Origin of the sequence: Pseudomonas rustica (assembly GCF_018336155.1) — a bacterium.
In the GTDB taxonomy this organism is placed as follows: Bacteria; Pseudomonadota; Gammaproteobacteria; order Pseudomonadales; family Pseudomonadaceae; genus Aquipseudomonas; species Aquipseudomonas rustica.
The window spans coordinates 1-57,671 of sequence record NZ_JAGYHF010000001.1 but is presented as its reverse complement, the minus strand read 5'-3'; the positions used below and the strand labels follow the sequence as shown (position 1 = coordinate 57,671).

General features: G+C 60.1%; 48 protein-coding genes (1 of these 48 running past the window's edge). 18 read left to right on the top strand and 30 right to left on the bottom strand.

The window, feature by feature from the left end; all coding sequences use genetic code 11:
• The 4 genes in view from atuD to KFS80_RS00225 are tightly spaced (at most 31 nt apart) and all read right to left on the bottom strand, a layout consistent with a single transcriptional unit that may run on beyond the window.
• Positions 1 to 505 carry the 5' end (the start) of an acyl-CoA dehydrogenase family protein gene (atuD, locus tag KFS80_RS00240; RefSeq protein WP_212543687.1) on the bottom strand. The gene continues 653 nt to the left of window position 1, outside the view, so only the first 505 of its 1,158 coding nucleotides appear in the window; the start codon lies at positions 503 to 505; its stop codon lies off the left edge, out of view.
• A 31-nt stretch (positions 506 to 536) separates the two neighbouring features.
• Positions 537 to 2,153 carry a geranyl-CoA carboxylase subunit beta gene (gene atuC, locus KFS80_RS00235; RefSeq protein ID WP_053122241.1) on the bottom strand — a complete coding sequence of 539 codons (1,617 nt, stop codon included), beginning with the start codon at positions 2,151 to 2,153 and terminating at the stop codon, positions 537 to 539.
• A gap of 3 nt (positions 2,154 to 2,156) precedes the next feature.
• A complete protein-coding gene (locus KFS80_RS00230; protein WP_212543686.1) occupies positions 2,157 to 3,026 on the bottom strand; it encodes an SDR family oxidoreductase in 870 nt (289 codons plus the stop codon).
• 12 nt (positions 3,027 to 3,038) lie between these two features.
• The gene (locus KFS80_RS00225) at positions 3,039 to 4,823 is read right to left on the bottom strand and encodes an acyclic terpene utilization AtuA family protein (RefSeq protein ID WP_212543685.1); all 1,785 of its coding nucleotides are present in this window, start codon (positions 4,821 to 4,823) and stop codon (positions 3,039 to 3,041) included.
• Positions 4,824 to 5,007: 184 nt separating this feature from the next.
• Here KFS80_RS00225 and KFS80_RS00220 point away from each other — a divergent pair, with 184 nt between their 5' ends.
• The 3 genes from KFS80_RS00220 (at position 5,008) to KFS80_RS00210 (ending at position 7,621) form a co-directional block, all read left to right on the top strand.
• Positions 5,008 to 5,631 carry a TetR/AcrR family transcriptional regulator gene (locus KFS80_RS00220; protein WP_212543684.1) on the top strand — a complete coding sequence of 208 codons (624 nt, stop codon included), beginning with the start codon at positions 5,008 to 5,010 and terminating at the stop codon, positions 5,629 to 5,631.
• 91 nt (positions 5,632 to 5,722) lie between these two features.
• Positions 5,723 to 6,520 (top strand): substrate-binding periplasmic protein, encoded by a 798-nt coding sequence (locus tag KFS80_RS00215; protein WP_053122232.1) that lies wholly within the window; start codon positions 5,723 to 5,725, stop codon positions 6,518 to 6,520.
• 87 nt (positions 6,521 to 6,607) lie between these two features.
• The gene (locus KFS80_RS00210; protein ID WP_212543683.1) at positions 6,608 to 7,621 is read left to right on the top strand and encodes a GNAT family N-acetyltransferase; all 1,014 of its coding nucleotides are present in this window, start codon (positions 6,608 to 6,610) and stop codon (positions 7,619 to 7,621) included.
• Positions 7,622 to 7,731: 110 nt separating this feature from the next.
• On the opposite strand, the gene KFS80_RS00205 is transcribed toward KFS80_RS00210, so the two are convergent.
• Complete coding sequence (locus KFS80_RS00205) at positions 7,732 to 8,286, bottom strand: RNA polymerase factor sigma-70 (protein ID WP_053122228.1); 555 nt, start codon at positions 8,284 to 8,286, stop codon at positions 7,732 to 7,734.
• A 371-nt stretch (positions 8,287 to 8,657) separates the two neighbouring features.
• Between KFS80_RS00205 and KFS80_RS00200 the strand changes: the two genes are divergently transcribed.
• Complete coding sequence (locus tag KFS80_RS00200) at positions 8,658 to 21,656, top strand: non-ribosomal peptide synthetase (protein ID WP_212543682.1); 12,999 nt, start codon at positions 8,658 to 8,660, stop codon at positions 21,654 to 21,656.
• Positions 21,657 to 21,847: 191 nt separating this feature from the next.
• Positions 21,848 to 22,660 (top strand): alpha/beta fold hydrolase, encoded by an 813-nt coding sequence (locus KFS80_RS00195; RefSeq protein WP_212543681.1) that lies wholly within the window; start codon positions 21,848 to 21,850, stop codon positions 22,658 to 22,660.
• A gap of 82 nt (positions 22,661 to 22,742) precedes the next feature.
• On the opposite strand, the gene dsbG is transcribed toward KFS80_RS00195, so the two are convergent.
• From dsbG to KFS80_RS00170, 5 genes are all read right to left on the bottom strand, one after another.
• A complete protein-coding gene (gene dsbG, locus KFS80_RS00190) occupies positions 22,743 to 23,513 on the bottom strand; it encodes a thiol:disulfide interchange protein DsbG (RefSeq protein ID WP_053122222.1) in 771 nt (256 codons plus the stop codon).
• The gene (locus KFS80_RS00185; RefSeq protein ID WP_159815155.1) at positions 23,489 to 24,370 is read right to left on the bottom strand and encodes a TlpA disulfide reductase family protein; all 882 of its coding nucleotides are present in this window, start codon (positions 24,368 to 24,370) and stop codon (positions 23,489 to 23,491) included. Before KFS80_RS00185 ends, dsbG begins: the two co-directional genes overlap by 25 nt.
• On the bottom strand, positions 24,370 to 26,103 hold the full coding sequence (gene dsbD, locus KFS80_RS00180; RefSeq protein WP_212543680.1) for a protein-disulfide reductase DsbD: 1,734 nt from the start codon (positions 26,101 to 26,103) through the stop codon (positions 24,370 to 24,372). Before dsbD ends, KFS80_RS00185 begins: the two co-directional genes overlap by 1 nt.
• A 128-nt stretch (positions 26,104 to 26,231) precedes the next feature.
• Positions 26,232 to 26,909, bottom strand: a complete 678-nt coding sequence (locus tag KFS80_RS00175; protein WP_212543679.1) for a hypothetical protein — start codon at positions 26,907 to 26,909, stop codon at positions 26,232 to 26,234.
• A 134-nt stretch (positions 26,910 to 27,043) separates the two neighbouring features.
• Positions 27,044 to 27,748: a hypothetical protein gene (locus tag KFS80_RS00170; protein ID WP_212543678.1), complete on the bottom strand. Its 705-nt coding sequence runs from the start codon at positions 27,746 to 27,748 to the stop codon at positions 27,044 to 27,046.
• Between the two features lie 273 nt (positions 27,749 to 28,021).
• Here KFS80_RS00170 and KFS80_RS00165 point away from each other — a divergent pair, with 273 nt between their 5' ends.
• The 5 genes from KFS80_RS00165 to KFS80_RS00145 all read left to right on the top strand — a co-directional run bounded on the left by KFS80_RS00165 (position 28,022) and on the right by KFS80_RS00145 (position 32,559).
• Entirely contained in the window at positions 28,022 to 28,702 is a 681-nt protein-coding gene (locus KFS80_RS00165; protein ID WP_212543677.1) for a response regulator, read from the top strand.
• Complete coding sequence (locus KFS80_RS00160) at positions 28,702 to 30,024, top strand: ATP-binding protein (RefSeq protein WP_212543676.1); 1,323 nt, start codon at positions 28,702 to 28,704, stop codon at positions 30,022 to 30,024. The genes KFS80_RS00165 and KFS80_RS00160 overlap by 1 nt, the downstream gene beginning before the upstream one ends.
• Positions 30,025 to 30,222: 198 nt before the next feature.
• Positions 30,223 to 30,696: a GNAT family N-acetyltransferase gene (locus KFS80_RS00155; protein WP_212543675.1), complete on the top strand. Its 474-nt coding sequence runs from the start codon at positions 30,223 to 30,225 to the stop codon at positions 30,694 to 30,696.
• Positions 30,697 to 30,838: 142 nt separating this feature from the next.
• The gene (locus KFS80_RS00150) at positions 30,839 to 32,251 is read left to right on the top strand and encodes an aspartate aminotransferase family protein (protein WP_212543674.1); all 1,413 of its coding nucleotides are present in this window, start codon (positions 30,839 to 30,841) and stop codon (positions 32,249 to 32,251) included.
• A gap of 83 nt (positions 32,252 to 32,334) precedes the next feature.
• Positions 32,335 to 32,559 carry an MbtH family protein gene (locus KFS80_RS00145; RefSeq protein WP_053122206.1) on the top strand — a complete coding sequence of 75 codons (225 nt, stop codon included), beginning with the start codon at positions 32,335 to 32,337 and terminating at the stop codon, positions 32,557 to 32,559.
• A gap of 175 nt (positions 32,560 to 32,734) precedes the next feature.
• Here KFS80_RS00145 and KFS80_RS00140 read toward each other — a convergent pair whose 3' ends face one another.
• From KFS80_RS00140 to KFS80_RS00105, 8 genes are read right to left on the bottom strand one after another with little or no spacing between them, the layout of a single operon-like run.
• Positions 32,735 to 33,640: a metal ABC transporter substrate-binding protein gene (locus KFS80_RS00140; protein WP_212543673.1), complete on the bottom strand. Its 906-nt coding sequence runs from the start codon at positions 33,638 to 33,640 to the stop codon at positions 32,735 to 32,737.
• Positions 33,641 to 34,540, bottom strand: a complete 900-nt coding sequence (locus KFS80_RS00135; protein ID WP_007917717.1) for a metal ABC transporter permease — start codon at positions 34,538 to 34,540, stop codon at positions 33,641 to 33,643.
• Positions 34,540 to 35,385, bottom strand: coding sequence for a metal ABC transporter ATP-binding protein (locus KFS80_RS00130; RefSeq protein WP_246541530.1), 846 nt, complete (start codon positions 35,383 to 35,385; stop codon positions 34,540 to 34,542). The genes KFS80_RS00135 and KFS80_RS00130 overlap by 1 nt, the downstream gene beginning before the upstream one ends.
• Positions 35,382 to 36,311, bottom strand: coding sequence for a metal ABC transporter substrate-binding protein (locus KFS80_RS00125; RefSeq protein ID WP_159815145.1), 930 nt, complete (start codon positions 36,309 to 36,311; stop codon positions 35,382 to 35,384). The genes KFS80_RS00130 and KFS80_RS00125 overlap by 4 nt, the downstream gene beginning before the upstream one ends.
• Positions 36,312 to 36,346: 35 nt before the next feature.
• Positions 36,347 to 36,922, bottom strand: a complete 576-nt coding sequence (locus KFS80_RS00120) for a DUF6162 family protein (RefSeq protein ID WP_053122198.1) — start codon at positions 36,920 to 36,922, stop codon at positions 36,347 to 36,349.
• Positions 36,919 to 37,260, bottom strand: a complete 342-nt coding sequence (locus tag KFS80_RS00115) for a hypothetical protein (protein WP_053122197.1) — start codon at positions 37,258 to 37,260, stop codon at positions 36,919 to 36,921. Before KFS80_RS00115 ends, KFS80_RS00120 begins: the two co-directional genes overlap by 4 nt.
• The gene (locus tag KFS80_RS00110; RefSeq protein ID WP_212543672.1) at positions 37,257 to 37,799 is read right to left on the bottom strand and encodes a thiamine pyrophosphate-binding protein; all 543 of its coding nucleotides are present in this window, start codon (positions 37,797 to 37,799) and stop codon (positions 37,257 to 37,259) included. The genes KFS80_RS00115 and KFS80_RS00110 overlap by 4 nt, the downstream gene beginning before the upstream one ends.
• Positions 37,796 to 38,995 (bottom strand): PepSY-associated TM helix domain-containing protein, encoded by a 1,200-nt coding sequence (locus KFS80_RS00105; RefSeq protein WP_212543671.1) that lies wholly within the window; start codon positions 38,993 to 38,995, stop codon positions 37,796 to 37,798. Before KFS80_RS00105 ends, KFS80_RS00110 begins: the two co-directional genes overlap by 4 nt.
• Before the next feature lie 403 nt (positions 38,996 to 39,398).
• Here KFS80_RS00105 and leuC point away from each other — a divergent pair, with 403 nt between their 5' ends.
• Both leuC and leuD read left to right on the top strand, forming a co-directional pair.
• Positions 39,399 to 40,817 carry a 3-isopropylmalate dehydratase large subunit gene (gene leuC / locus KFS80_RS00100; RefSeq protein WP_212543670.1) on the top strand — a complete coding sequence of 473 codons (1,419 nt, stop codon included), beginning with the start codon at positions 39,399 to 39,401 and terminating at the stop codon, positions 40,815 to 40,817.
• Complete coding sequence (gene leuD, locus KFS80_RS00095; protein ID WP_212543669.1) at positions 40,814 to 41,428, top strand: 3-isopropylmalate dehydratase small subunit; 615 nt, start codon at positions 40,814 to 40,816, stop codon at positions 41,426 to 41,428. The genes leuC and leuD overlap by 4 nt, the downstream gene beginning before the upstream one ends.
• 122 nt (positions 41,429 to 41,550) lie before the next feature.
• On the opposite strand, the gene ttdR is transcribed toward leuD, so the two are convergent.
• The 4 genes from ttdR to soxR all read right to left on the bottom strand — a co-directional run bounded on the left by ttdR (position 41,551) and on the right by soxR (position 44,799).
• Positions 41,551 to 42,501 carry an L-tartrate utilization transcriptional activator TtdR gene (gene ttdR / locus KFS80_RS00090; protein ID WP_212543668.1) on the bottom strand — a complete coding sequence of 317 codons (951 nt, stop codon included), beginning with the start codon at positions 42,499 to 42,501 and terminating at the stop codon, positions 41,551 to 41,553.
• A gap of 24 nt (positions 42,502 to 42,525) precedes the next feature.
• Positions 42,526 to 43,401 (bottom strand): alpha/beta fold hydrolase, encoded by an 876-nt coding sequence (locus KFS80_RS00085; RefSeq protein ID WP_212543667.1) that lies wholly within the window; start codon positions 43,399 to 43,401, stop codon positions 42,526 to 42,528.
• A gap of 228 nt (positions 43,402 to 43,629) precedes the next feature.
• Positions 43,630 to 44,088 carry a VOC family protein gene (locus KFS80_RS00080; RefSeq protein ID WP_212543666.1) on the bottom strand — a complete coding sequence of 153 codons (459 nt, stop codon included), beginning with the start codon at positions 44,086 to 44,088 and terminating at the stop codon, positions 43,630 to 43,632.
• A 258-nt stretch (positions 44,089 to 44,346) separates the two neighbouring features.
• Positions 44,347 to 44,799 (bottom strand): redox-sensitive transcriptional activator SoxR, encoded by a 453-nt coding sequence (soxR, locus tag KFS80_RS00075; RefSeq protein WP_212543665.1) that lies wholly within the window; start codon positions 44,797 to 44,799, stop codon positions 44,347 to 44,349.
• 92 nt (positions 44,800 to 44,891) lie between these two features.
• On the opposite strand from soxR, the gene KFS80_RS00070 reads away from it, so the two are divergent.
• On the top strand, positions 44,892 to 45,257 hold the full coding sequence (locus tag KFS80_RS00070; RefSeq protein ID WP_212543664.1) for an antibiotic biosynthesis monooxygenase: 366 nt from the start codon (positions 44,892 to 44,894) through the stop codon (positions 45,255 to 45,257).
• On the opposite strand, the gene KFS80_RS00065 is transcribed toward KFS80_RS00070, so the two are convergent.
• The 4 genes from KFS80_RS00065 to msuE all read right to left on the bottom strand — a co-directional run bounded on the left by KFS80_RS00065 (position 45,254) and on the right by msuE (position 49,424).
• Positions 45,254 to 46,357, bottom strand: a complete 1,104-nt coding sequence (locus KFS80_RS00065) for a sigma-54 interaction domain-containing protein (RefSeq protein ID WP_212543663.1) — start codon at positions 46,355 to 46,357, stop codon at positions 45,254 to 45,256. The two genes, KFS80_RS00070 and KFS80_RS00065, sit on opposite strands and share 4 nt — an antisense overlap.
• Positions 46,358 to 46,393: 36 nt before the next feature.
• Positions 46,394 to 47,581 (bottom strand): acyl-CoA dehydrogenase family protein, encoded by a 1,188-nt coding sequence (locus KFS80_RS00060; protein ID WP_212543662.1) that lies wholly within the window; start codon positions 47,579 to 47,581, stop codon positions 46,394 to 46,396.
• 123 nt (positions 47,582 to 47,704) lie between these two features.
• On the bottom strand, positions 47,705 to 48,850 hold the full coding sequence (gene ssuD, locus KFS80_RS00055; RefSeq protein WP_212543661.1) for an FMNH2-dependent alkanesulfonate monooxygenase: 1,146 nt from the start codon (positions 48,848 to 48,850) through the stop codon (positions 47,705 to 47,707).
• 10 nt (positions 48,851 to 48,860) lie between these two features.
• On the bottom strand, positions 48,861 to 49,424 hold the full coding sequence (gene msuE / locus KFS80_RS00050; RefSeq protein ID WP_053122173.1) for an FMN reductase: 564 nt from the start codon (positions 49,422 to 49,424) through the stop codon (positions 48,861 to 48,863).
• Positions 49,425 to 49,815: 391 nt separating this feature from the next.
• On the opposite strand from msuE, the gene KFS80_RS00045 reads away from it, so the two are divergent.
• The 4 genes from KFS80_RS00045 to KFS80_RS00030 all read left to right on the top strand — a co-directional run bounded on the left by KFS80_RS00045 (position 49,816) and on the right by KFS80_RS00030 (position 54,038).
• Positions 49,816 to 50,085: a hypothetical protein gene (locus KFS80_RS00045; RefSeq protein ID WP_212543660.1), complete on the top strand. Its 270-nt coding sequence runs from the start codon at positions 49,816 to 49,818 to the stop codon at positions 50,083 to 50,085.
• Positions 50,086 to 50,186: 101 nt separating this feature from the next.
• Positions 50,187 to 50,801 carry a LysE family translocator gene (locus KFS80_RS00040; protein WP_053122169.1) on the top strand — a complete coding sequence of 205 codons (615 nt, stop codon included), beginning with the start codon at positions 50,187 to 50,189 and terminating at the stop codon, positions 50,799 to 50,801.
• Positions 50,802 to 51,006: 205 nt separating this feature from the next.
• A complete protein-coding gene (locus tag KFS80_RS00035) occupies positions 51,007 to 52,173 on the top strand; it encodes an aminotransferase class V-fold PLP-dependent enzyme (protein WP_212543659.1) in 1,167 nt (388 codons plus the stop codon).
• 56 nt (positions 52,174 to 52,229) lie between these two features.
• Positions 52,230 to 54,038 carry an aminopeptidase P family protein gene (locus KFS80_RS00030; protein ID WP_212543658.1) on the top strand — a complete coding sequence of 603 codons (1,809 nt, stop codon included), beginning with the start codon at positions 52,230 to 52,232 and terminating at the stop codon, positions 54,036 to 54,038.
• Positions 54,039 to 54,087: 49 nt separating this feature from the next.
• Here KFS80_RS00030 and KFS80_RS00025 read toward each other — a convergent pair whose 3' ends face one another.
• Together KFS80_RS00025 and KFS80_RS00020 are read right to left on the bottom strand one after the other, a co-directional pair.
• A complete protein-coding gene (locus KFS80_RS00025; RefSeq protein ID WP_212543657.1) occupies positions 54,088 to 54,684 on the bottom strand; it encodes a 2-hydroxychromene-2-carboxylate isomerase in 597 nt (198 codons plus the stop codon).
• Positions 54,685 to 54,721: 37 nt separating this feature from the next.
• Positions 54,722 to 55,450, bottom strand: coding sequence for an SDR family oxidoreductase (locus KFS80_RS00020; RefSeq protein ID WP_212543656.1), 729 nt, complete (start codon positions 55,448 to 55,450; stop codon positions 54,722 to 54,724).
• A gap of 92 nt (positions 55,451 to 55,542) precedes the next feature.
• Here KFS80_RS00020 and KFS80_RS00015 point away from each other — a divergent pair, with 92 nt between their 5' ends.
• The gene (locus KFS80_RS00015) at positions 55,543 to 56,106 is read left to right on the top strand and encodes a TetR/AcrR family transcriptional regulator (RefSeq protein WP_212543655.1); all 564 of its coding nucleotides are present in this window, start codon (positions 55,543 to 55,545) and stop codon (positions 56,104 to 56,106) included.
• A 1-nt stretch (position 56,107) separates the two neighbouring features.
• Here the strand turns inward: KFS80_RS00015 and KFS80_RS00010 are convergent, their stop codons facing one another.
• Positions 56,108 to 56,389: a hypothetical protein gene (locus KFS80_RS00010; RefSeq protein ID WP_053122157.1), complete on the bottom strand. Its 282-nt coding sequence runs from the start codon at positions 56,387 to 56,389 to the stop codon at positions 56,108 to 56,110.
• Between the two features lie 168 nt (positions 56,390 to 56,557).
• Entirely contained in the window at positions 56,558 to 57,445 is an 888-nt protein-coding gene (rhtA, locus tag KFS80_RS00005; protein WP_159815690.1) for a threonine/homoserine exporter RhtA, read from the bottom strand.
• Positions 57,446 to 57,671 lie beyond the last annotated feature (226 nt).

Here is a 57,671-nt window from a genome sequence, read left to right as displayed (position 1 = left end):
GCAAACAGATGAAATCAGCACTCGGCGAGTTGGTGATCCACATCTTGCTGCCGTTGATCACGTAGTCGTCGCCGTCCTTGCGCGCGGTGGTTTTCAGCCCGGCAACGTCGGAGCCAGCGCCGACCTCGGAAACGCCGATGCAGCCAACCTGCTCGCCGGTGATTGCCGGACGCAGGAACTCTTCGCGCAATTCATCGGAACCGAAACGGGCGAGGGCGGGCGTACACATGTCGGTCTGCACGCCGATCGACATCGGAATGCCGCCGCAATGAATGGTGCCGAACTCTTCAGCAGCGACAATCGAATAGCTGTAATCGAGACCCATGCCGCCGAATTTTTCCGGTTTGGAAATACCGAGCAAACCGAGGTCGCCGGCCTTGCGGAAAATCTCGTGGATGGGAAAGCGCCCGGCCTTTTCCCATTCATCGACGTGCGGATTGATCTCGTGCTCGACGAACTGGCGGACGGTACGGCGCAGGGCTTCGTGTTCCGGGGTGAAGATCATTTTTTATTGTTCTCCGTAAGATCCGTGGCGGTCAGAACCGGCTGACGCCGAAGCTGTTGGGTTGCAACGTGCGAATGTCGGCTTCGTGGCAGATGTCGAGCAAATAGCCGAGCAGCGTGCGCGTGTCGCGTGGATCGATCAGCCCGTCGTCCCACAGGTTGGCGCTGCCGTAGAGCGCGGTGGACTGGCTGTCGAGTTTCTGCGCGGTGACCTGTTCGAGCATGTCGAGCATTTTCGGATCCGGCGTCAAACCGTCCTTGAGCTGTTTGGCTTCGGTAACGATGCGCAGAACTTTACCGGCCTGCGCGCCGCCCATTACAGCGGTGCGGCTGTTCGGCCAGGCAAAGATAAAGCGCGGATCGAGACCGCGTCCGCACATCGCATAGTTCCCGGCACCGTAGGAGCCGCCGACGACGATGGTCAGTTTAGGCACCCGCGCGTTGGCCACCGCTTGAATCAGTTTCGAGCCGTGTTTGATCACGCCTTGCTGTTCCGATTCGGTGCCGACCATGAAACCGGTGGTGTTGTGGAAAAACAGCAACGGCGTCTGGCTCTGATCGCACAGCTGAATGAACTGCGCCGCTTTGCTCGCACCGTTCGGCGTGATCGGACCGTTGTTGCCGATGAAACCGCAGGCGCGACCCTGAATCTTCAATTGCCCGCAAAGGGTCTGCTGATCGAACTCACCCTTGAATTCGAGAAAGCAGGATTCGTCGGCGATGCGCGCGATGATTTCGCGCACGTCGTAAGGTTTTTTCGGATCGTCGGGAATCAACCCCAGCAGTTCCTCGATCGGGTAGAGCGGTTCTTTGTATTGCGGTTCCGGCAGCCATGGCAGTTGTTCATTCCACGGCAGCATTCGCAGAATTTCACGCACCTGACGCACGCCGTCGGCATCGTTTTCCGCCAGGTATTCAGCCGTGCCGGCGACCTGCGCGTGCATCTCGGCGCCGCCGAGTTCTTCATCGGTGGCGACTTCCCCCGTGGCCGCTTTGAGCAAGGGCGGGCCGGCCAAAAACAGCTTGGCCTTGCCGCGCACCACCACCACGTAATCCGACAGTCCCGGCTGATAAGCGCCGCCCGCCGTCGCTGAGCCGTGCACCACGGTGATCTGCGGCAAACCCATCGCCGACATCCGCGCCTGGTTGGCAAAACTGCGCGCGCCTTCGACAAAAATATCCGCCGCGTAATTGAGGTTGGCGCCGCCGCTTTCGGCGAGGGTAATCACCGGCAGTTTGTTTTCCTGAGCGATCTGTTGCAGGCGCAGGGATTTTTTCAAACCGCTCGGTGAGATCGTGCCGCCCTTGATCGCACTATTGTTGGCGACCACCATTGCGCGGATGCCACAAACGTAACCGATGCCGGCGATCAGTCCGCCACCGGCCGAGCTGCCGTCCTTGTCGTCATGCAACTTGTAGCCGGCGAGACTGGCCAGTTCGAGAAACGGCGCGCCGGGATCGAGCAACAGATTCAGGCGTTCGCGCGGCAGTAACTGTCCGCGCTTGTCGAATTTGGCTTTGGCTTCGGCGGCTTTATTCAGCAGGTTTTGTTCGAGTTGCTGCACTTGCTCGATGGCCACGAGCATCGCCGCACGGTTGCGGGCAAAGGCCTCGCTGTGCGGATCGAGTTGGGACTGGATCTGCGGCATGGCTTACTCCTTGTCCTTCAGCACGTCTGGAAGGTAGGCGCGATGGAAGCCATTGAACGACTCGCTGTGAGTCGCTTTGTGCAACGGCCACGCACGGCTGCCGAGGCTGGCCGCGCCATCAATTTTCAATGTGCTGCCGCTAATAAATGCCGCCGCCGGACTGAGCAAAAATACAATCGCCGCGCTGACTTCCGATTCGGTGCCGATGCGCTTGAGCGGCACATGCTCGCGCAGGGTCGGAATCACCGCTTTGAACGCGCCTTCGTAAGTGTCCATGCCGCTGGAGGCGATCCAGCCCGGCGCCACCGAATTGACCCGCACCCCGGCATAACCCCATTCGAACGCGGCGGTTTTGGTGAAGTTGTCCATGCCCGAACGCGCCGCGCCCGAGTGGCCCATGCCGGGCATGCCGCCCCACATGTCGGCGAGCATGTTGACGATGCTGCCGCCGTGTTTGCTCATCGACTGATTGAACACTTCCCGCGCCATCAGAAAACCGCCAACCAGATTGGTACGCAGCACGGTTTCGAAACCTTTCTGATTGATCGAAGCCAGCGGCGACGGGTATTGGCCGCCAGCGTTGTTGACCAGACCATGAATCGGCCCGTGCTCGGCGATCAGTTCCTTGACCAGTTGTTTTACCGCTTCTTCATCACGAATATCGCAGGCCTGCCAATGTGCGCGGCCGCCGTCCTCGGCAATTTCGGCGGCGACCTTTTCCAGTTTTTCCGGTTTGCGCCCGACCAGCAACACGTTGGCGCCGAGCGCTGCCAGTTCGTGCGCGGTGCAACGGCCGATGCCGCTGCCGCCACCGGTGACGATGATGGTCTGGCCGCTGAACAGCTCGGCATTGAAAATCGACGCGTAAGCCATGCACACCATCCTCTAGTCGAACTGTTCGGCGATGCTCTGCGGCACCGGGATCTGGATTTCCAATAATTGCTGGGCGAAGGCTTTGCCTTGCGGGTCGATGCGCAGACTGGCCACGCCACCACCGCCGAGGGCGTTTCCCAAAAGAAAGTTGAGGCTGTGGGTGCCGGGCAGATACCAGCGTTCGACCCGGCCGTGGATCGGGTCGAGCACGTGGCTCATCCAGTCGACGATCACTGCCGGGGTCAACGCTTCGGCGATCCACGGCAAGTATTCGGGTTTGCGCGGCAGCACGCCGATGTTGCTGTGATTGCCCTTGTCACCGGAGCGCGCCACGGCCAGTTTCACCAGTGCCACGCTGGCATCGGCGCGGCCCTGAGGTTTCGGCGGTTGCTGGGCAATCGGCAAATCTTCACTGTCGAGCGCGACCAACGAGGGCAGGGCGCAAGAATGGCGTTCACCGGCCAGATCGATCTGCAAGGTGCAGGTGTTTTTATCGATCAGGAATGAGAACAAACGGATCAGCGGATACACGGTTGGCCGTCCGCCAACGATGCCGGTCAGCCCCGGCGCCATGCCGGTCGCAGCCTGGGCGATTTCCCGGGAGAACAGAATCAGCGCCTGTTTGCTCGGGTGACGCACGGCGAGTTTGATCACCACTTCGCGGCTGTCGTGGCGTTGACCGTGCGGGCCGTAAGTGGCTTCGCTGCCGAGCAGTTCGATGTGGGTTTCGCTGTAGGGCGCCCAGCCGCGCTGGCTGAACATTTCCGCGGTCTTGTCGATGATTGCCTGACTGACGCGCTGCGCTTTTTCAACGGCATCGATGCCGGCGATCAGGCAACTGGCGGTGCAGCGAAAGCCGTCCGGCCAGGTGGCGCTTACCTTGTATTTATCCGTCGGCGGCAGGCCTTTGGCGCCGTGTACGTGCACCGCGTTTTTGCCTTGCTGCTGAAGTTTGACCTCGGTGAAATCGCAGACGACGTCGGGCAATAGATAGGCCTGCGGATCACCGATTTCGTAAAGCATTTGCTCGCCAACGGTCAGCGGCGTGACCAGTCCACCGGAGCCCTCCGGTTTGCTGACGATAAATTGGCTGTCGGCACTGACTTCGACGATTGGAAAACCGATGTGTTCGTAATCCGGCACGTCGCGCCAGTCGGTGAAATTGCCGCCGGTGCATTGCGCGCCACATTCGATGATGTGCCCGGCCAGTGCGGCTTGGGCGAGTTTGTCGTAGTCGTGCCACGACCAGCCGAATTCGTGCACCAGTGCGGCGCTGACCACGGCGCTGTCGACCACGCGGCCGGTGATGACGATATCGGCGCCCAGTCGCAACGCTTCGACAATGCCCGGCGCACCGAGGTAGGCATTGGTCGAGACGCACATTGGCGGCAACGGGGCGCCGCTGAACATTTCAGTGATGCCGCTGAGTTGTTTGAATTGCGGTTGCAGGTCATCGCCGAGCAACACGGCGATTTTCAGTGGGATGCCGGCCTTGTCGCAGGCCGCTTGCAGGGCAGCGGCGCAGGCTTGCGGGTTGACCCCGCCAGCGTTGCTGATGACGCGGATATTTTGCTCGGCCAGTTGTGGCAGCAGCGGCGTGAGGACTTCGATGAAGTCGCTGGCGAACCCGGCCTGCGGGTCTTTCATGCGCGCGCCGGCCATGATCGACATGGTGATTTCGGCCAGATAGTCGAAGACCAGATAATCCAGTTTGCCGCCGTCGACTAACTGCGCGGCGGCGGTCGAGGTGTCTCCCCAGAATGCACTGGCGCATCCGATGCGAACGGTGGTGGGCATTTTATCTCCGACTCAGCAACCTGCGACAGAAGTGTCTGGAGGCTACCAAGCAAGCGCTTGGTTTGTAAACAGCGAAACACTATCTTCTGCCCAAGCGCTTGCTTGGTTGCCGTTGGCGGCTTAAATTGCGCGCAACCCTGCGGTTTCAGGGGGCAACAGACTGATCGACTGTAGGAGAGAACGGGTGGACGAGCAAAAAGCCCTGAGGGTCATGCGCGAATTGGTCGACGACGGCCAGTTGACCGACCCGGACAGCGCGCGCGGCAAACTGCTGCAAGTGGCGGCTCACCTGTTCCGTAATAAAGGCTACGAACGCACCACGGTGCGCGATCTGGCCGGTGCGGTGGGGATTCAGTCGGGAAGCATTTTTCATCACTTTAAAAGCAAGGACGAAATTCTCCGGGCGGTGATGGAAGAAACCATCCGTTACAACACCGCACTGATGCGCGCCGCGCTCGCCGATGCGAACAATGTGCGTGAGCGGGTGCTGGCGCTGATTCGCTGTGAATTGCAGTCGATCATGGGCGGCAGCGGCGAAGCGATGGCGGTGCTGGTGTATGAATGGCGTTCGTTGTCCGAAGAGGGCCAAGCCAAAGTGCTGGCGCTGCGCGATGTCTACGAAGACCTCTGGCTAGAGGTGCTCGGCGAAGCCAAAGAGGCCGGGTTTATTCGCGGCGACGTATTTGTCACTCGACGTTTTCTCACCGGTGCGTTGTCCTGGACGACCACCTGGTTCCGTGCCGGCGGCAGTCTGAGCCTCGATCAACTGGCGGATGAGGCGCTGATTCTGGTGCTGGAAGAGCGCTGAGACGCTTTCTATCAGGCGGTGAAACTGGCTAACTGGGCGAAACCGCCTAGCTTGAATGCATTGATCGGTATTTTTCGGGGAGTGGGGTGTTTTGAAGTCTTCGCCAATTCGGACGGCGTCGGGCGTGATGCTCGCAGCGCTGGCGGCATTCTGGTTGTTGCCTGCGCAAGCAGCGCAACTGGTTCGAGTGGGCGCCGCGCACTTTCCGCCGTACACCATCCGCCCGGAAAACGGTGCCGACACCGGTCTGCTGCCACAATTGGTCGAGTCGCTGAACCGCCTGCAAAAAGACTATCAATTCGTCCTCGTGCCGACTTCGATCCCGCGGCGTTTCGGTGATTTCAAACAAGGCCGGATCGACATGGCGATCTTCGAGAACCCTGATTGGGGCTGGAAGGAAATCCCTCACACTGACGTCGACATGGGCCTTGAAGACGCCGAGATTTTCGTCGCGCAACGTGAAGACGGTCGCCAGCAGAACTATTTCGCTGACCTTAAAGGCAAACGTCTGGCGTTGTTCAGCGGCTATCACTATGAGTTCGCCAACTTCAACGCCGACCCGAAATTCCTCGCGCAGAATTTCAATGCAACGTTGACCTATTCCCATGACAGCAACCTGCTGATGGTGCTGCGCGGGCGCGCCGACATTGCTCTGGTGACGCGCTCCTATCTGAGCGATTACCTGCTGCGCAACGAGAAGGTTCGCGACGAGTTGCTGGTGTCGCAGCGCATTGATCAGGTTTACCACCATTACGCAATTCTGCGTCCCGCCGCGCCGATCACCGGCGAGGCGTTCGGCAAGCTGCTGCAAGGCCTGCGCGACAACGGCGAGATGCTGAAAATCTTTGATCCGTACAAGATTGCCGTGGTGCCAGTGCCGCATCACTGAGGCACCGATTTCTCTGCCAAGCCTAAATTTCCCCTGCCGGATCACGTCCCATCGTTGAACTGTCGACGATTATCGTGAGCCCGACCCATGTCCAATCTGAATGACCTGACTGCCTTGTCTTTGCCTTCGGGCAGCCAACTGGTAGCCGATGCCACCGAAAGCCGTCTGAGCCTGAGCCTGGACGGGCAACCATTGATTCGCCTGCGCCTCGATCGCGAGGCCAAAGGGCCGATCCAGATCGATGAGCGTTTCGCCTTGCCGCCGGGGCAAGCGCTGTGGGCAGCCTGTTATTGGCTGTTCGCCCGCGATCCTGAATGCCAGCAATTGACCTGGCAACTCGATCAACCGCCGACCGAAGCCTTGCTCAGCGGTTTGCTGGTGAGCACCGAGGTGGCCGGTGAATATCGCTGCGAGCGCACGTTGTTCTGGCAACTGCCGCAACCGTGGCTCGGCACGTCGCTGACCGGCAGCTATCCGCAGCAAATGGTCATCAGCGCTGGCAAGCGCCATCCACTGCGACCGGTGAAACCGCGCGGTGAGGTCTACCGGCGTTTCGATGCGCGGCTGGGCGCGTGGATTTCCCTGCGCACCGTGGAAATCGAAGAGGATCTGCCGCGCTTCAACCGCTGGCAGAACAGCCCGCGTGTCGCCAGTTTCTGGCAGGAAGAAGGCAGCATCGAGAAGCATCGCGAATACCTGAGCAGACTCGACGCCGACCCGCACACGCTGACATTGATCGGCTGTTTCGATGATCAGCCGTTCGCCTACTTCGAAGCCTATTGGGCCAAGGAAGATCGTATCGCGCCGTTCTACGATGCCGACGATTACGACCGGGGCATTCACATGCTGGTGGGGGAGGAGGATCACCGTGGCCCGCACAAAGTCGCGAGCTGGTTATCGGCGCTGGTGCATTACCTGTTTCTGGACGATCCGCGCACGCAACGCGTGGTCGCCGAACCGCGTGCCGATAACGCGAAGATGATTGGCCACATGCAGAACCAGTGCTTCCACTGCGAGAAGGAATTCGACTTCCCGCACAAGCGTGCGGCGTTGATGATCCTGGGGCGTGAGCGGTTTTTTGATCGGTGCAAGTTGGCTTGAGGTGATCTGAAAGCAAAAGATCGCAGCCTTCGGCAGCTCCTACATTTGGAATGCGTTCCCCTGTAGGAGCTGCCGAAGGCTGCGATCTTTTTCTATCTGTCGACCCGGTCTCAGCGACGCCCCGCAATCACCACATCCCGACGACTGCTCGACACTTTGCGGCAGTGCACCAGCGCATCGCGAATCATGAAGTTGACCAAGGTCGGCGAAACACCGAGTTCCTTGGCGATGTCCTTTTGCGGCACGCCGTGCAAGCGGTACATCTCGAACGCGTAGCGAGTGCGGCTGGGCAGCTCGGTCAGTGCGTCGGCGATGTGCTCCAGGGTGGAGAAGTTGATGTGCGAGGTTTCCGGCGAAGCACCTTGAATGACCACGTTCAGCCCTTCCTCTTCAGGGCCTGAGTATTTCTGCTCCAGCGCCTGTTTGCGGTAGTGATCGATGGCCAGGTTGCGCACGATCTGGAACAGATAACTCAGTTGCGCCTTGATCGACGACGTGATCGGTGGCGCCGATTGCAGTCGGAAAAACGCATCCTGCACCACGTCTTCGGCACGTGACCGGCAGCCGGTAATGCGGGCTGCAATCTTGACCAGAATCAGTCGATTGTCGACGAATGCCTGAAGTAGCGGTGAATCGCACCTGCTTGTGGATACTGGTTCCGTCATGGAAATCACCTTGCTGCCAAATAGGTTAGTGGGACGCCTTGGGGGGACGGGGCCGTCCTACACATCGAGCGACAAATTATGTTGAATGATAATGATTGTCAATTGAGAAAGAGAACTAATGATACAAATTGGTGCGTTGTGAGAACTGCGACACGCCGCCGCATCCCAGCCCCGTTGGCGATCCAGCCTGCCGACTAATTATTTCAAGACGTCATCCGTTCTCATTGGTGAATGGTTCCGGGTACCGAACCCCGACCAGACAGCATTCCGCAGCCTTGCGCGGTCGGCACAGACCGCGCCCTGCATGCCCTTGAGGGCGTGACGCAGCAACCCGATTCCACTCAGCAAGCCGACTTCAGGCAGGAAACCTCATGACCGACGCGTTCGACATCCCCAGCACTCTGGTCCAAGCCCTCCAGCGCCGCGCGGCCCTGACGCCGGATCAACTGGCCTTGCGTTTTCTTGCCGAAAACGAAGAACAGGCTGTGGTGCTCAGCTATCGCGAACTTGATCAACGCGCGCGCACGATTGCTGCCGCGTTGCAGGCTGAGGCGGGATTTGGTGATCGCGCGGTGTTGTTGTTTCCCAGCGGCCCGGATTACGTCGCGGCGTTTTTTGGTTGCCTGTATGCGGGCGTGATCGCAGTGCCGGCGTATCCGCCGGAATCGGCGCGCCGTCACCATCAGGAACGTTTGCTGTCGATCATCGCCGACGCCGAACCGCGTCTGCTGCTGACCAGCGCCGACCTGCGCGATGCCTTGCAGCAGATCGAAGGCGCGCCTCCGCTGTTGTGCGTCGACACACTCGACAATGCGCTGGCCGAAAACTGGCTTGAACCGAACCTGCCGCCAGAGCACATCGCCTTCCTGCAATACACCTCCGGCTCGACCGCGTTACCCAAAGGCGTGCAGGTCAGCCACGGTAATCTGGTGGCCAACGAACTGTTGATCCGCCACGGTTTCGGCATCGATGTGAACCCGGACGATGTGATCGTCAGTTGGCTGCCGCTGTATCACGACATGGGGTTGATCGGCGGTCTGCTGCAACCGATTTTCAGCGGTGTGCCGTGCATCCTCATGTCGCCGGCGTACTTCCTCGGTCGGCCATTGCGCTGGCTCGAAGCGATCAGCCAATACGGCGGCACCATCAGCGGCGGGCCGGATTTCGCTTACCGTTTGTGCAGCGAACGGGTCAGCGAATCGGCGCTGGAGCGTCTCGACCTGAGCCGCTGGCGCGTGGCTTATTCCGGTTCCGAACCGATCCGTCTCGACACCCTGGAACGCTTCGCCGACAAGTTCGCCGCGAGCGGTTTCAGCGATAACAGTTTCATGGCCTCGTACGGTCTGGCCGAGGCCACGCTGTTCGTCGCCGGCACCCCACGCGGCACCGGCATTCCTGCACTGCGCGTGGACGATCAAGCGCTGGCGCAAAATCGTGCCGAGCCGGGCGACGGCAGTCCGATCATGAGCTGCGGTATCAGCCAGCCTGAGCACGCGGTGCTGATCGTTGAGCCGAGCACGCTCGTAGAATTGGCCGACAATGCCGTCGGCGAAGTCTGGGCGACCGGCCCGAGCATTGCCCTCGGTTACTGGCGCAACCCCGAAGCCAGCGCCAAAACCTTCGTACAGCACGCTGGCCGCACCTGGCTGCGCACTGGCGACCTGGGTTTTATCCGCAACGGCGAACTGTTCATCACCGGTCGCCTGAAAGACATGCTCATCGTGCGCGGCCACAACCTCTATCCGCAGGACATCGAGCAAACCGTTGAACGTGAAGTTGAAGTGGTGCGCAAGGGCCGCGTCGCTGCATTCGCGATCAATCAGAATGGCGAAGAAGGCATCGGTATAGCGGCGGAAATCAGCCGCAGCGTGCAGAAAATCCTGCCGCCGGAAGCGTTGATCAAAGCCATCCGCCAAGCCGTGGCCGAGGCGTATCAAGAAGCGCCGAGCGTGGTCGTGTTGCTCAATCCCGGCGCACTGCCGAAAACCTCCAGCGGCAAATTGCAGCGCTCAGCGTGTCGCAATCGTCTGGCCGATGGCAGCCTCGACAGCTACGCGGTGTTCCCGTCGAGCGCCACTGAAACTCAAGAATCGGGAGCCAGCGCCTCCGAACTTGAAACGCTGATCGGCAAAATCTGGGCTGAGCAACTCAACGTCAAACAGGTCAACGCCGACGATCACTTCTTCCTGCTTGGCGGTAACTCGATCGCCGCCACGCAAGTGATCGCCCGTGTTCGCGAAGCACTCAGTCTGGAGCTGAGCCTTCGCCTGCTGTTCGAAGCGCCAACCCTCTCCGCGTTTGCCGCCGCAGTCGCCCAGCAACAACAGGACGGCGGCAGCGCGCAAGGTGAGATCACCGCGCTGTCACGTTCCGAGCCGATGCCGCAATCGCTGGCGCAAAACCGCTTGTGGATCACCTGGCAACTCGACCCGCACAGCAGCGCCTACAACATTCCCGGCGGCCTGCGCTTGCGTGGCGAACTCGATGAAGACGCACTGCGCGCAAGCTTTCAGCAATTGATCGAGCGCCACGAATCCCTGCGCACGCGTTTCTTCGAACGTGACGGCGTAGCGCTGCAACATGTCGATGCCGCTGCCGATTTCAACCTGCAATTGATCGACATCAGCGACCTGCCAGCCGATGAACGCGAAGCCCGCGCGCAGCAGATCCGCGACGACGAAGCCCGCACTCAGTTCGATCTGGAGAAAGGCCCGCTGCTGTGGGTGACGCTGATCCGTCTCGACGATGAAGATCACCAACTGCTGGTGACGATGCACCACATCATCGCTGACGGTTGGTCGCTGAACGTGTTGATCGACGAATTCTCGCGCCTGTACGCCGCTGCCTCGCAAGGCGCAACGGCCAACCTCGCGCCACTGCCAACCCAATACGCTGACTACGGCAGTTGGCAGCGCCAATGGCTGGCGCAAGGCGAGGGCGAGCGGCAACTGGCTTACTGGAAAGCGCAGTTGGGCGACGAGCATCCAGTGCTGGAACTGGCCACCGATCATCCGCGCTCGGCGCAACACAAACACAGCGCTGCACGTCACACCGTGCGTCTGGACGTCAGCCTCAGCGAGGCGATTCGCAACACAGCGCAAGCGCATCAATCGACACCGTTCATGCTGTTGCTCTCGGCGTTCCAGAGCCTGCTGCATCGCTACAGCGGTCAGCGTGATATCCGCATCGGCGTACCCAACGCCAACCGTCCGCGCCTGGAAACTCAAGGCCTGATCGGCTTCTTCATCAACACCCAAGTGCTGCGTGCAGAACTTGATTCGCGCCTGCCATTCGTTGAGCTGCTGGCGCAAACCCGCCAGGCCACACTCGGCGCACAGGCGAATCAGGATCTGCCGTTCGAACAGCTGCTCGAAGTTTTCCCGCAGGCCCGCGAACAAGGTCTGTTCCAGATCATGTTTAACCACCAGCAACGCGACCTCAGTGCGCTCAAACGCCTGCCGGGTTTGCTCGCCGAAGAGTTGCCGTGGCACAGCCGCGAAGCCAAGTTCGACCTGCAACTGCACAGCGAAGAAGACCGTAATGGTCGCCTGACGTTGTCCTTCGACTACGCCAACGAACTGTTCGACGCCGCGACTATCGCGCGACTGGCCGAGCATTTCAGCAATCTGCTGCGCGACGTCTGTGAACGTCCAGAACAAGCCATCGGCGATCTGCAACTGCTCACCGTCGGCGAGCACGATCAGCAGAAAAACTGGAGCGTCGCATCGTGCGTTCCGGCACAACAATGGCTGCCCGAACTGCTCAACGAACAGGCACGCCAGGCCCCGCAACGCACTGCGCTGGTGTGGGAGGGCGGTAGCCTCGACTTCGCCGAACTGCACACGCAAGCCAATCGCCTCGCGCACTATCTGCGCGACAAAGGTGTCGGCCCGGACGTTTGCGTGGCCATCGCCGCCGAGCGTTCGCCGCAACTGTTGATCGGCCTGTTGGCGATCATCAAGGCCGGCGGCGCTTACGTGCCTCTGGATCCGGAATACCCGGCTGATCGCCTGGCTTACATGCTCAGCGACAGCGGCGTCGAATTGCTCCTGACTCAAACCGAACTGCTCGGCCGTTTACCGGCCAGCGACGGCGTCAGCGTGATCGCCATGGACGCCCTGCACCTGGAAAACTGGCCGAGCCAGGCACCGGGTCTGCACTTGCACGGCGACAACCTCGCCTACGTGATCTACACCTCGGGCTCCACCGGCCAGCCGAAAGGCGTCGGCAATACGCATGCGGCACTGGCCGAACGTCTGCAATGGATGCAGAGCGCTTACGCGTTGAATGAAACCGATGTGCTGATGCAAAAGGCGCCGATCAGTTTCGACGTCTCGGTGTGGGAATGCTTCTGGCCGCTGATCACTGGTGCGCGCTTGCTGATTGCGGGCGCCGGTGAACACCGCGATCCGCATCGCATCGCCCAATTGGTGCAAGAACATGGCGTGACCACGCTGCACTTCGTACCGCCATTGCTTTCACTGTTCATCGACGAACCGCTGAGCGCCGAATGCACCAGCCTGCGCCGCGTTTTTTCCGGTGGTGAAGCGCTGCCCGCTGAACTGCGCAACCGCGTGTTGGCGCAACTGCCAGCGGTGCAATTGCACAACCGTTACGGCCCGACTGAAACTGCGATCAACGTCACGCACTGGCATTGCACCACCGCCGATGGCGAGCGTTCGCCGATTGGCCGACCGCTGGGCAACGTGATTTGCCGCGTGCTCGACACTGATCTCAATCCCGTACCGGCCGGTGTGCCGGGTGAGTTGTGCATCAGCGGCATTGGTCTGGCTCGCGGTTACCTCGGTCGTCCTTCGTTGACTGCCGAGCGTTTTGTCGTTGATCCATTGGGCGAGCATGGCGCACGTTTGTACCGCACTGGCGACCGCGCGCGCTGGACGTCTGACGGCGTGATCGAATACCTCGGTCGCCTCGATCAGCAGGTCAAACTGCGTGGCTTCCGTGTCGAACCGGAAGAAATCGAAGCGCGGTTACTCGCCCAGGACTGCGTCGCCCAAGCCGTGGTGCTGGTGCGCAAAACCGCTGCCGGCGCGCAACTGATCGGCTACTTCACCGCGACCGATGCCAGTGAACATCACGACGAACAAATCGCTCGTCTGAAAACCGCACTCGCCGCCGAACTGCCGGAATACATGGTGCCGGCACAACTGATGCGCCTCGACGCAATGCCGCTCAGCCCTAGCGGCAAACTCGACCGCCGCGCCTTGCCCGAGCCGCAATGGCAAGTGCGTGAACACGTCGAACCGGTGACCGAGCTGGAACAGCAAATCGCCGCGATCTGGCGCGAAGTGCTTGGCCTGAGCCTGGTCGGCCTGCGCGACGACTTCTTCGCCCTCGGCGGCCACTCGCTGCTGGCCACGCAAATCATCTCGCGCACCCGTCAGGCCTGTGACGTCGAGCTGCCGCTGCGCGCGTTGTTCGAGCACAGCGAACTCGGTGATTTCGCCGAACAGATTCGTTTGATCCAAGTCAGCGGCCGCACCAACAAGCAGCCGCCAATCGCCAAGGTCGACCGCAGCAAACCGGTGCCGCTGTCGTACTCGCAACAGCGCATGTGGTTCCTCTGGCAGATGGAACCGGACAGCCCGGCGTACAACGTCGGTGGCATGGCGCGCCTGCGTGGCGTGTTGCACGTCGAGCGTTTCGAGGCTGCGTTGCAAGCGCTGATTCTGCGCCACGAAACCCTGCGCACGACGTTCCCGAGCGTCGATGGCATCGCCCGTCAACAGGTGCATGCCGAGACCGGCGTGCGCATGGGCTGGAAGGATTTCTCGAAAATTGCCGCCGATCAGCGCGAGCAACAGGTTCAGCAATTCGCCGATGAAGAAGCGCATCTGCCGTTCGATCTGGAAACTGGCCCGCTGCTGCGCGCCTGTCTGGTGAAGACCGCCGAGCACGAGCATTACTTCGTGCTGACCCTGCACCACATCGTCACCGAAGGCTGGGCGATGGATATCTTCGCCCGCGAACTCAGCGCACTGTACGAAGCGTTTGTCGACGACCGCGATTCGCCGCTGCAACCGCTGCCGGTGCAGTACCTCGACTACAGCGTCTGGCAGCGCAACTGGCTGGAATCCGGCGAGCGACAGCGCCAACTCGATTACTGGACGGCGCAACTTGGTCGCGAACATCCGCTGCTGGAATTGCCCGGCGACCGCCCGCGTCCGCCGGTGCAAAGCCACCAGGGCGAGCTGTTCCGTTTTGACCTGAGCGACGACCTCGCTATGCGGGTTCGTGCATTCAACGCGCGAAACGGTCTGACCCTGTTCATGACCATGACCGCCGCGCTCGCCACGCTGCTTTACCGCTACAGCGGGCAGACCGATCTGCGCATCGGCGCGCCGGTGGCCAACCGTATTCGGCCGGAAAGCGAAGGGCTGATCGGTGCGTTCCTCAACACCCAAGTGCTGCGTTGCCAGCTCGACGGCATGATGTCGGTCGGCGAATTGTTCGAGCAGGTGCGCCACACGGTGATCGAAGGGCAATCGCACCAGGATCTGCCGTTCGATCATCTGGTCGAAGCCTTGCAGCCGCCACGCAGTTCCGCGTACAACCCGCTGTTCCAAGTGATGTGCAATGTGCAGCGCTGGGAATTCCAGCAGAGCCGCATGCTCGCTGGCATGACCGTCGAATATCTGGCCAACGATGCGCGGGCGACCAAGTTCGACCTCAACCTGGAAGTCACCGACCTCGACCATCGTCTCGGTTGCTGCCTGACGTACAGCACCGATTTGTTCGACGAATCGACCATCGCACGCATGGCCAGACATTGGCGCAATTTGCTCGAAGCGCTGATCGCCGATCCGCAACAGCGCCTCAGTGAATTGCCGCTGCTTGACGCGCCCGAGCAACAGCAGCTGCGCGACAGCCTCGGCATCGAGCCGGGCGAGCATCGTCTCGACCAGTGTATTCATCACCTGTTCGCCGAACAGGCACTGGCGCGCAAGGACGCAGCGGCCCTGACTTTCGCCGGGCAGACTTTGAGCTACGCCGAACTCGACGCCCGCGCCAATCGTCTGGCCTGGGCCCTGCGCGAGCGTGGCGTCGGCCCGCAAGTGCGCGTCGGTCTGGCGCTGGAGCGTTCGCTGGAAATGGTCATCGGCCTGCTGGCGATTCTCAAGGCGGGCGGTGCGTATGTGCCGCTGGATCCGGAATATCCGCTCGACCGTCTGCATTACATGATCGAAGACAGCCGCATTGGGCTGCTGCTCAGTGATCGCGCGATGTTTGAAGCGCTCGGCGATCTACCGTCGAGTGTGGCGCGTTGGTGCCTGGAAGACGACAGTGCAGCGCTGGCCGATTACCCGGCCACTGAGCTGCCGTTTATCAGCCTGCCGCAGCATCAGGCCTACCTGATTTACACCTCGGGTTCGACCGGTAAGCCGAAAGGCGTGGTGGTTTCCCACGGCGAAATCGCCATGCACTGTCAGGCCGTGATCGAGCGGTTTGGCATGCGCCCGGACGACTGCGAACTGCACTTCTATTCGATCAACTTCGATGCGGCGACTGAGCGTTTGTTGGTGCCGCTGCTCAGCGGCGCGCAAGTGGTGCTGCGTGCGCAAGGTCAGTGGGACGCGGAAGAAATCTGCGGTTTGATCCGCACGCATAAAATCAACGTGCTCGGTTTCACCCCGAGCTACGGCAGCCAGTTGGCGCAGTTCCTCTCGACGCAAAACGAGATCCTGCCGGTGCGGATGATCATCACCGGCGGTGAAGCGCTGACCGGCGAACATCTGCAACGCATCCGTGCAGCGTTCAAACCGACGATGTTCTTCAACGCCTACGGCCCGACGGAAACCGTGGTCATGCCACTGGCCAGTCTGGCGCCTGAGGTGCTGGAAGAGGGTGCGGGCAGTGTGCCGATCGGCAGCGTGATTGGCGCGCGTGTCGCGTACATTCTTGACGCCGATCTGGCGCTGGTGCCACAGGGCGCGACCGGTGAATTGTTCGTCGGCGGCGCGGGTCTGGCGCAGGCGTATCACGATCGTCCGGGCATCACTGCTGAGCGTTTTGTCGCGGATCCGTTTGCCGCTGACGGCGGACGCATGTACCGCACCGGCGACCTGGTACGCCAGCGTGGCGATGGCTTGGTTGAATACCTGGGCCGGATCGACCATCAAGTGAAAATTCGTGGTTTCCGCATCGAGTTGGGCGAAATCGAAACCCGTCTGCTTGATCACGCTTCGATCCGCGAAGCCGTGGTGCTCGCCCTTGATGCGCCAAGCGGCAAACAACTGGTGGGCTATCTGGTGACTGAAGTCGCCGAGCAAAGCGAAGCCAGACAGGCTGAACTGCGCGAAGCCCTCAAGTCGCACCTCAAGACACAACTGCCGGATTACATGGTGCCGACGCACCTGATTCTGCTGGCGAGCATGCCGCTGACCGCCAACGGCAAACTCGACCGCCGCGCCTTGCCGGCGCCGGATCCGGAGCTCAATCGCCAGGATTACGTGGCGCCGAGCAACGAATTGGAACAGACCCTGGCGCAGATCTGGTGCGCGGTGCTCAATGTCGAACAGGTCGGCCTCAACGACAATTTCTTCGAACTCGGTGGCGACTCGATTCTGTCGATTCAAGTGGTCAGCCGCGCGCGTCAGCAAGGCATTCATTTCAGCCCGCGTGATCTGTTCCAGCATCAGACTGTGCGAACCCTCGCCGCCGTGGCCAGCCGCAGCGAACAAGTGACAGCGGAGCAAGGCCTGGTGACCGGTGAATCGCGTCTGACGCCGATTCAGCATTGGTTCTTCGACACGGAAATCCCTGAGCGTCAGCACTGGAATCAGGCGCTGTTGCTGGAGCCAACCGTGGCGCTGCAACCGCATCGTCTGGAGCAAGCGCTGCTGGCGGTGATCGAGCAGCATGATGCCCTGCGTCTGCGCTTCACCGAGTCCAACGGCCAGTGGCAAGCGACGCACCAACCGGTGTCGGATGCGGCGGTGTTGTGGCAAGTGCGCGTGCCGTCGATGGACAAGTGTGAAGCGCTGTTCGCCGATGCCCAGCGCAGCCTCGACTTTGCGCAAGGCCCGCTGCTGCGTGCGGTATTGGTCGATGGCTCGGAAGCTCAGCAACGGCTGTTTATCGCCATCCATCACTTGGTGGTCGATGGCGTGTCGTGGCGCGTGTTGCTCGACGATTTGCAAACCGTGTACCGCCAACTCGACGCTGAGCAAGCGGTGAAACTGCCGGCAAAAACCAGTGCCTTCAAAGACTGGGCCTCGCGCTTGCAGGCCTACGCTGGCAGCGAGTCCCTTCGCGAAGAACTCAACTGGTGGCAAACCCAGTTGGCCGGTCAGAACGCCGATCTGCCTTGCGAAAACCCGCAGGGCGGCCAGCAGAATCGTCATGCACAAACCGTCATCGTGCGCCTCGATGCCGAGCACACCAAACAGCTGCTGCAACAGGCGCCGGCCGCTTATCGCACGCAGGTCAACGATCTGCTGCTGACAGCACTGGCCCGCGTGTTGTGCCGCTGGAGCGGTCAGCCATCGGCGCTGATTCAACTGGAAGGCCATGGTCGCGAAACCCTGTTCGACGAGATCGACCTGACTCGCACCGTCGGCTGGTTTACCAGCGCTTATCCGCTGCGTCTGACCCCGCACAACATCGAAGAGGCCGCAGGGCAGGGCGCTTCGATCAAGGCAATCAAAGAGCAACTGCGCGCGATACCGCACAAAGGTCTGGGTTATGGCGTGCTGCGCTATCTGGCCGATGATTTCACTCAGCGCAGCATGGAGGCGCTGCCGCATGCACCGGTCACCTTCAACTACCTCGGCCAGTTCGACCAGAGCTTCGCCAGCGATGCACTGTTCCGCCCGCTGGATGAGCCGGTTGGCGCTGCCCACGATCCGCAGGCGCCATTGCCGAATGAATTGAGCGTCGACAGTCAGGTGTATGGCGGTGAATTGCTCTTGCGCTGGACGTTCAGCGCCGAGCGTTACGACGCGCAAACCATCCACGATCTGGCCGATGCGTACCTCGGTGAGCTGCAAAGCCTGATCGGCCATTGCCTGCAAGACGAAGCCGGTGGTCTGACGCCGTCGGACTTCCCGCTGGCCAGACTGACTCAGGCGCAACTCGATGCCTTGCCGGTGCCGGTCGCGCACATCGAAGACGTCTATCCGTTGACGCCGATGCAGGAAGGCATGTTGTTGCACACCTTGCTCGAACCGGGCACCGGTCTGTACTACATGCAGGATCGCTACCGCATCAACAGCGAACTCGACGCCGAGCGTTTCGCCCAAGCCTGGCAAGCGGTGATCGCCCGTCATGAAGCATTGCGCGCCTCGTTCTGCTGGAACGTCGGCGAAGACATGCTGCAAGTGATTCACACGCCGGGTCGCACGCCAATCGAATATCTGGACTGGAGCGCCATCGCCGAACCCGAGCAGGAACCGAAGCTGCAAGCGCTGCTGAAAAGCGAGCGCGAGGCCGGTTTCGATCTGCTCAATCAGGCACCGTTCCACCTGCGCCTGATCAAGGTCGGCGCGGCGCGTTACTGGTTCATGATGAGCAATCACCACATCCTTATCGATGCCTGGTGCCGCTCGTTGCTGATGAACGATTTCTTCGAGATCTACACCGCTCTGGGTGAAGGCCGCGAAGCGCAACTCGCCGTGCCGCCGCGTTATCGCGATTACATCGGCTGGCTGCAACGCCAGAGTCTCGCCGAAGCGCGGCAGTGGTGGCAGCAGAATCTGCAAGGGTTCGAGCGCACCACGCCGATCCCGAGCGACCGTCCGTTCTTGCGTGAACATGCCGGTGAAAGCGGCGGCATGATCGTCGGCGACCGCTACACCCGTCTCAATGTCGAGGACGGAGTGCGTCTGCGTGAATTGGCGCAAGCGCATCAACTGACTATCAACACTTTTGCTCAAGCTGCGTGGGCCTTGGTGCTGCGCCGTATGAGCGGCGATCGTGACGTGCTGTTCGGCGTGACTGTGGCCGGGCGTCCGGTGGACATGCCGGAGATGCAACGCACCGTCGGTCTGTTCATCAACAGCATCGCGCTGCGGGTGCAGATGCCGGCGGACGATGAACGCAGCAGCGTGCGTCAGTGGCTCAGCGCTTTGCTCGACAGCAACATGCAACTGCGCGAGTACGAATACCTGCCGCTGGTAAACATTCAGGAACAAAGCGAATTGCCGAAAGGCCAGCCGCTGTTCGACAGCCTGTTCGTCTTCGAAAATGCCCCGGTGGAAGTCTCGGTGCTGGATCGCGCGCAGAGCCTGAACGCGACCTCGGACTCCGGACGAACCCACACTAACTTCCCGTTGACGGCGGTGTGCTACCCGGGCGATGACCTTGGTCTGCACCTGTCGTATGACCAGCGTTATTTCGACGAATCGACCATCGAGCGCATGCTCGGCGAGTTCAAGCGTCTGCTGCTGGCGCTGGTCGAGGGCTTCCATGGCGACATGGCTGATCTGCCGCTGTTGGGCGCTGAGGAGCAGGACTTCCTGCTGCATGGTTGCAACCAGAGTGCCCACGATTATCCGCTGGAGCAGAGCTATGTGGCGCTGTTCGAAACGCAGGTTACCGCGCATCCGCAACGCATCGCCGCGACGTGCCTTGATCAGCAACAGAGCTATGCCGAGCTGAACCACAACGCCAACCGCCTCGGCCATGCACTGGTCGCGGCGGGTGTGCAGACGGATCAACCGGTGGCGTTGCTCGCCGAACGCAATCTCGACCTGCTCGGCATGATTATCGGCAGCTTCAAGGCGGGCGCGGGTTATCTGCCGCTGGATCCGGGGCTGCCAAGTCAGCGTTTGCAACGCATCATCGAGCTGAGCCGCACGCCGCTGCTGGTGTGCAGCGAGGCGTGTCGCGAACAGGCGCAGACCTTGCTCGATGAATTCAGCTGCGCCAATCGTCCACGGCTTCTGGTTTGGGAAGAAGTGCAGGCCTTGGCGTTGTCGGCGACGAATCCTGGCATTTACAGCGGCCCGGACAACCTCGCTTACGTGATCTACACCTCGGGCTCCACCGGCCTGCCGAAAGGCGTGATGGTCGAACAGCGCGGCATGCTCAATAACCAGTTGAGCAAGGTGCCGTATTTGAATTTGTGTGACGCCGATGTGATCGCGCAGACCGCTTCGCAGAGCTTCGATATTTCGGTCTGGCAGTTCCTTGCCGCGCCGCTGTTCGGCGCGCGAGTGGACATTGTGCCGAATACGATTGCCCACGATCCGCAAGGTCTGCTGAAGCATGTGCAAGCGCAAGGCATCACCGTGCTGGAGAGTGTGCCTTCGCTGATTCAGGGCATGCTCGCCGCGGATCGCCTGAGTCTCGATGGCTTGCGCTGGATGTTGCCGACCGGTGAGGCGATGCCGCCGGAGCTGGCGCATCAGTGGTTGCTGCGTTATCCGCAGATTGGTCTGGTCAACGCGTATGGCCCGGCGGAATGTTCCGATGACGTGGCGTTCTTCCGGGTCGACATGGCTTCGACGCGCGGCAGTTATTTGCCGATCGGCACGCCGACCGACAACAACTTGCTGTATCTGCTCGATGGCGCGCTGGAACTGGTGCCGTTGGGTGCGGTGGGTGAGTTGTGTGTGGCGGGCACGGGCGTCGGTCGCGGCTATGTCAGTGATCCGCTGCGCACGGCGCCGGTGTTTGTGCCGAACCCGTTCGGTGCGCCGGGCGAACGTCTGTATCGCACCGGTGACTTGGCGCGACGTCGCAGCGATGGGTTGTTGGAGTACGTTGGCCGCGTTGACCATCAGGTGAAGATTCGCGGTTATCGGATTGAGCTGGGTGAGATCGAAGCGCGTTTGCATGAACAACCGGAAGTGCGCGATGGCGCGGTCGGTGTGCAGGAGGGCGTCAACGGCAAGCACTTGGTTGGTTATCTGGTGGCGGCCGATTCGGCACTCAATCCGAGCGAGCGCCTTGAGCGGATCAAGCAGCGTCTGCGCGCCGAACTGCCGGAATACATGGTGCCGCTGCACTGGTTGTGGCTCGATCAACTGCCGCTGAATGCCAACGGCAAACTTGATCGCAAAGCCTTGCCGGCGCTGGAGATCGGTCAACTGCAGAGTCAGGATTATCTGGCGCCGCGCAATGAACTGGAGCAGACGCTGGCGGACATTTGGGCCGAGGTGTTGAAGGTCGAGCAGGTCGGTGTGCGCGACAACTTCTTTGAACTGGGCGGGCATTCGTTGCTGGCCACGCAGATCGCCTCGCGGGTGCAGAAATCCTTGCAACGAGATGTGCCGCTGCGGGCGATGTTCGAGTGCAGCACGGTGGAGGAGTTGGCCGAGTACATTGATGGGCTGGCGGCGAGTGACATTACCGAGGAGAAGGTGGATCGGTTGAATGATTTGATGGCGGAGCTGGAAGGGCTTTAATTCTCTAGTGTCTGCACGGGCCCCTTCGCGAGCAAGCCCGCTCCCACCGTTGGAATGCGTTCCCCTGTGGGAGCGGGCTTGCTCGCGAAGGCGTCATCAGCCTCAACACAAACCGCATCATTTCCCCGATTGACGACAACCAACCGGCAGCTCAGTCTGCCGGTTCTGTTTTTTACCGCGCAGGTGAATCGATGCCCTTCTTTACGGTTGACGGACAAGCGCTGCATTACATTGATCAAGGCACCGGCCCGGCGGTACTGCTCGCCGGCAGCTATCTGTGGGATCACGCCATGTGGGCGCCGCAGATCGCCGCGTTGTCGCCACACTACCGGGTGATCGCCCTCGATCTGTGGGGCCACGGCGAGTCAGGCCGGCTACCGGAAGGCACCACCTCCCTCGATGACATCGCCCGGCAGGCGCAGGCCTTGCTCGATCATCTACAGATTGATCAGGTCACTCTCGTCGGATTGTCGGTCGGCGGAATGTGGGGCGCACGTCTCGCGCTGGCGGCACCGCAGCGGATCAACGGGCTGGTGCTGATGGACACCTACCTCGGCGTTGAACCGGAACCTACCCGCCAGTACTATTTCTCGCTGTTCAAGCAAATCGAAGACGCCGGTGAAATCTCCGAGCAACTGCTCGACATCGTCGTACCGATCTTCTTCCGCCCGGGCATCGATCCGCAGTCGCCGCTGTATCAGGCATTCCGCGCGAAACTGGCGGCGTACAGCGCAGATCGCCTGCGCGAAAGCATCGTGCCGATGGGGCGCATCACCTTTGGCCGCGAAGATTTGTTGCCGCGTCTGAGCGAATTGAGCGCTGCCAGCACGCTGGTGCTGTGCGGCGATCAGGACAAACCGCGACCACCGTCAGAGGCAAAGGAAATGGCCGAGTTGATTGGTTGCCCGTGGGCGCTGGTGCCGGAAGCGGGGCATATCTCCAATCTGGAGAATGCGCAGTTTGTTACGGAGGTGTTGCTTGCCTTTTTGGCTGAGCGCCATTGAAAAGATCGCAGCCTGCGGCAGCTCTTACAGGAAACGCATTCCCCTGTAGGAGCTGCCGCAGGCTGCGATCATTTGATCTTGCTTACTTAGGCCCAAGAATCTGCGCCAATTTGTCCGGCGAAGGCGCGCCTTGTTGCTGTTGCAGCTCGCCCTTGGCATCCATGTAGAAAATCGCCGGGGTGGCCTGTAAATCCAGGTCTTCCATCAACTGCATGTTCGCCGCCAGTTTGGTTTGCACGGCTGCGGGAATATCTTTCAAGGCTTTGAGCGAGCTGCCCTTGCCAGCCTTTTCGTGATCTTCCAGGGCTTTGGCCGGGTCTTTTGCGGCCAGCAGTGCAGCGGATTTGCCCGGGCTGTCTTCGCGGATGATCCCGACCATGATGTGACGCAATTGCACCTTGCCGGACTTCACCCAGGGCCGCGCCTGTTCCCAGAACATGTTGCAATACGGGCAGTTCGGGTCGCTGAACAGATACACGGTACGCGGTGCATCTTTGTTGCCGTCCTGAATCCAGTTGCTCGCCTCGAACTTGGCCCAGACTTCCTTGGCCATTGGCGCATAGACCAGTTTCTGCAACGGTTCGCTGCTCAGATCCTTGCCGTCGGCGTCGTACATATTGCCGAGAATCACGTGTTTGCCATCCGCGGTCAGGTACAGCGCCATGCCGCGATTCTGGTATTGCGCTGCATAGCCGCGTAAACCGTCGGGAGCATCGAACTGGCCGACGATTTTCGCGCCTTTGGCTTCGATCTGTTTGATCGCGGCCGGCAGTTCTTCAGCGGCCTGCACGGACGGCAGGTGCAACAGGGCAGTGCCCAGAGTCAGCGTCAGCAGGTGGCGGAGGCGAGGCATGGCAGTTTCCTTGCAGAGTTGACCGTCGCTGCGGCCGGATTGGGACTTGAAGGCGCGGTGTCGAAGTTTTCCAGTGCGCGCGCCAGGCTGGCATTGGACAATTCACCCAAATGGCTGCCCAACAGGCGGCCATCAGGGCTATAGAACAGCGTAGTCGGCAAAGCCATGGAGCCCACGGCTTGACCGAGTCGGCCGCCGCGATCGAACAACACGTTGTTCAGGCTCAGGCCCTGGGTTTCGAGAAACGTCGCAACGCTTTGCATGCTTTCCGCCTGATTGACGAACAGGAAGGTCAGGTCGGGACGTTGTTGCTGAGCGTTTTCCAGCACCGGCATTTCCCGTCGGCACGGCGGGCACCAGGTCGCCCAGAGGTTGATCACCAGCGGGCCACCCTGATAATCGCTGAGTTTGACCGTCTCCCCGGCGGCATTGCGCAGGGCGATGTCCGGCAGGCGCGTGCCCTGTTCGTAAATGTTCAGTGACAGCGTCGCCAACAGCCAGAACACCACGCCACTGGCCACGCCAAAACCCAACGGTCGACGCAAGCCCGGACGACGCCAGCCGCGATACAGCGCTGCCAACAGCAGAACGATCACCCCCGGCCAGGCCAGAAAACCACCATCGCGCAGGTCGATGATTTGCCACGGGTCATTGCGGTAGTGCGACCAGTACATCAGCACAAACGCGATGCGCGCGGCCAACATGCCCAGCAGAAACAGACTGAACAGCGCCGACTCGGGGTTATCACCGCCGCGCTTGGCCACCCGCCAGCCAACAAACGTCGCCAGCGCCAAAGCACTGATCAGCAGCAGGTGGTTAAGCGCGATGGCAAAAGTGCCGAGGGTGAAAGTCAGCATTAATTGGCGTCCCGGGTGGTGGCCCAGCGTTGCAGGAAGGTGTCGGCATCGACTTCGCCGGTGATACGCTGGCTGCGGCGTTCTTCGCCGTCAGTGCCGATCCAGACGAAACTCGGTGGCCCCGGCACTTTGTAACGGCTGAGCAGTTCGCGGCTGGCAGCGTTGTCGGCGGTGACATCAAGCCTGAGCAGACGCACATCGCTCAGCGCCTGCATCACCTTGTCTTTGCCGAACACCTGTTTCTCCATGACTTTGCACGACACGCACCAGTCGGCGTAGTAATCGAGCAGCACCCACTGGCCCTTGGCTTTCGCAGCATCCAGTTCGCTTTGCAAAGCGGCAGGATCCTTGACGGTGGTGAACGCTTCGTGGCCATCCGGTGCGGCGCTTGCGGTGCGACCGGCACTGTAAACCTGCAGTGGTTGGTACGGATCATCACTGCCGCCTGCCGCGCCGATCACCAGTAAACTGCCCCACAAACCCAGCAGCAGTGCAGCGGCGCCGAACATCTGCGCAACTCGGCCAAAGCCTTCGGATTGTTTCCAGGCGCTGTAAGCGGCGATCAACAGCAGCGCACCGCACAGGCCCAGCCACAACGACGGATCCAGCACCGGACGCAGCATCAGCAACGCGGTAGCAAGAAAGAGGAAACCGAACACGCCTTTGAGCAGGTTCATCCACGCACCCGGTTTTGGCAGGAAGCGATTGCCGACAGTCACCAGCAGCAACAGCGGTACGCCAATACCAATTCCCAGCGAGAACAGAATCAAACCGCCGTGCAACGCATTGCCACTTTGCGCGATATACAGCAATGCTCCGGCCAGCGGCGCGGTCATGCACGGGCCGACCAGCAGACCGGACAACGCACCGAGCACACCGGCACCGATCAGGCTGCCACCACTGCGACTGCGTGAGGCGTGTTCAAGACGATCACGCAGCGCCACCGGCAGTTGCAGTTCAAAGAAGCCGAACATCGGCAATGCCAGCACCACGAAGATCGCGGCAAAGGTGCCGAGCAGCCAAGGGTTTTGCAGCCACGCTTGCAGGTTGGCGCCGAGCAGCGCGGCAATCACGCCCATCGCGGCATACACCAGCGCCATGCAAATCACATAACTGCCGGCCAGCGCAAAACCACGACGCGGAGTGGCGCCGCTGCCGACGACCATGCCCGCCAGAATTGGCAACATCGGCAACGTGCAAGGGGTGAAGGCCAGCAACAGACCAAGGCCGAAGAACACCAGCAAACTCCAGCCCAGCGCCCGTTGTTGCAGGCTGCTGGCCAAGGCTTGATCCGGCGCTTCGGTACTGGCAGCGACGGCGGCTTTGCCCCCCAGATCAATCACGCGGGTTTGCGGTGGATAGCACAGACCGGCATCGGCGCAGCCCTGATAGCTGACTTTGATCTGGCCGCTGGCCGAGGCCGGGATTTTCACCTCCAGGCCCTGGCGGTAAACCGGTTGCTCACCGAAAAACTCATCGCTGTGGGATTCACCTGTTGGCAGCGCTGGTTGTTGTTCGGCGTTCAGCCCATCGAATTTCAGGCGTTTCTGATACAGGTAGTAGCCGTCAGTGATTTGCCAGAACAGCTGGGTTTCACCGGATTCCAGGCGTTCGGACGTGAGGACGAACGCCTTGTCGACCGGCAAAAATTCCGGTTTTGATTCGAAAGGATTATTCCCGGCCTGGGCCAGACTCGAAATCAGCAGTGCAAACAAAAGAAAAAAATGACGCATGGAGGAGCCTTGTCCCTGTGCAAGTGGGGTGAACAATGGGCGGTGGCGATTAACCGATGATTAACCGCCATCCCCATTGATTACGGATGGGGAGTCCGACGCCAGCGCACAGAAGCTTACAGGAGACTTCAGTCCTTTATCAGCCCGGGCCAAGAGACGTCGGAAACAGCATGGGGCCCGGTTATTTTTTTCGAGCTTTGTTCATATTTCAGATACTGATTGTCGTCCAGGAATACGTAAAAATATCTATCGAAGGTCGGGTAGTCGTTTGTTACTGCAGTCATCATACGGTATTTGTATTGTTCCAATTCCGCCCAAGGAGAGTTTTTCAGGGGACGTATTTCGAATGCTTTGGAATACAGGTCATAGACTAAATAGTTGCCGTCATTCATTAGAAACCAATAAACTTCCTTGTCGGCCGAACTTTCAGCCCACATGACACCCACTATGTTGTAGAAGTAAGGTTGCAATACTGCCCATATGGACTGTTCGATAGGTTTTTTTGAGCGGGCTTTGTCGGTTTTCTGGTTGAACTCGCAGACGTAAGGTGCATCGTCTTCCTCATAGAATAGCCAGAGGGTATCGTTACCTCCGTCCCAGCTGGGGGCAGTGGTGGTGAAGCCGAAGTACAAATATTCGGCAGCCTTGTCGAAACCATGCCAATGATCAGTAACAATGGCGGGATAGCCGGGGGGGACTTTATTGTCTCCAAGGTCGAAGCGTTTATAGTAGTTGTAGTCCTTGAAAAAGAAGTAAATACGGTCGGGGCCGGAGCGCCAGTCAACCGCTACAAAGTTTTTGCTCATGTTAAAACTCACATTGAAAATTTTATTAAAAGTAATGGGGGTGTGTTGCGGGTATAACTTTTTTGGGCACGGCCTGGCGGATGATTAACCTCACCGGAAATTCGCCCGCCCGACACGCGCCTTGATGAATCGGTTCAATCTCGTAATAGTCCTGGCCAGTTTCCATCATTGACGTCAGTCGGTCCTGCGAGCAATTCACGCGTCCAAAGGTTGAACCTGAGGTACTGGTTTCCCGTCAGAAAAACATAGTAATGACTCTCTGCCAGTGACCGGTCGTTTTGCACGGCGGTTATGATCCTGTCTTTAAAGTGGGTCAGCGCGGGGTAGAGAGCGTCGATAGGGAAGAGGCGCAGTATGTTTACGTCATTCGTGAGATTCAGAAGCAGGCAGGTACCATCATTGAGCAAGAACTCAAATTCCCGCGGCTGGTGTGCTCGTTCTCGCCAAGTACCAGCAACAATTCGATCGAAGAAGGGTTCCAATTTAAACCAGGGAGATTTGGAGAGGGGCATGAAGCTATTAACTTTGTCGAGATCCTGATCGTATTTGCAGACCATAGGTTGCTCGCGGTCATAGTAGAATAACCACAAGATATCGGAGTCAAACGCCATATATTCTGCGTCTTTGAAACCTGTGGTGGTGAAACCGAAACGCAAATTTTCAACGTGGATATGGAAGTCATGCCAGTTTTGGTATCCGACGGTAGTGGGGTGGCCGTCAATGACGCGGTTATCATCAATATCGAATCGAGAGTAGGTCTCGGGGTCTTTAAAGAAGAAGTAGATTTTGTCTTTTCCTGCGCGCCAGTCGACGGCGACGAAGTTCTTTAGTTTGGGCATAATTGTTCCGTGTTTAAGTTGTGAGCAGGATTATTCCTGTGGTGTAGACAGTAATGCACTAACGGGTAAATGTGAGATGGGCATGTTGTTCTGTTTATTTCTATCATCTAATATTTGAGTGTGGCCTCGATAAGGTGGATATTTAACAGAAGCTGTTTAACAGGACTCGCCGAGCCACCGTTGCTTCTCCTCTTCTCGTCAGCGAAATCACTTGCCATAATTGCCACTTAATCTTTGTCTGTTCGAATCGCCTTTTTTGCTCACGGAGCTCCCATGCACGTACTGGTTTGCGAAGACGACGAGCTGATCGCCAGCGGGATCGTTGCCGGTCTCACGGCTCAGGGTCTGACCGTTGAGCACGTCAACACCGCGTCGAAGGCGCGGGCGATGCTCAAAGTCGCGGAATTTGACGTGATGGTGCTCGATCTCGGCCTGCCCGACGAAGATGGCCTCAAGTTGCTGCAACAATTGCGGCAAAGCGGCCTGGAGATTCCGGTGCTGATTCTGACCGCGCGCGATTCGGTCACTGATCGCGTCGATGGCTTGCAGGCCGGCGCCGACGATTACCTGCTCAAGCCCTTCGATCTGCGCGAACTGTTCGCGCGTCTGCAAACCCTGTTGCGCCGCGTCGCCGGTCGCAGCGTCAATCTGATCGAGCACGGCGCACTGACTTATGACCCAAGCAGCCGCGAAACCATGCTCGCCGGGCAGCCGGTCGATCTGTCGCGACGCGAGCAATCACTGCTGCAAGCGCTGTTGCACAATCGCGGCCGGGTGCTTTCCACCGAACAGTTGAAAGACAGCGTCTACGGCTTCAACGATGAGCTGGAAAGCAACGCCCTCAACGTGCACATTCACCACCTGCGCAGCAAACTCGGCAAAGGCATCGTCGAAACCGTGCGCGGTCTGGGCTATCGCCTCGGCCCGGCGGATGGCGGAGATCAACGCAAGTGATGAGTCTGCGACTGCGTCTGAGCCTGACCCTCGGCGCCGCGTTCGCGCTGATCTGGGCGCTGGCCGCGGCCTGGATGCTCAGCGACCTGCGCAACCAGATGATGTTTTCCCTCGACCAGCGCCTGGTGGCGTCGGCGCGCATGGTCGCCGGTTTGTTGGAGCAGTTGCCGGCTCTGCCGAGCAAAGGCGAGGGCACTCACTTCAGCGCGGAGCAACTGAACATTCCCGGCGGCATGGCGTGTCAGGTCAGTTCGTTACGCGGGGAAATTCTCGCCCGCAGCCACAACAATCCTGAACAAGCGCTGGAAGCCGAGAAAATGGGTTTCCACGATCAGATGATCGACGGCGCGCCGTGGCGCAGTTTCACCCTCGCGCGCGGCGATGTGCGCATCACCACGGCGGATCGGCAGATCGAACGTGAGGCGCTGAACATGTCGATTCTGCTGGCCGCTTCAGTGCCTGTGGGTGTGGCGTTGCTTGGCTGCTTGTGTCTGCTGTGGCTGGGCATCGGTCAAGGATTGGCCCCGCTCAATCGACTGCGCGAAGCGTTGATGCGGCGTAATGCCGACTCGCTGGAACCGTTGCAATTGCAGTCATTTCCCAGCGAATTGAAACCGCTGCTGGATACGCAGAATCAGTTGTTCCAGCGCATCGGCAAAACCATCGAGCGCGAACGCCGTCTGACCGGTGACGCCGCCCATGAACTGCGCAGCCCGCTGACAGCGATTAAAACGCACCTGCAAGTCGCGCGCATGACCGAAGGCAGCGCCCGCGATCAGTCACTGGCGCGGGCCGAGGAGGGTGCTGACCGCTTGCACCGCACCCTTGAGCAATTGCTGTTGCTGGCGCGGGTTGAGGGCAGTTTGTCGTTCGACGACGGCTCGCAATGCAGTGCCGAGCAAGTCGCGCGGTTGGCGATTCAGGATGCCACCGGCGGCGAGCGGCTGCGGATCAAACTGCAACTGCCTGCCCAACTGTCGGAGGCGCCGTTGCAAATGCCGGCGGTGTTAGCGATTGCCGCGTTGCGCAATCTGCTCGACAACGCGCTGCGCCATACACCGGAAGATTGCGCGGTGGAAGTGAGCATGGAGACTACCGGCAACCGCGTGCGTTTTGTCGTGCGCGACCATGGCCCGGGCATTGCGCCGGACGATTTGCAGCACCTGACCCAGCGTTTCTGGCGCAATGGTCAGAGCACTGGTTGCGGCCTGGGACTGGCGATTGTTCAGGCGATCGTCCAGCGTTGTGATTGCGCCCTGCATTTCGACAGCCGCCCGGACGGTTTGCGCGTCGAACTGAGCATGCCGCTGCAACCTCTCTGATACCACTCCCCCTGTAGGAGCTGCCGAAGGCTGCGATCTTTTGATCTTGATCTTGAAGAGCAAGATCAACAGATCGCAGCCTTCGGCAGCTCCTACAGGGGTTACTCATTAAATGTAACTTCTTGGCGGTCGCTATACGGAGTTGGTGGCGGTAAGGTCAGCCCCAGCTTTATCTCAATGGATTGAGGAAACTGCGCCATGGAAGCCCCCATCTGCATTCGTCCCGCCACTCTGGCTGACGCCGGCATCATCGAACGTTCTATCCGCATCGGCTGCGCACTTGATCATCGCAACGACCCCCGACGGGTCAGCGAATGGATTTCCCGACAGTCAGCTGAAGACATCAGCGCCTGGTTCGCCAACCCGCAGCTCTACCTCAACATCGCCCTGCTCGACGACAAACCGGTCGGCGTCGGCATGGCCACAGCGAATGGCGATATCACGTTCTGTTACGTACAGCCGGAGTGTTTTCGACGCGGTGCAGGCAGAGCGCTGATGGCAGATCTTGAAGGCTGGCTGCGCATTCGCGGGGCGATCCATTTTCAACTCAACAGCACCCGCACCGGTGAGCCGTTTTATCACCATCTGGGCTACCGCGAATCGGCGCCAGCCCTTAACGACAAAGGCCTGCAGACACAGCCCATGAGCAAGCCGTTGGCAGACTCCAGCTGACAACTCGATCAAGGGTCTAAATCCTCGACACGCTGAAGCGTTTCCAGAACAGGAAAACCTGCAAGTGCGCCCCGCGACCGGAACGCGCACCTGCCCGGTGTGCTGTTTTGGTCACTATCCATAGCGTATTGAGGGTCGAGAGATGTCAGTCGCCACCAGCCTTATTGAAGAGTCGTCGGCCCGGGTCACCTCGGTGCCGGCGGAAACGCTGTACCAGTTCAGCGAATCGCCGCTGCTCGCGCGTCAGGCGCAACAGGAATCCAATGCTCGCAGCTATCCGCGGCGCATTCCGCTGGCGCTCAAACGCGCCAAAGGTCTGTACGTCGAAGACGTTGAAGGGCGCACGTTCATCGATTGCCTGGCCGGTGCCGGCACGCTGGCGTTGGGGCATAACCACCCGGTGGTGATCGAAGCGATCCAGCAAGTGCTGGCCGATGAATTGCCGCTGCACACGCTGGACCTGACCACGCCGGTCAAGGATCAATTTGTTCAGGATCTATTTGCTTTGCTGCCAGCGGCTTTGGCAGCAGAAGCGAAGATCCAGTTCTGCGGCCCCACCGGTACTGATGCCGTGGAAGCCGCATTGAAACTGGTGCGCACGGCCACCGGACGCAGCACCGTGCTGTCGTTTTCCGGCGGTTATCACGGCATGAGCCAGGGCGCGTTGAGCCTGATGGGCAGTCTGGGGCCGAAGAAACCGTTGGGCGCATTGCTCAGTAACGGCGTGCAGTTCATGCCGTTCCCGTACGACTACCGTTGCCCGTTTGGCCTTGGTGGCGCGGCGGGTGTGAAGGCCAATTTGAGCTATCTGGACAACCTGCTCAACGACCCCGAAGCCGGCGTGCAACTGCCCGCAGCGGTGATCGTCGAAGCAGTGCAGGGCGAGGGCGGAGTGATTCCGGCCGACATCGAGTGGCTGCGCGGTTTGCGCCGGATCACCGAGAAGGCCGGCGTCGCATTGATCGTCGACGAGATTCAAAGCGGATTCGCCCGCACCGGCAAGATGTTTGCGTTCGAACACGCTGGCATCGTGCCGGATGTGGTGGTGCTGTCCAAAGCCATCGGCGGCAGTCTGCCGCTGGCGGTGGTGGTCTATCGCGACTGGCTCGACACCTGGCAGCCGGGCGCGCACGCCGGCACCTTCCGTGGCAATCAAATGGCGATGGCTGCCGGGTCGGCGGTGATGCGTTATCTGGTCGAACACAAGGTTTGCGAACATGCCGCCGCCATGGGCGAACGCTTGAGCGAGCACTTACGGATTCTGCAGCGCGACTTCCCGCAACTCGGCGATATTCGCGGTCGCGGTCTGATGCTCGGGGTTGAACTGGTCGACCCGAACGGTGCGGCGGATGCGCTCGGTCATCCGCCGGCCTTCGCGCGATTGGCGCCGCTGGTGCAGCGTGAATGCCTTAAGCGCGGGTTGATTCTGGAGCTCGGCGGTCGGCATGGCGCCGTTGTGCGTTTCCTGCCGCCGCTGGTGATTACTGCGGCGGAGATCGACCGTGTCGCCGAGATCTTCGGCCGCGCGTTGGCCGCTGCCACCACCGCTGTGTAAATTTTTCGCCGCGCCGAACGTTCTTTCTTTATACCCGGCTGCACCCGTTGTGCAGCCCACCCTTACAACGATGGAGAACCAGCATGACGTCAGTATTCGACCGCGAGGACATCCTCTTTCAGGTCGTGGTCAACCACGAAGAGCAGTACTCGATCTGGCCGGACTACAAGGCCGTGCCGGAAGGCTGGCGCACCGTGGGCAAGAGCGGCCTGAAAAAGGAATGCCTGGCCTACATCGAAGAAGTCTGGACCGACATGCGTCCGCTGAGCTTGCGTCAGAAGATGGAAGCGCAGGTCGCGGCGCAGTAAGTCATCAGGCAAAAACAAACCCGCTGAACCGGTGACGGTTAGCGGGTTTTTTCATGTCTTGAGAATGTGTTGTCAGGTCAGGCCTCTTCGCGAGCAAGCCCGCTCCCACAGGGGAATGCATTCCAAATGTGGGAGCGGGCTTGCTCGCGAAGAACGATAACGCGGTCGAACTGAATTAAACCCCGCTCAACCCCTTAAGCACCAAATCCACATTCCCCTCCAGCTCCGCCACCGGATCCGCCGCATCGGTACTCAACACCACCAACCGACTCCCCGAGGCCGCCACCGCCGCTTTCACCGCCTCAGAAGGCTGGCGATGATGCAGCACCACCGCTACATCATTGTCCTTGAGTGTCGCCGTCAGTTTCTGCAGATCCTCAGCCGTCCACTCCGCATCCGGCCGTGGATCCTGGCCGACCAACTCCAGATTGAGGCTGCCAATCAAATAGCCAAAGTGATCACTCAAACTCATCACACTCAGATTATCCGCGCTGGCCAACTTCGCCTCGCTGTCGGCACTGAGTTTGAGCAAACGCTGTTTCAACGCCGCCAGATTCGCCTCGATTGCAGGCTTGGCGCTCGGTGCCAGACGCACCAGATCCGCCGCCATCACGTCGGCCATGCGCCCCATGTTGTTGCTCGCCAGCCACGGCTGACTGTTCAAACCGTCCACCTTCAGATCCGGCTGCACCGCGATGCCGGGCAGGGCGCCGTCCACCGGGCGCGCGGCGTCGACTTCAACGATACGGATATTGCTGCGCCGAGAAATCGGGTACAGCGGATCATCGGCCCACAGCGAGCGCACGCCGATCACCGCGTCGGCGTCGGTCGCCAGTTTGCTCAGCGCCGGCGCGCCGCGTCCGGTGAAATAAGCGGTCTGGCGACTGCCCGGCAGATTCGCCGGCGCCGCGCGTTCGAGCTTTACGTCAGTGCCTTTGAGCAACACTTCGCCCAAGCCGTAAGTGATCGGCAACGACGCCAGCACGTGCAGCGGCTTGGTGCTTTCGGCGGCGAACACCGGAGTGCTGACCACGCCACACAGGGCCATGGCCAAGGTCAGTTTGCGCATTGAAAAAGTCATTTATCCAAGATTCCCTTTCAGACTCGGGACGACACCGCGCGCGATGGCGGCGAGGGCGAAGGCGATGCCGGCAACCAGAATGATCGCGGCGCCGGACGGAATCGGCAGATCGAAAACGATTGGCGCGAGAATCCCGCACAAGGTGCTCACAGTAGCGATCAACACTGAACACCAGAAAAAGCCCTTGAGCGACTGGCTGAGCAAGCGTGCCGCAGCGGCGGGAATCACCAGCAGTGCACCGACCAGAATCGCGCCGATAACCTTCACCGCCGCCACAGTGATCAAGGTCACCAGAATCACGAACAGATAATCCAGGGTCTTCACCGCGACGCCGCGCACCGCCGCCAGTTGCGGGTTGAAACTGGCGAGCATGATGCGGTTGTACAGCGGCAGTGCCAACGCCATGACCAGCGAACCGACGATGGCCAGCACCGCCAGGTCATTGCCATTGACGGTCAACACCGAGCCGAACAGCACGTTCTCCAGAATGTGCACGTTGATCTTGCCGGCGAGAATCAGCAGCAGGCTCGCACCCAAGGCCAGCGACACCGAGAGGAACACGCCGATCAAGGTATCTGGCGCCAGACCGGTACGGTTGCGCAGGTAATTGAGCAGGATGCCGAACAACAGGCAGTAGCCGAACAGACTGCCGTACGGCCCGGTGTAGGGTTCGCCAAGCAGAATGCCAATGGCCACGCCGGTCAGCGCGGCGTGACCGACTGCTTCGGAGAAAAACGCGAAGCGCTTGACCACCACCAGCGTGCCGAGGCCGCCGAGCACCGGGCCGATCAACAGGCCGGCGAGCAGCGCATTGACGACAAAACCGTAGGCCAGCGCTTCCGGCAGATAACCGGACGAGGCCCAGCCTTGAACCATCAAACGAAAGGCTTCGTAACTCATCAGCTCGCGCTCCGTGGATGGGTCGAAAACAGTGTCAGCAGACGCTCCGGGGTCAACGCCTCGCGAGGTGTGGCGTCGAACAGCACGCGACGATTGAGGCCGGTGACGCGATCGGCCAGACGGCCGACGGCTTCCAGATCATGCTCGATCCACAACACCGTGATGCCGGCCGCGCGCCAATCGCCGAGCAGGCGTTCGAACACCTGAATCCCGGCTTCGTCGAGAGCCGACATCGGCTCATCAAGCACCAGCAATTGCGGCGCCGGAATCAAACCCTGTGCGAGCAAAACCCGCTGCCGCTCACCGCCGGACAGCGCGCCCATGCGCCGCTTGCGTTTGTCCTGCATGCCGACACGTTCCAGCGCATCACCGATGGCGCCGGCGTAGTGTTTGCTCAAACCGAGGAACGCCGGGCGACGTTGGCACATCGCGGCCATGAAATCGTCGACGGTCATCGGCAGGCCGCGATCGAATTCCAGCGCCTGCGGCACATAACCGATGGTGCCGGGCTCGCCGGGCCATTGCAGGCTGAGCTGGCCTTGATGCGGCATCTGCCCGAGCAGGGTTTTGATCAACGAACTCTTGCCGCCACCGTTGGGTCCGACCAATGCGTGTACGTTGCCGGGCTGCACCTGAAAACTGACCTTGTCGAGAATCGTCGTCCGCCCCAGCGTCAGACAAACCTCAGCAAAATCCAGCGTCGGCCCGCAGACCTGTGGGAGCGAGCTTGCTCGCGAAAGCGGTGTTTCATCCGATGAAGATATTGACTGAACGGACGCATTCGCGAGCAAGCCCGCTCCCACAGGGGGACCGGGTTTGTTCAGGAGGGTTTCTTTTGAAGTCATGCCCCCGACTCCTGAATCGCCCGCACCACGGTGTTGAGGTTGCCGGTCATTTCCTTTTCGTACTTGTCGGCGGTGTATTCGCCGTAGGAGATGTGCGACAGCGGGTACAGCTTCACCCCGGATTCACGCTGAATGGTATCGACGTAACTCGACGGGAAATCCATCTCCGAGAAGATCACTTTCACGTCCAGTTCGCGCAGTTGATCGATGGTCTTCTTCAACTGGCTCGGGCTCGGCTCGATGCCGTGCGCCGGCTCAACCACTGCCGTCACTTCCAGACCGAATTCACGCAGCAGGTAGTCGTAAGCCGCGTGCACCGTGGCCACGCGCAACTCGGCGTTCGGCGCCTCGGTCAGCTTGGCCAGCGCGTCGGCGCGCATCTGCCGCAGGCGTTTGCCGTAAGCGCGGGCGTTCTGCGTGTAGGTTTTGGCGTTGTCCGGGTCGAGTTTGCCCAGTTCGCGGGCGATGTTGTTGACCTGGGCGATCGAGGCGCTGATCGACAAGAACGTGTGCGGGTTGACCACTTTTCCGGCCCCGCGCGCGGCGACCCCGGTGGCGGCCAAGAGCGGCACGTTTTCGTTGGCTTCGATGGTTTTGACGTTCGGCGTTTCGCTGGCGGCGATCATGCGGTCGGCAAAATCATCATGGCCGACACCGTTGAGCACGATCACGTCCAGCCCGCTGATGCGCTTGATGTCTTCGGCGCGCGGCTCGTAGGCGTGCGGGTTGAAACCGGCCGGAATCAGCGGCACCACTTCGGCCTTGTCGCCGACGATGTTCGCCACATAGCTGTAATACGGATGCAGGGTGATGCCGATGCGCAGGCGTTTGGCGGGATCGGCGCTGGCCAACGGGCTCAGCAGGCAGGCACAGAGACCGGCTAAAAACAGACGCAACAATGGACGGCGGGACGATGAAATAGACATGGGCAAACGGTCTTCTTTCGGGTGAGGGCGAGGAATCAATGGCGATGTTCGCGGGTAACCCCGGCATCGTATTGCGCGACGATCTGTTTCCAGCCTGACGCGGACAGGGCGGCGTCGGTCAGTTCGGTCGGCACTTTGAGATCGGCATCGCGGTTGAGCCAGATGTCCGGTGCAGCGCTGTGATCGGCGCTCAACAGCATCACGAACGAACCGGCGACGGCGGGTGCCTGGCTGTGGCCGAAATAGGCAGTGTCGGCCAGCAATTGCCAGGCATGACCGCCGCGACTGACCGAACTCGCATCCTGAGCAAACGGCGCGAAACCTTCGTCAGCCAGATTTTTTGGGGTCGGCAAGGTTTGCTGTTCTTCGCGCAGCAGACGGATTTCGTCGAGGGTCACTCGCAGATCGGCGTAGATGCCCTGCTCGGAAGCACTGAGATCGCGGCGCGCATCGAACTGATGGCTGGCGACCGGTTCTGGCTCATGCGACACCCCGCGCCACGCCACCACCGAACCGGCGACCGCCAGAATCAGCAGGCACAACAGCAACACATTGAGGGTTTCATGGCCGGCACCGGCCGGGCGGACGACTTGCGTGGTGGGCGTACTCATGGGGCCTCAATATCCGCTTGGTCGATTTCGACGACGTGGCCGGGGCCCGCGTCGAACAGCACGTAGAATTCGGCGCCGGGCTTTTTGAAGGTCAGCGTCGAATCGCTGCCAAGCTTGCCCGGCACCAGAATCGTTTCGTCGTAACCGATCACGTCGAGGGTCACGCCGGGGGCGCCGCTGCCGTCGGAAAAACCACCGGTGCATTTGATCTGGTCGGCGTCGATGGCTTTGCATTCGCACATCGGGTTATGCGCCAGAGCGCTGCCAGTGAAACCGGCGCAAAGCACCAGCAACGCGGCGCTCAGCCGCAGGCGGGAAGGGCGTTGCGAGCGGGTCATGGTTTGGCTCCTTGTTGAGTCAGCCAGGCGATGGTGGCGGGGGAGGCCTGGCTCAGGGGAATCGAGGCCTGATGCATGCTGCCGTCCCAGCCTTCCATGGTGATCCACAGTTCAGCCTCGGCTTTGGTTTTCTCCGGCACCGGCAACTGCGCGCCCATGCGATACGGCGCGCCGAAGAAAATCACCCCGGCGGCGCGCAGGCTGCGCGGTTTGCCGATGCGCAGATAAGTGGCTTTGACCTTGTCGATGCAAGCATCACAAAGCGCGGCGTTGAAGCCTTTCATGTAGCCGGCCGGGCCTTCCAGACGTGGCGCCTCGTTGCGCAATTCGGCGAGACGCAGGCTCCACGGGCCGACTGCGATTTCGCCGACTTCGCGTTCACCGAGGCCTGCATCGCCGCGAAACAGCGCGACATCGGCGAAGTATTTCGGCATGAAACCCAGCGGGATCAGCAGCAACAGCACGTTGATATGGAAACGCCATTTGTGCCAGAACACGCTCAAGCGCGACGGTTGCGGCAAAGCTGCGGACTTGCTCATGGGTTGACCTCCGACGTTTCCCGGCGCATCGCCGGTTGCGCCTGCACGCGGTTTTTCTTCGATTCACGCTTTAGAGCATTGGCCGTGGCCAGCGCCGTGCGTTTGGTCCAGATCAGCAAACCGCTGAGCACCATCATGCTCAGCAGCAGGCCGAAGAAGAACCAGATCAACTTGATCCACAACCCGCCGAAGTCGCCGGTGTGCAGCGGGCGCATGGATTCGGTAACGAATTCCAGCGAGGTGCGGTCGCTCAATAAACGTGAAGTGGCCAACTCACCGCTGTAAGGATCGAGCGTCGCGGTCTGGAACATCAACGGATACCAGCCGCGACCGCCGACGTTCAGGTGGGTATAGGCGTTGGCCGGCAGGCTGACAAAGCTGACTTCGAGGCCGGGGATTTTCTCTTGGGCGATTTCAATGGCGCGATCCAGACTGATGCGCGGCGGCGGGCTGCCGTCGGCCGAGATCGGCACCGCCTCACGGGACATCGCCGGAATGATCGGTTCGCTGGAGATGGAAATGTGGTTGTCGAACAGCAGCGCCTGAATCAGAAACCAGGTGCCGGTGATCGAGATCACGGCGATAAACCAGATCGACCAGATGCCACTGAGGCGGTGGAAATCGCCCCAGAAGATTCGCGCGCCGTGGCGAAAGCGCAGGGTCGGACTAAAGAATCCTTTCCAGAAGCGTTTATAAACCACCAGCCCGGTGACCAGCGAAGCCAGCAACGGCAGACCGAGGAACGACACCAGGTACCAGCCCCAACTGAAACCGTTGGTGAACGGCACCAGCCACCAGCCATGCAGGGCGCGGGTAAAGGCCTGGAAGTTGAAGTCGGGCGCGACTCCCTGAATCACCCCGGTATACGGGTTGACGTAAACGGTCTGCTCGCGGCCGTCCGGGTAGCTGACCTGCACGTCCAGGGCAAAATGCGACTCATCCGGGCGGCTGATGCTCTCGACCACGGTGCGTGGTTCGGCTTTTTTGATCGCCGCGAGTACCTGGTCGTAGCTGAGCAGCGGCGCGTCGTCGGTCGGTTGGCTGGCGCGCATTTGCGGGTTGGCCAGCCAGACGATTTCCTGGCTGACCACCGCCAGCGTGCCGGTGACACAGACGATCAGCACAAAGAACCAGATCGGTAACGCCAGCCAGCTATGAACGAGGAACCACAGTTTGGAGCGGGATTTCTTCGACATGATTGCGCGTCTTGATTTCGATGGAAGGGCGCGGTACCACGGGCTTCGCAGCACAGCAGTCCCCGAACGACCGGTCGTGGCTTTTGCCTACGCGAACGGCCTGCATCTCTATAAGACGAATGAGCGACGCAAATCCCGAAAGGCGATATGAAAGCAAATGTTTCGCAATCCGCCTTTACGCGGAAAACCTGTGGGAGCGGGCTTGCTCGCGAAGGCGGTGTGTCTGTTGCGTGGATGTTGGCTGGCACGACGCCTTCGCGAGCAAGCCCGCTCCCACAGGGGGTTTGTGGTGTTCGGGGGATTGAACACGATTCATGATCTGCGCCATCACTGTCTGGCAATTGATGGGCGGCAGCGCCTGCCTATGATGGGGATCACTTGGATTGCTTGAGTGAATGCCCTGATGAGCCCCAGAACCCTTTACGACAAACACATCGATTCCCACACGGTCTGCCGTCTCGACGATCAGGGGCATGTGCTGCTGTATATCGACCGCCAGGTGATCAACGAATACACCAGCCCGCAAGCGTTCAGCGGCTTGCGCGCGGCTGGGCGCGGGGTGTGGCGGCCGTGCACGGCGCTGGCGGTGGTCGATCACGTCAACCCGACCACGCCGGTGCGCATCGCTGCGATGCCCGATGCCGGCGGTGCGCGGCAAGTGTCGTATCTGGCGGAGAACTGCCGGGACTTCGGCATCGAACTGCTGGATATCCTCGACAAGCGCCAAGGCATCGAACACGTGATTGCGCCGGAGCAAGGCTTTATCCTGCCGGGCATGGTCATCGCAGCCGGCGACAGCCACACCACGACCTATGGCGCACTCGGTGCGTTCGGATTCGGCATCGGCACCTCTGAAATCGAGCATCTGTTGGCCTCGCAGACATTGGTCTACAAACGCCTGAAAAGCCTGCGCGTGACCGTCGACGGCGCGTTAGCGCCGGGCCTGACCTCGAAGGATGTGATCATGGCGCTGATTGGCCAGATCGGCGCGTCCGGGGCCACCGGTTACGCCATCGAATTCTGCGGTTCGACCATTGATGCCCTGAGCGTCGAAGCGCGCATGACCATTTGCAACATGGCCGTCGAGGCCGGTGCGCGCGGGGCCTTTATGGCGCCGGACGAAAAAGTCTTCGCTTACCTCAAAGGCAAACCACGTGCGCCCCAAGGTGAGCTGTGGGATCTCGGCGTGGAAAAATGGCGCGAATTGCGCAGCGATCCCGGCGCGGTGTTCGATCGCGAAATACACCTCGACGCCAGTGGGCTGGAACCAATGGTGACCTGGGGCACCAGCCCGGATCAGGCCGCTGCCATCGGTGCGCGAGTGCCGGATCCGCAATTGGTCAGCGACCCGATCCTGCGTCAGGACATGCGCCGCGCCCTCAACTATATGGGCCTCGAAGCGGGCATGGCGCTCAGCGACATCGTCATCAGCCACGCCTTCATCGGCTCATGCACCAACGCGCGGATCGAAGATTTGCGGGATGCCGCCAGCGTCGTGCGCGGGCAACGCGTCTCCGAGCACGTGCGCGCGATGATCGTGCCCGGCTCCAGCGAAGTGCGTGCGCAAGCCGAAGCCGAAGGGCTGGCGCAGATTTTTCTCGACGCCGGTTTTGAATGGCGCCAGTCCGGTTGCTCGATGTGCCTGGCGATGAACGACGACGTACTCGCCCCCGGCGACCGCTGCGCGTCCAGCACCAACCGCAATTTTGAAGGCCGTCAGGGCGCCGGCGCGCGCACGCATTTGATGAGCCCGGCGATGGTCGCCGCTGCTGCGATCAGCGGTCGACTCACCGACATCCGCCACTTTGGAGAACGCCCATGAGCCAGCAACCCTTCACTCAGGTCAGCGGTCAGGCCGCGCCTTTTCTGGCGGCCAACGTCGACACCGACGTGATCATGCCGAAACAGTTTCTCAAGGGCATCGATCGCCAAGGGCTGGATCGCGGGGTGTTTTTCGATCTGCGATTTTTGCCGGATGGCAGGCCCAATCCTGATTTCGTGCTCAATCAAGCGGCATGGCAGGGCGCGAGTTTTTTGGTGGTCGGGCCGAATTTTGGCTGCGGTTCCAGCCGTGAACACGCGGTGTGGGGGTTACAGCAGTTGGGCGTTCGCGCGTTGATCGGCAGCAGTTTTGCCGGGATCTTTTATGACAACTGCCAGCGTAACGGGGTGTTGTTGATCACCCTGGAAGAGGCGCAGGTGCAGCGGATCGGGCAGCTTGTGGGTCAGCCTGAAACGGCGCGGATCAGCATTGATCTGCAAGCGCAGCAGATTGGTTTGGCGGATGGCAGTGTGATCGATTTCCAGATCGATACCCTGCGCAAAACTTCGCTGTTGCTGGGGCTGGATGCGATTGGCAGCACCTTGCAACGCCGCGAACAGATCAGCGAATTCGAACGCCAACACCTGGCTGCCAACCCGTGGTTAAGCTAAACGCATAACCTGTGGGAGCGGGCTTGCTCGCGAAAGCGGTGTGTCAGTCAGCGATGATGGTGACTGATACACCGCTTTCGCGAGCAGGCTCACTCCTACAGGGGTTTTGTGTTGTGTTTGGGTTATAGCGACAGATTTTTGAAGTGTTCTTGCAAGAATTCCACACACGCCCTCAACTTCCCAGAATTCGCCAACCGCGTCGGGTACACCGCCCAGACATTCGCGCTCTGCCCGTAATCCTCCAGCACCTGCACCAGCAACCCTTGCTCCAGCAACGGTTTCACATCCCACAATGAACGCAGCAAAACCCCACGCCCATCCAGCGCCCATTGCAGAACAATCTCGCCATTGTTCGACGACAACGGCCCGCTGACCCGCACGCTTTCCTGCCCGCCCTCGCGATCGAGATTCCAGATGCCGAAAGCGTTGTCGCGTTCCTTGATCACCAGACAGTCGTGCTGCTGCAAGTCCTCCAGCGTCAGCGGCGTGCCACGTCGTTGCAGATAATTCGGCGCTGCACACAGCACGCGTCGATTGCTCACCAGACGTCGACCGATGTGCTGCCCGGGAATGTCGTCGCCGACGCGGATCTCCAGGTCGAAACCTTCGTTGATGATGTCCACCACCCGATCAAACAGGTCGAGACGAATCTGCAGTTCCGGGTAGCGCTCGGCCAACAGCGACACCGCCGGTGCCACGTGATTGCGACCGAAACCGAAACTGCTGCAGATGTGCAAACGCCCTCGCGGGCTGTCGTGGGCGTCGGAAAGTTCGTCGTGCAGTTGCTGGAAGTCATCAAGAATGCGCAACGCCCAGCGCTGCACACGCTCGCCATCCTCGGTCAGCGAGACGCGCCGACTGGTGCGATGCAGCAGGCGTGTGCCAAGGGTGGTTTCGAGAATCTGGATGCGTTTGCTGACATAGGCGGGCGACAGGCCCAACTCATCGGCCGCGGCGGCAAAGCCGTTTTTGCGGATCACGGTGAGCAGCACACGCAGGTCTTCGGGCAGGGGCACGGTGTCTTTGTTCTGGGACATGTCAAAACGCACGCTGGCGGCAGAAGCCGCCAGCATAGCACCGCGATTTACAAGCTCTGTTCAGCGCAGAAAGGCCAGCGCTTCGGCAAGCAACAGTCCGGGGACTTCTTCGGCGATGTAATGGCCGGCGGGCAGGGCCTGGCCAGTGACGTTCGTCGCCACTTGCTGCCATTCCTTGAGCGGATCGAAACAGCGGCCGACGGTGCCTTCGGCGCCCCACAGCACCCGCAAAGGCAAACTCAAATGATGATGGGCGGCGATGTCGGCGCGGTCGTGTTCCAGATCGATGCCGGCGCTGGCGCGGTAATCTTCGCAGATGCCGCGTGCGCTGCCGGGTTGTTGCAGGCAGCGGCGGTATTCGCTGAAGGCTTTGTCGGTGAACGGTTTGAGGCCGGCGCTGCGACTGCCCATCACGCTGCGCAGATAACCTTCCGGGTTGGCTTCGATCAGTGTTTCCGGCAGCGGCGCCGGGCGAATCAGGAAGAACCAGTGCCAGTAGGCGCGGGCGAAGGCTTCGTTGGTTTGGGTGTACATCGCCAGGGTCGGGGCGATGTCCAGCAGCATCATGCGTTGCACGGCGGCGGGGTGGTCGAGGGCGAGGCGATGAGCGACGCGCGCGCCACGGTCGTGGGCGAGGATCGAGAATTGCTCGAAGCCCAGTGCTTGCATCAATTCGACGTTGTCGCGGGCCATTTCGCGTTTCGAGTAGCTGAGGTGCAACTCGTCAGCGTCGGGGCGACTGCTGTCGCCGTAACCGCGCAGGTCGGCGGCGACCACGGTGAAATGTTCGGCCAGTTGTTCGGCAATCTTGTGCCAGATCACATGGGTCTGCGGATGGCCGTGCAACAGCAACAGGCCCGGCCCGCTGCCGCCGACGCGGTAGGCAATGTCGACGCCGTTGACGTGGCGCTGGTCTTTGAGGAATCCGGCAAACATCGGGGCTGATCCTTGTTTCAGGGTTCTTGTGGCCTGCATCCTGAAAGCGTCCGGGGTTTGGGGCAAGGCGCAAAGCGTGATGGGCGGGTTCATGAAGTGTGTTCGTGAGGTTTTTTTGTGTTGGATGTACCGGCCTCTTCGCGAGCAAGCCCGCTCCCACATTTTGGAACGCATTCCACAGTGGGAGCGGGCTTGCTCGCGAAGGCGCCGATCCAGACAACAAATAATCTAACCCTGGCCAAACATCTCCATCGCCCGCTGCCTGATCTGCTCCTCAGTCAAATCCTCCTTGCGCGAGGCCAGAAACCACAGATGCCCGTACGGATCCTTCAACGTCCCGCTGCGATCGCCGTAAAACTGATCCTTGACCTCCGACACCGATGTCGCCCCGGCATCCAGCGCTCGCTGAAATGACTTGTCGACATCCGTCACATACAAATGCAAACCAACCGACACCGCGTTATCCGGACTGCTCAACGGCCCCTGATCACACGGCGAACCGAGCATGATCGCGCTGTCACCAATGCGCAGTTCGGCGTGGCCAATGCCGCCGTCGGGCATGGACAGGCGCATGACTTCAGTCGCACCAAACGCTTTCTTGTAAAACTCGATGGCCTCGGCGGCTTTGTGAATGCCGAGGTAGGGGGTGATGCTGTGATACCCCTCGGGAATGGGTTTGACGCTCATGACCTTCTCCCTGATTGTTGTTTTGCGAGGTGAAGAATCACTATAGAACTGTCGGCGCGGTGCAGATTTTTGCCCGACGAGCAGCACCAAAATTGAGCGATGGAAACCAGTCTTTGTGGCGAGGGGATTTATCCCCGTTGGGCTGCGAAGCAGCCCCAAAACCTGCATCCCTATTCCTTCAGACATACCTCATTGACTGACTTAGGGTCCTGCTCCGCAGCCCAACGGGGATAAATCCCCTCGCCACAGGGTTTTCCATCAAAATTCAGGGAAGTGCGGGCCAGGGCCCTGTTCACCGAGCACATCGCCCTGATTGCGCAGCGGGCAGGCTTCCATTGACAGGCAACCACAACCAATACAGCCATTCAAACGATCCCGCAGCAGCATCAACTGCTCGATCCGTTCATCCAGTTCCCGCCGCCACTGCTCGGACAACACCCGCCAATCCGCCGCCGTCGGCGCACGATCATCCGGCAAAATCTTCAGCGCTTCGCCAATTTCCGCCAACGGAATCCCCAGCCGTTGCGCAACCTTGATCAACGCCACCCGCCGCAGCACCTCACGCGGATAGCGCCGCTGATTGCCGGCATTACGCTGGCTCTTGATCAGTCCCTTCGATTCATAGAAGTGCAGCGCCGTCACCGCCACGCCACTGCGCGCCGCGACTTCGCCAACCGTTAGCTGCTTGTGTACATGTTCTTTGCTGATCATTGAAAACAGCTCTTGACCTTGACTTAACTAGAGGTTTTACCCTGCAGGCCTTCGAGTCGCAAGATTCGCCTTACAGCCAAGTGGGGACTTTCATGCAAGCAACAGCGAAAAATCGCAGTTTCACTCAGTTGATCGAATTCGAGATCGAACCACGCCAGCAGCCGGCATTGGTCAATGCGCTGTCGGTACAGACTGAACGTCTGGCCCAGCGCTACGCGGGATTTGTCAGTGCCAGCGTGCAGGCCAGCGACGATGGCCGGCGCGTATTGAGTTTTCTGCAATGGCAGACCCGCGAAGCGGGGGAGGCGGCGCTTCGCAGTTTCGAGAGCGGCGAGCAGGACTTTTGGCAGTTGATCCACACGCATCAAGCGAAAACCATCACCTTCAATTCCTTTCAGGTGCTCAGCAGCATCGCCCGCAGTCACGACGATGCCCTGCACTGCAATCTGGTCGGCTAGATCGACAGTTGAAGCAGGCGTTCGCCGTGCAAATTGGCGGGTGCCCGGCGCTTGTTCACTGCCAGTTCGCCGATCTTGATCAACCGTGTGCGCGTGACGTTGCGGCTCAGGCCGAGCAGGGCGGCGGTGTGCACCTGGTTGTAGTGGCAGAAGCGGTAAGCCGCGCGCAGCAACGCGTCTTCGACTTTTTCGTGGAGGGCGCCGGCCTGTTGCGCGAAGAGTTTTTGGAAGGCCTGCTCCAGCAACGCTTCCGGTGAGTCGTCAGCGCTGTTGTGATGATCGTCCGGGCGCTCGATGCGCAGATTGGACAGGCGCAAATCATCGCGTTCGATCACGCCGTTACGGCAGATCAACAAGGTGTGATGGATGACGTTTTCCAGTTCGCGGATGTTGCCCGGCCAACTGTAGCCGCGCAGTTTGTGCTCGGCGCCGGGGCTGATGCTGACTCGCCCGTAACCGAGACGCTGACTGTACGCCTTAATGAAATGCCGGGTCAGCGGCAGGATGTCGCCAGGGCGATCACGCAATGGACTCAGTTCCAGATTGACCACGTTGAGGCGGTAATACAGATCCTCACGGAAATTGCCGGCATTGATGGCTTTTTCCAGTTGCACGTTGGTCGCGGCCAAAACCCGCACATCGATCGGAATGCTTTTACGCGAACCGAGCCGCACCACTTCGCGCTCCTGCAACACGCGCAACAACTTGACCTGAATCGCCATCGGCAGATCGCCGATCTCATCGAGAAACAAGGTGCCGCCGTCCGCCTCTTCGAACCAGCCAGCCTTGGCGCTCAAGGCGCCGGTGAACGCGCCTTTTTCATGACCAAACAATTCGGCCTCGACCAGCGACTCGGAAAACGCGCCGCAATTGACCGCGATAAACGGCCGATGGCGACGGTTGCTCAGGTTGTGAATATGCCGCGCCACCAACTCCTTGCCGGTACCGGTCTCGCCGATGATCAGCACGCTGGCCTCGCTCGGTGCAACCTGTTGCAAATGCGCGAGCAGGGCTTGGGACTTCGGATCTTCGAACACCTGCGCGGTGGCACGGATCGACGTGGCCAGCGCGGGTGAGGGCGGTAAGGTCAGCAGTTGCATGGGCTCGTCCTTCTTTTTAGTTCAAATGCAGACAGGTCAGGAATAGAAAGTCGGCACCGGCAGCGACTGGTTCAGCGCCCAGTCGCCCAGTTCATGGAGTTTGTAATCCAGCGGGTCGTGCAGGGTTTGCGTGCGCAAGTTGCGCCAGTGCCGGTCGAGACGCAGCGAGGCGTGGGTCGAGCGCGCGCCGGTGACTTCGAACAGACGGCTGCAAATCTCCAGACCCTGACGGCTGGCCGCGACTTTGGCCGTGGCAATCGCCGTCGCGACATGCCCGCGTTCTTCGGCGCTGAGGTTTGCGCCTTTCGCCCACGCTTCATCCAGCAACGCCGCCGCGCGTTCGACCAATAAACGAATGCCTTCGAGGGCCACCCAGAACTCGCCGAAATGCGCGAGCACATACGGGTCTTCACGCACCTCGCGCGCCGAGGATTTGTGCCAGAGCCGGGTTTCCTTGAGGGTGTACTGCCGCGCTTCCTCGAAAGCGCCTTCGGCAATCCCGAGAAACATATGCGTGAAAGTCAGCTGCGCGATCAGTGGTCGCAAGCAGGCGAACGGCGTGCTCAGCGGGCCCGGATCAATCAGCAACTCCGACTCTTCGACACGCACCCGTTCGAATGTGGCGCTGCCGCTGTCGGTCTGACGCTGGCCGATATTGTTCCAGTCGTTGTGCAAAGTGATGCCGCTGCGGCCGCTGGGAATCGCCGCGATCAGCAACTTGCCGCCCGCACTTTCATCGACCGCCGAGGCAATCAACATCTGCGAATCACTGGCGCCGGAGCAGAAGCTTTTCTTCCCGGAAAACTCGCGCCAACCGCCAAGGTTCTTGACCACGGTGCGAGTGTCGAGCGGGTTCAGCGCGTTGCCCCAGAACCAGTTCTGCCGCGCGGTCTGTTCGAACCACGGCTGCCATTGCTCCGGGCGCGAGAACAGGCGCACGGTGGCGAGCATCAGATGATGAAAGCCGAAGACGTGAGCGATAGAGCTGTCGACCTTGGCGAACTCGCGGACGATCTGCAGGGTTTCACTCCACGTCGCGCCGAGGCCGCCGTAGCGGGCGGGAATGCTCAGGGCCAGCAGGCCGCTGTCACGCAGAGCATCGCGCTCGGCTTTCGGCGTGCCACCGCGCTCGTCGCGTTCGACGGCGGTCAAGGCAAACTCGGCGGCCAGTTGGCGGGCGGTTTGCAGCGGGGATAACAGGGTACTTTGCGGTTTGGCGGTCACACCAACACTCCTGAATTTAATCTTCCTGTGTAGGAGCTGCCGCAGGCTGCGATCTTTTGCCTTTGATTTTTTAAAAAAAGATCAAAAGATCGCAGCCTGCGGCAGCTCCTACAGGGGATTTGTTTATGCCGTGGCTTTGGTGGGCAGCACATCATTGGCAATCATTTCGCCAAATGGCCCGGTCAGGTTGGTCACGCCACGCCCGGCCAGGCTCGCGTACGGCTCGGGCAGCAGCGGGAACACCAACTCGGCAAAGCGGTAAGCCTCTTCCAGATGCGGATAACCGGAGAAGATGAAGCTTTCGATGCCCAGATCCGCGTACTCCTTGATCCGCGCCGCCACTTGCTGCGGATCGCCAACCAGCGCCGTCCCCGCGCCACCGCGTACCAGACCGACACCGGCCCACAGGTTCGGGGCGATTTCCAGATTGTCGCGACGGCCATCGTGCAACGCCGCCATGCGCCGCTGACCCTCTGAGTCAAAGCGCGAAAAGGATTTCTGCGCCGCTTCTATCGTCTCGTCACTGATGTGCTCGATCAGCTTGTCGGCGGCTTTCCACGCCTCTTCGGCGGTCTCGCGGACGATCACATGCAGACGAATGCCGAACTTCACCGTGCGACCTTGGCGCGCCGCGCGTTCGCGCACATCAGCGAGTTTTTCCGCGACGGCCGCCGGTGGCTCGCCCCAGGTCAGATAGACATCAACTTGCTCGGCGGCCAGATCATGCGCCGCGTCGGAGGAACCGCCGAAGTACAGCGGTGGATAAGGTTTCTGCACCGGCGGGTAGAGCGCTTTGGCGTTCTGCACTTTCAGGTGCTTGCCCTCGAAATCCACCGATTCGCCTTGCAGCACGCGGCGCCAGATTTTCAGGAATTCATCGGTGACTTCGTAGCGTTCACTGTGGCTGAGGAAGCTGCCGTCGCCACGGTTTTCATCCGGGTCGCCACCGGTCACCACGTTGATCAGCAAGCGGCCGTTGGACAATCGATCCAGCGTCGCCGCCATCCGTGCGGAAACGGTCGGCGAGATGATTCCCGGTCGAATCGCCACCAGATAACGCAGGCGTTCGGTCAACGGCACCAATGCCGAGGCGATCACCCACGAGTCCTCGCAGGAACGCCCGGTCGGGATCAACACACCGTGATAACCGAGGCTGTCAGCGGCTTGCGCGACTTGTTTCAAATAGTTGAGCGTGACCGGGCGCGCACCTTGGGTGGTGCCCAGATAGTGGCCGTCGCCGTGGGTCGGCAGGAACCAGAAAACATCCATGAACAGCTCCTTAAGCGATCTTCAGCAACGGTTTGATTTGCGTGGCGAACAGCGGCGCAGCGCGTTCGGCGGCTAGACGGATGCGCGCTTTCAGCGGCTCGCTGGTGATCTGGTAGTCGGCGAAATCGGCCTCGGTGGCGTACACGCCGATCGGCAAGGTCACGGCCTGGAAGAAACTGAACAGTGGACGCAACTGGTGATCGAGCACCAGCGCATGGCGTTCGCTGCCACCGGTGGCAGCGAGCAGCACCGGGGTATCGATCAGCGCATTGAGGTCGATCAGGTCGAACAAATGCTTGAGCAGCCCCGGGTAAGAACCGCGATAAACCGGCGCTGCAACAATCAGCAAATCCGCTTGTTCGATGGCTTGCAGCTCGGCCTCGACTTCGGCGCTCAGCTCCTGACGCGAGAGGGCACCGCCGAGCGGACGGGCAATGTCACCGAGTTCGATCAGATGGCTGTCGATCGGCAAATGCCCGGCGAGTTCGGCCAGCAAGGCCTGGGTCAGCACCAACGTACGCGAGGGACGCCAGGTTCCGCCGGAGAGGGCGACGACTTTCAGAGGACGCGACATGATCAATTCCTTGTTTTCAACAGTTGCTCAGCGAGCAGTGGCTAAGTCACTGGGCTTGAGCAAACGCTGTACCAATTCCTGGAGGCCCGGTGTGGCGGGGCTTTGAGTGTTTTGCTAGCGGCCGTTTGTACGAATTTCAGGTGGCTTTGTTGAACTGCTGTTGCCTGAGCAACAGTTGCTGGAGCAACACTGAAGCGCCTATGGGGAGAAGTTATAAAGGCTAGTTGTTATTCCGCAAAAGACCGTTAATCGATATTTATAGATCGTTAACGAATATTTCTAAGGCTCTGCGAAAATCCTGATAGCCACTATTGAGAGCGTTGATTTCTGCGCGAGCGAGCCCGGGCGTAGCCTTTGTCCATCGACTACCACTGCTCGCCAGGACGCTCCCATGAATCATCTACTGACTGTTTCGCTGCTGCTCGCTTTCTCCGTACTTGCTGGTTGTGCCGGTCACGTTTCGCCAGAATTGCGCCCTTACAGCGCAGAAGAATCACGCGAACTGGCGATGGAAGCGCTGAACCGCAGTGGTTTGTCCTTCGACGAATACCACGCGAAAAAAGCCCAACTGCTCGGCCAGCCACAGAAGACTTTCGGCTTCGATAAACAAGGTGAGATGAGCGCCGAGCGAGCTGTACAGCTGCACGGTCGCCCTAGCTGATAACAAACTGTACTGCTGGAAGTTTTACTCAACTGTCCGTGGGTTTGCGCGGTGGCGTGAGATAGGGTCAACACCTGAATGACCCTGACGGATTGCCCACCATGACCCTCTCGCTTGATCTGCTGCTGGGCTTTGCCCTGTTTGCCCTTGTCACCTCGATTACGCCGGGGCCGAACAACACCATGTTGCTGGCATCGGGCGTGAACTTCGGCTTTAACCGCACCATTCCACACATGCTGGGCATTACCTGCGGATTTTTCGTGTTGGTGGTGGCGGTCGGTTTTGGACTCGGCGCGGTGTTTCAGACCTATCCCATTCTTTATACGATCCTGCGCTACGTCGGCGCGGCGTATCTGCTGTATCTGGCGTGGAAAATCGCCCATTCGGGGCCGGTTGGCGACAACGTTCAGGGCGAGGCGAAACCGATCAGTTATCTCGGCGCTGCGGCGTTTCAATGGGTCAATCCAAAGGCGTGGATCATGGCCATCGGCGCAATCAGCACCTACACGCCGATGCAGGGCTATTTCACCAATGTCGTGGTGATTGCCGCCGTTTTCGCCATCATCAATCTGCCGAGCGTCGGCGTTTGGGCTGCCTGCGGCACGCTGTTGCGCAATGTGTTGAAAGATCCGCGCTGGTTGCGCGTGTTCAATTGGGGGATGGCCGCGCTGCTGGTGATTTCGCTGTACCCGTTACTTCTCGAAAGCTTTCACTGACGCATAGCCTTCAACCCGCGGCCCGATGCCTGTTAAGCTCGCTTCAGGAGCGTTCCTACGCACTTTTAAATGAAGTTGTTCTTCTTTAACGGCATCCGATCAGGTATTGATGACGCTCTCGAACCGACGCGCAGCTCACAAGGCTGCGCGGTGCCGTTTGCAGACACGAGCCTCCTGATCCCGGAACACGCTCTGCGAGTCTTTTATGAACACACGTCCGTTGTATTTCGATTACGCCGCCACCACCCCAGTGGACGAGCGGGTCATCCAGGTGATGATCGAATGTCTGGGGTTTCACGGTAACTTCGGTAACCCGGCTTCCAGCTCCCACGCCTTCGGCCAGCAGGCCCGGCACACGGTCGAGCAGGCGCGCCGGCAAGTCGCCGAACTGGTGGGCGCCCAAGCCGAACAGATTGTCTGGACGTCCGGTGCCACCGAGTCCAATAACCTCGCCCTTAAAGGCGTGGCGCAGGCGCGCGGCGTGTCCGGCGGCCACATCATCACCAGTCAGATCGAACACAAAGCCATTCTCGATACCGCCCGCCAATTGCAGGACGCCGGCATCGCCGTGACCTATCTGGTGCCGGACGCCGATGGCCTGATCACGCCGCAGGCGGTCAGTGAAGCGCTGCGCGAGGACACCTTTCTGGTGTCGCTGATGCTGGTCAACAATGAGTTGGGCACCGTCAACGACGTACAAGCGATTGGCGAAATCGTGCGCAATCGAGAAGCGCTGTTTCACGTCGATGCGGCGCAGGGGGCCGGCAAAGTGGCGATCGATCTGGCGCAGTGGCCGGTCGACCTGATGTCGTTTTCGGCGCACAAACTCTATGGCCCCAAAGGCATCGGCGCGTTATATGTCGGCCCACGGGCACAGCAAAAGCTGCAGGCACAAATTCACGGTGGCGGCCACGAAGGTGGCTTGCGTTCCGGGACGCTGGCAACTCATCAGATCGCCGGAATGGGCTCGGCGTTTGCGCTGGCGGCTGCCGCGTTTGATGACGAAAAAAGCACGATCGTCGCGTTGCGCGAGCGTCTGCTCGAACAATTGCTGAGCCTGCCCGGCGTGCGCCTCAATGGCAGCGCCAGCCAGCGCATTCCGCACACCTTGAGCCTGACGTTCAGCGAAGGCGAATTCAACAGCGCCGCGTTGAGCCATTCGATCGCGTTTTCCGCGACTTCGGCGTGTAACTCCGCGAGTAACGCACCGTCTCACGTGCTGTTGGCGCTGGGGCATGACGCACACCTGGCCGGGCGCACCATTCGCCTGAGCCTCGGCCGTTTCACCACCGCCGACGATATCGACAAGGCTTGCGAACTGATCAAGACCGCCTGCGCCAGTGCTCCGGCATTCTGGGCGACAGGGCTGTAAACCAGCCGACCTAACGGCTACGAACAATAACGATGAAGTGATTAGCAGGAGACATGATGAGTACCCAGACCTTGACCGAAGGATCGGTGCCCCAGCGCCTGGCGCACACCCGCGAGCTGATGCGTCGCGAAGGCATTCACGCACTCTTGGTGCCGTCTGCCGACCCGCATCTGTCGGAATATTTGCCGGGTTACTGGCAGGGCCGGCAGTGGCTGTCGGGTTTCCACGGTTCGGTTGGCACTTTGATTGTCACCAACGATTTCGCCGGCGTCTGGGCCGACAGCCGTTACTGGGAACAGGCAACCAAAGAACTCAACGGCAGCGGCATCGAACTGGTCAAGTTGCAGCCGGGTCAACCGAGTCCGCTGGACTGGCTGGCTGAGCAAACGCCGGAAGGTGGCGTGGTCGCCGTCGATGGCGCAGTAATGGCTGTGGCCTCGGCGCGCACGTTGAGCAGCAAACTTGAAGCGCGTGGCGCGCGTCTGCGTACCGACATCGATTTGTTGCAGGAAGTCTGGAGCGATCGCCCGACGCTACCGAATGCAGCGATCTATCAACATCTGCCGCCACAGGCGACCGTCAGCCGTGGCGAGAAACTCGCCAAACTGCGCGAAACCCTGCAAGCGCGTGGCGCTGATTGGCACTTCATCGCCACCCTCGACGATATCGCCTGGCTGTTCAACCTGCGCGGCGGCGACGTGTCGTTCAACCCGGTGTTTGTGTCCTTTGCGTTGATCAATCAACAGCGAGCCACGTTGTTCGTGGCGCTGAGCAAGGTTGATGCGGATTTGCGCGCCGTGCTGGAAGCCGATGGCGTCACCCTGCGTGACTACAGTGAAGTCGCTGAAGCCTTGCGCGCCGTGCCGAGTGGTTCGAGTGTGCTGGTGGATCCGGCGCGGGTCACCAGCGGACTGCTGGAAAACCTCGACAGCGGCGTGACACTGGTCGAAGGTCTCAACCCGACAACGCTGGCCAAGTCGCAGAAAAGTGAAGCCGATGCTCGGCACATCCGCCAAGCGATGGAGCAGGACGGCGCGGCGCTGTGCGAATTCTTCGCCTGGCTGGAGTCGGCCTGGGGGCGTGAGCGGATTACCGAGCTGACCATCGACGAGAAACTCACGGCTGCCCGTGAACATCGTCCGGATTATGTCTCGCTGAGTTTCAACACCATTGCCGCGTTCAACGCCAATGGCGCGATGCCGCATTATCACGCCACCGAAGAAGAGCACGCGGTAATCGAGGGCGATGGTCTGCTGCTGATCGACTCGGGTGGTCAGTACCTCGGCGGTACCACTGACATTACGCGGATGGTGCCGGTCGGTACGCCAACCGAAGAGCAGAAACGCGATTGCACGCGCGTGCTTAAAGGCGTGATTGCACTTTCGCGAGCGCAGTTCCCGAAAGGCATTCTGTCGCCGCTGCTCGACGCCATCGCCCGCGCGCCGATCTGGGCTGAGAGTGTCGATTACGGTCACGGCACCGGTCACGGCGTTGGCTATTTCCTCAACGTTCACGAAGGCCCGCAGGTGATTGCCTACCAAGCCGCGCCAGCACCGCAAACCGCGATGTTGCCGGGCATGATCACCTCGATCGAGCCGGGTACCTATCGTCCGGGTCGTTGGGGGGTGCGCATCGAGAACCTGGCGATGAATCGCGAGGCGGGTAGCAGTGAATTCGGCGAATTCCTCAAGTTTGAAACCTTGACCCTGTGCCCGATCGACACTCGCTGCCTGGTGCCGGCGCTGCTGACTCAGGAAGAGAAACAGTGGTTCAACGCCTATCACGCTGAAGTGCGTGAGCGTTTGAGCCCGTTGCTGGAAGATGCTGCGCTGGAGTGGTTGAACACGCGTACTGCTGCCATCTAAACGATTGACGCTCGGGCGCTGTCGCCAGCGCCCGAGTGATGGCTTCGAACTAGATCTGGCGCAATGCCTCTTCGACGAAGTCGAGTCGATCCTGACCAAAGAACAACTGGTTGCCGACGAACATGCTCGGTGCGCCAAACACGCCGCGTTTAACCGCAGTCTCGGTATTCTCTTTCAACACAGCTTTGACGGATTCGTCGTTGGTAAGCGCTAGTACTTCCTGCGGATCGAAACCGTGTTCACTCAATACCGCTGCGACGGTTTGCGGTTCGTCCATGCTGCGGCCATCGACCCAAAGCGCTGTGAACAGACAATCGATAAACGCTTGGAAGCGTTCCGGCTGACGCAGTTGGATGCCCGTGACGGCGCGCATCAGCATCAACGTGTTGATTGGGAAGTGCGGGTTGAATTTCAGCGGCACGCCGTAGCGTTTTGCATAGCGATCCAGATCTTGAAACATATAGCGACCCTTGGCCGGGATCATCGCGGGGGAGGCGTTGCCGGTCGCCTTGAACACGCCGCCGAGCAGCATCGGGATATAGATCAATTCGCTGCCAGTCTCTGCGCAGATTTTTGGCAATTGGGTGTAGGCCAGGTACGTGGCAGGGCTGCCGAGGTCGAAATAGAACTCCACGGTTTTCGTCATGTTTGCTGCACTCTCGTTATTGTTATGGGCGGCGGGTTTACCAGCGTTCGTTCCATGGACGCAGATCCAGCTCGAATGTCCAGGCATCGCGCGGCTGACTGTGCAGGTACCAATAGTTTTCGGCGATGTGCTCGGGGTTGAGAATGCCATCCTGATCCTTGGTGGCGTATTTCTCCGGGAAACTGTTGCGAATGAAGTCGGTATCGATCGCACCATCCACCACCACATGGGCGACATGGATGTTCATCGGCCCCAATTCCCTTGCCATGCTTTGTGCCAGTGCGCGGATACCGTGTTTGGCGCCGGCGAATGCGGCAAACCCTGAAGCTCCGCGTAACCCGGCGGTAGCGCCAGTGAACAGGATCGTGCCGCGATTGCGCGTGACCATGCGTTTGGCCACTTCGCGTGCATTGAGGAAACCCGAGAAGCAGGCCATCTCCCAGATCTTGAAATATTTGCGCGCGGTTTCTTCGAGGATGCTGCACGGCACGTTGGCGCCGATGTTGAAGACGAACGCTTCGATCGGGCCAACGCGGGTTTCGATGTCTTCGATCAGCGCGATCACATCTTCTTCTTTGCGCGCATCGCAGGCGAAACCGTGCGCTTCGCCGCCGTCTGCCTGAATCGCGTCTACCAGCGGCTGCAATTTGTCGGCACTGCGTCGCGTGACGCAGGCAACGAATCCTTCTTTGGCAAAGCGCTTGGCAATAGCGCCGCCCGTAGCATCGCCGGCTCCGACAACCAACACGACCTTCTTGTTATTCATGGGTAGATCCCTTTGCTAAACGATCGTTAAGTGAACGAACGTTATGCTAGGATTCCGACAACGTCAAGGCGGTCAATTTCGAGGGCAAACACATGCGTTACTCCGCCAGTCACAAGCTGGAAACCCGGGAAAAGCTGCTGCAGAGCAGTTCGCTGTCGGCAAAGCGTTCGGGGTTTTCTACGGTAGGCGTCGATGGTTTGATGAAGGCTATCGGCTTGAGTGGTGCGGCGTTCTACAGTCACTTCGCGTCGAAGGATGCGTTGTTTACCGCTATCGTCGAGCGCGAATTGGGCCAGAGCCTGGAGCGGTTGGGCGGGCAGGGCACTCAGGATCACGAGCGACTGCAGCGCTGTCTTAAACATTACTTGAGCATGGCCCATGTCGAGCAGCCTGAGTCCGGGTGCGCCTTGCCATCGCTGGGGGCGGAAATCGCCCGTTCAGATATTCAAGTGCGGGAACAGGCAGAACTGTGGATCTGCCGGTTGCAGGAGAGTTGGGCGAAAATATTGGAGAGCGACAGTCTGGCGTGGTCAGTGCTGTCGCAATGTGTCGGGGCGTTGGTGGTGGCGCGTATGCTGGCCACACCGGACATTCAGCACACAGTGCTGAAGTCCAGTCAGGAAGAAATCGCTCGGCAGATCGCCAGACCGCAATGATCTATTTGCAGATGACGATCATGCTGCGGCTGGTGTAGCCGGCAGGGTTGAGGCCGAAAGGATAATCGCCAGGCTCTTCGACGCCATCCCCCGATTTGGCAATGACTTTATAGCCCTTGGGGGCACAGGCGTTGGCGGCGTGGGTGTAGCACTTGTCCCAGGAGGACGACAGCCCTGAACAGTTGATGTGCAGCCCCTTCTTACCGCGTTTTACCTGGGTTTCCGATGTCGCCGCGCAGCCTGCAACTGCGAGTATGGCGATCAATATCAAAATTCGTTTCATTACCGTCCTTATGGCAGCCAGAAGTCTGTTGCTCTGGTCTGCCTGTATGCGATCGCGCTTGAAGCGTTCTGACGTCCGTATTCGAAAAAATCCATGCCTGACACTGAGTTAACGGACTAAACATGGCCTAAATAAGCGGCAAATGCCAGACCTTCGTCAAATCCTGTTTCAATCGGCCGCAATGGCGGGCTTCGCGCCGCTGCCCATTGTCAGGGTAGCTCCGACGGAGGCGAGAATAATGCACAGGATCGCCATCCATTGTGACAACGTCAGGTATTCCTGCAGAAACAGCAGGCCTGATAGCGCGCCGAATGCGGGCTCGATACTCATCAAGGTGCCGAAGGTGCGCGCGGGCATGCGGGTGAGTGCAACCATTTCCAGGGTGTAGGGCAGGGCGGTGGAAAGGATGGCCACGCCGATAGCGATCGGGATCAGCGAGGGCGTCAGCAAAGCAGCGCCTGCATGCACGATGCCGATGGGCGCGACGAACAGGGCGGCGATCATCACGCCCAACGCTGCGGTCGTTACGCCATTGTCTGCCCCGGCCTTCTGACCGAAGAGGATATAGAGTGCCCAGCAGACACCGGCGCCCAATGCGTAACCCGCACCGACCAGATCAATGCCGGCAGTAGTCGCGCCTGTGGGGATCAGAAGGAACAAGCCTGCAGCCGCCAAACCAATCCAGAGAAAATCGATAGCACGACGTGATGCGTAAATGGCGACGGCCAGTGGTCCGGTGAATTCCAGTGCGACGGCAATCCCTAGTGGGACTGTGCGCAATGACATATAGAAGAGGAAGTTCATCCCGCCCAATGCCATGCCGTAGACAATGACCGTGCGCAGCGACTTGGCCGTCAGCTTGGCGCGCCATGGACGCAGCAATAGAAGCATGATCACACTGGCGAAGATCAGTCGCAGGGTCGTAGTGCCTTGGGCGCCAACCACCGGGAACATGCTTTTGGCCAGCGAGGCACCGGACTGGATCGATGCCATGGCTATTAATAGCAGGCCAACCGGGAACAGCATTGAGGCAAGCGAGCGGGGTTGGTCATTCATAGCGGAGGCGTCATCCAGGGTATATAGCAGGCATTTTTGAGTTGTTGGGCAATATACTGCGCATTCGCTACGATGGCGTCTATATATAAGCAGGCTTTTTGCGTTTATCGATAGAAAAATGAAATCAGGGGTTGACGGCAGATTTCATGCGTCTATAATTCGCCCCACTTCCGGCGCAGTCGAAACGGAAAACTCCTTGAAATTCAATGAGTTATGCAGTTTTCGA

Coding starts and splice junctions, on each gene's coding strand:
- atuC (WP_053122241.1), bottom strand. CDS start 2,153: ATGCCGCAGATCCAGTCCCAACTCGATCCGCACAGCGAGGCCTTTGCC.
- KFS80_RS00230 (WP_212543686.1), bottom strand. CDS start 3,026: ATGGCTTACGCGTCGATTTTCAATGCCGAGCTGTTCAGCGGCCAGACC.
- KFS80_RS00225 (WP_212543685.1), bottom strand. CDS start 4,823: ATGCCCACCACCGTTCGCATCGGATGCGCCAGTGCATTCTGGGGAGAC.
- KFS80_RS00210 (WP_212543683.1), top strand. CDS start 6,608: ATGTCCAATCTGAATGACCTGACTGCCTTGTCTTTGCCTTCGGGCAGC.
- KFS80_RS00205 (WP_053122228.1), bottom strand. CDS start 8,286: ATGACGGAACCAGTATCCACAAGCAGGTGCGATTCACCGCTACTTCAG.
- KFS80_RS00200 (WP_212543682.1), top strand. CDS start 8,658: ATGACCGACGCGTTCGACATCCCCAGCACTCTGGTCCAAGCCCTCCAG.
- KFS80_RS00195 (WP_212543681.1), top strand. CDS start 21,848: ATGCCCTTCTTTACGGTTGACGGACAAGCGCTGCATTACATTGATCAA.
- dsbG (WP_053122222.1), bottom strand. CDS start 23,513: ATGCCTCGCCTCCGCCACCTGCTGACGCTGACTCTGGGCACTGCCCTG.
- KFS80_RS00185 (WP_159815155.1), bottom strand. CDS start 24,370: ATGCTGACTTTCACCCTCGGCACTTTTGCCATCGCGCTTAACCACCTG.
- dsbD (WP_212543680.1), bottom strand. CDS start 26,103: ATGCGTCATTTTTTTCTTTTGTTTGCACTGCTGATTTCGAGTCTGGCC.
- KFS80_RS00175 (WP_212543679.1), bottom strand. CDS start 26,909: ATGAGCAAAAACTTTGTAGCGGTTGACTGGCGCTCCGGCCCCGACCGT.
- KFS80_RS00170 (WP_212543678.1), bottom strand. CDS start 27,748: ATGCCCAAACTAAAGAACTTCGTCGCCGTCGACTGGCGCGCAGGAAAA.
- KFS80_RS00165 (WP_212543677.1), top strand. CDS start 28,022: ATGCACGTACTGGTTTGCGAAGACGACGAGCTGATCGCCAGCGGGATC.
- KFS80_RS00160 (WP_212543676.1), top strand. CDS start 28,702: ATGAGTCTGCGACTGCGTCTGAGCCTGACCCTCGGCGCCGCGTTCGCG.
- KFS80_RS00155 (WP_212543675.1), top strand. CDS start 30,223: ATGGAAGCCCCCATCTGCATTCGTCCCGCCACTCTGGCTGACGCCGGC.
- KFS80_RS00150 (WP_212543674.1), top strand. CDS start 30,839: ATGTCAGTCGCCACCAGCCTTATTGAAGAGTCGTCGGCCCGGGTCACC.
- KFS80_RS00145 (WP_053122206.1), top strand. CDS start 32,335: ATGACGTCAGTATTCGACCGCGAGGACATCCTCTTTCAGGTCGTGGTC.
- KFS80_RS00140 (WP_212543673.1), bottom strand. CDS start 33,640: ATGACTTTTTCAATGCGCAAACTGACCTTGGCCATGGCCCTGTGTGGC.
- KFS80_RS00135 (WP_007917717.1), bottom strand. CDS start 34,540: ATGAGTTACGAAGCCTTTCGTTTGATGGTTCAAGGCTGGGCCTCGTCC.
- KFS80_RS00130 (WP_246541530.1), bottom strand. CDS start 35,385: ATGACTTCAAAAGAAACCCTCCTGAACAAACCCGGTCCCCCTGTGGGA.
- KFS80_RS00125 (WP_159815145.1), bottom strand. CDS start 36,311: ATGTCTATTTCATCGTCCCGCCGTCCATTGTTGCGTCTGTTTTTAGCC.
- KFS80_RS00120 (WP_053122198.1), bottom strand. CDS start 36,922: ATGAGTACGCCCACCACGCAAGTCGTCCGCCCGGCCGGTGCCGGCCAT.
- KFS80_RS00115 (WP_053122197.1), bottom strand. CDS start 37,260: ATGACCCGCTCGCAACGCCCTTCCCGCCTGCGGCTGAGCGCCGCGTTG.
- KFS80_RS00110 (WP_212543672.1), bottom strand. CDS start 37,799: ATGAGCAAGTCCGCAGCTTTGCCGCAACCGTCGCGCTTGAGCGTGTTC.
- KFS80_RS00105 (WP_212543671.1), bottom strand. CDS start 38,995: ATGTCGAAGAAATCCCGCTCCAAACTGTGGTTCCTCGTTCATAGCTGG.
- leuC (WP_212543670.1), top strand. CDS start 39,399: ATGAGCCCCAGAACCCTTTACGACAAACACATCGATTCCCACACGGTC.
- leuD (WP_212543669.1), top strand. CDS start 40,814: ATGAGCCAGCAACCCTTCACTCAGGTCAGCGGTCAGGCCGCGCCTTTT.
- ttdR (WP_212543668.1), bottom strand. CDS start 42,501: ATGCTGGCGGCTTCTGCCGCCAGCGTGCGTTTTGACATGTCCCAGAAC.
- KFS80_RS00085 (WP_212543667.1), bottom strand. CDS start 43,401: ATGTTTGCCGGATTCCTCAAAGACCAGCGCCACGTCAACGGCGTCGAC.
- KFS80_RS00080 (WP_212543666.1), bottom strand. CDS start 44,088: ATGAGCGTCAAACCCATTCCCGAGGGGTATCACAGCATCACCCCCTAC.
- soxR (WP_212543665.1), bottom strand. CDS start 44,799: ATGATCAGCAAAGAACATGTACACAAGCAGCTAACGGTTGGCGAAGTC.
- KFS80_RS00070 (WP_212543664.1), top strand. CDS start 44,892: ATGCAAGCAACAGCGAAAAATCGCAGTTTCACTCAGTTGATCGAATTC.
- KFS80_RS00065 (WP_212543663.1), bottom strand. CDS start 46,357: ATGCAACTGCTGACCTTACCGCCCTCACCCGCGCTGGCCACGTCGATC.
- ssuD (WP_212543661.1), bottom strand. CDS start 48,850: ATGGATGTTTTCTGGTTCCTGCCGACCCACGGCGACGGCCACTATCTG.
- msuE (WP_053122173.1), bottom strand. CDS start 49,424: ATGTCGCGTCCTCTGAAAGTCGTCGCCCTCTCCGGCGGAACCTGGCGT.
- KFS80_RS00045 (WP_212543660.1), top strand. CDS start 49,816: ATGAATCATCTACTGACTGTTTCGCTGCTGCTCGCTTTCTCCGTACTT.
- KFS80_RS00040 (WP_053122169.1), top strand. CDS start 50,187: ATGACCCTCTCGCTTGATCTGCTGCTGGGCTTTGCCCTGTTTGCCCTT.
- KFS80_RS00035 (WP_212543659.1), top strand. CDS start 51,007: ATGAACACACGTCCGTTGTATTTCGATTACGCCGCCACCACCCCAGTG.
- KFS80_RS00030 (WP_212543658.1), top strand. CDS start 52,230: ATGAGTACCCAGACCTTGACCGAAGGATCGGTGCCCCAGCGCCTGGCG.
- KFS80_RS00025 (WP_212543657.1), bottom strand. CDS start 54,684: ATGACGAAAACCGTGGAGTTCTATTTCGACCTCGGCAGCCCTGCCACG.
- KFS80_RS00020 (WP_212543656.1), bottom strand. CDS start 55,450: ATGAATAACAAGAAGGTCGTGTTGGTTGTCGGAGCCGGCGATGCTACG.
- KFS80_RS00015 (WP_212543655.1), top strand. CDS start 55,543: ATGCGTTACTCCGCCAGTCACAAGCTGGAAACCCGGGAAAAGCTGCTG.
- KFS80_RS00010 (WP_053122157.1), bottom strand. CDS start 56,389: ATGAAACGAATTTTGATATTGATCGCCATACTCGCAGTTGCAGGCTGC.
- rhtA (WP_159815690.1), bottom strand. CDS start 57,445: ATGAATGACCAACCCCGCTCGCTTGCCTCAATGCTGTTCCCGGTTGGC.